This window comes from Prochlorococcus sp. MIT 0701 (assembly GCF_000760295.1).
Taxonomy (GTDB): domain Bacteria; phylum Cyanobacteriota; class Cyanobacteriia; order PCC-6307; family Cyanobiaceae; genus Prochlorococcus.
On sequence record NZ_JNBA01000028.1, the window covers coordinates 1 to 48,002 of the forward strand.

46 protein-coding genes, 1 pseudogene and 1 riboswitch are annotated in these 48,002 nt (G+C 50.3%); of the genes and pseudogenes, 18 read left to right on the plus strand and 29 right to left on the minus strand.

Annotation, left to right across the window (positions count from 1 at the left end; translation table 11 throughout):
• Positions 1 to 294: 294 nt before the first annotated feature.
• The 4 genes from EV12_RS07255 to EV12_RS07270 are packed head-to-tail and all read right to left on the minus strand — an operon-like array spanning position 295 to position 5,171.
• Complete coding sequence (locus EV12_RS07255; RefSeq protein ID WP_036913947.1) at positions 295 to 1,107, minus strand: inositol monophosphatase family protein; 813 nt, start codon at positions 1,105 to 1,107, stop codon at positions 295 to 297.
• Positions 1,107 to 2,846 (minus strand): TolC family protein, encoded by a 1,740-nt coding sequence (locus EV12_RS07260; protein ID WP_036913951.1) that lies wholly within the window; start codon positions 2,844 to 2,846, stop codon positions 1,107 to 1,109. Before EV12_RS07260 ends, EV12_RS07255 begins: the two co-directional genes overlap by 1 nt.
• Before the next feature lie 24 nt (positions 2,847 to 2,870).
• A complete protein-coding gene (locus EV12_RS07265; RefSeq protein ID WP_036913953.1) occupies positions 2,871 to 4,268 on the minus strand; it encodes a TIGR03279 family radical SAM protein in 1,398 nt (465 codons plus the stop codon).
• A 21-nt stretch (positions 4,269 to 4,289) separates the two neighbouring features.
• On the minus strand, positions 4,290 to 5,171 hold the full coding sequence (locus tag EV12_RS07270; RefSeq protein WP_152562348.1) for an undecaprenyl-diphosphate phosphatase: 882 nt from the start codon (positions 5,169 to 5,171) through the stop codon (positions 4,290 to 4,292).
• A gap of 96 nt (positions 5,172 to 5,267) precedes the next feature.
• Between EV12_RS07270 and EV12_RS07275 the strand changes: the two genes are divergently transcribed.
• From EV12_RS07275 to nadB, 3 genes are all read left to right on the plus strand, one after another.
• Positions 5,268 to 6,059 carry a DUF3120 domain-containing protein gene (locus tag EV12_RS07275; protein WP_036913956.1) on the plus strand — a complete coding sequence of 264 codons (792 nt, stop codon included), beginning with the start codon at positions 5,268 to 5,270 and terminating at the stop codon, positions 6,057 to 6,059.
• A 111-nt stretch (positions 6,060 to 6,170) separates the two neighbouring features.
• Complete coding sequence (psbU, locus tag EV12_RS07280; RefSeq protein ID WP_036913959.1) at positions 6,171 to 6,533, plus strand: photosystem II complex extrinsic protein PsbU; 363 nt, start codon at positions 6,171 to 6,173, stop codon at positions 6,531 to 6,533.
• Positions 6,534 to 6,603: 70 nt separating this feature from the next.
• Positions 6,604 to 8,274 (plus strand): L-aspartate oxidase, encoded by a 1,671-nt coding sequence (gene nadB, locus EV12_RS07285; protein ID WP_036913961.1) that lies wholly within the window; start codon positions 6,604 to 6,606, stop codon positions 8,272 to 8,274.
• Positions 8,275 to 8,284: 10 nt separating this feature from the next.
• On the opposite strand, the gene EV12_RS07290 is transcribed toward nadB, so the two are convergent.
• Positions 8,285 to 9,226 (minus strand): vitamin K epoxide reductase family protein, encoded by a 942-nt coding sequence (locus EV12_RS07290; RefSeq protein ID WP_036913964.1) that lies wholly within the window; start codon positions 9,224 to 9,226, stop codon positions 8,285 to 8,287.
• Between the two features lie 108 nt (positions 9,227 to 9,334).
• Between EV12_RS07290 and rimO the strand changes: the two genes are divergently transcribed.
• On the plus strand, positions 9,335 to 10,753 hold the full coding sequence (gene rimO, locus EV12_RS07295) for a 30S ribosomal protein S12 methylthiotransferase RimO (protein ID WP_036913966.1): 1,419 nt from the start codon (positions 9,335 to 9,337) through the stop codon (positions 10,751 to 10,753).
• A complete protein-coding gene (locus tag EV12_RS07300; RefSeq protein WP_036913968.1) occupies positions 10,750 to 11,985 on the plus strand; it encodes an MFS transporter in 1,236 nt (411 codons plus the stop codon). Before rimO ends, EV12_RS07300 begins: the two co-directional genes overlap by 4 nt.
• On the opposite strand, the gene petL is transcribed toward EV12_RS07300, so the two are convergent.
• Complete coding sequence (gene petL / locus EV12_RS07305) at positions 11,972 to 12,064, minus strand: cytochrome b6-f complex subunit PetL (protein ID WP_152562347.1); 93 nt, start codon at positions 12,062 to 12,064, stop codon at positions 11,972 to 11,974. The genes EV12_RS07300 and petL overlap by 14 nt on opposite strands.
• 151 nt (positions 12,065 to 12,215) lie before the next feature.
• Here petL and EV12_RS07310 point away from each other — a divergent pair, with 151 nt between their 5' ends.
• Positions 12,216 to 13,790 (plus strand): B12-binding domain-containing radical SAM protein, encoded by a 1,575-nt coding sequence (locus EV12_RS07310; protein WP_036913974.1) that lies wholly within the window; start codon positions 12,216 to 12,218, stop codon positions 13,788 to 13,790.
• Between the two features lie 15 nt (positions 13,791 to 13,805).
• On the opposite strand, the gene EV12_RS07315 is transcribed toward EV12_RS07310, so the two are convergent.
• The 6 genes and pseudogenes from EV12_RS07315 to EV12_RS07340 form a co-directional block, all read right to left on the minus strand.
• The gene (locus tag EV12_RS07315) at positions 13,806 to 14,177 is read right to left on the minus strand and encodes a DUF4346 domain-containing protein (RefSeq protein WP_036913977.1); all 372 of its coding nucleotides are present in this window, start codon (positions 14,175 to 14,177) and stop codon (positions 13,806 to 13,808) included.
• Positions 14,178 to 14,549: 372 nt separating this feature from the next.
• Complete coding sequence (locus EV12_RS07320; protein WP_241466531.1) at positions 14,550 to 14,831, minus strand: penicillin amidase; 282 nt, start codon at positions 14,829 to 14,831, stop codon at positions 14,550 to 14,552.
• Positions 14,832 to 15,008: 177 nt separating this feature from the next.
• Positions 15,009 to 16,145, minus strand: coding sequence for a GNAT family N-acetyltransferase (locus EV12_RS07325; RefSeq protein ID WP_036913984.1), 1,137 nt, complete (start codon positions 16,143 to 16,145; stop codon positions 15,009 to 15,011).
• 678 nt (positions 16,146 to 16,823) lie between these two features.
• A pseudogene (locus EV12_RS13690) lies at positions 16,824 to 16,995 on the minus strand (peptidogalycan biosysnthesis protein); the annotation flags it as partial.
• Positions 16,996 to 17,009: 14 nt separating this feature from the next.
• Positions 17,010 to 17,726, minus strand: coding sequence for a RibD family protein (locus EV12_RS07335; RefSeq protein WP_036913990.1), 717 nt, complete (start codon positions 17,724 to 17,726; stop codon positions 17,010 to 17,012).
• 8 nt (positions 17,727 to 17,734) lie between these two features.
• Complete coding sequence (locus tag EV12_RS07340; RefSeq protein WP_036913993.1) at positions 17,735 to 18,655, minus strand: 6-pyruvoyl trahydropterin synthase family protein; 921 nt, start codon at positions 18,653 to 18,655, stop codon at positions 17,735 to 17,737.
• 52 nt (positions 18,656 to 18,707) lie between these two features.
• On the opposite strand from EV12_RS07340, the gene EV12_RS07345 reads away from it, so the two are divergent.
• The 4 genes from EV12_RS07345 (at position 18,708) to EV12_RS07360 (ending at position 24,207) form a co-directional block, all read left to right on the plus strand.
• A complete protein-coding gene (locus EV12_RS07345) occupies positions 18,708 to 19,298 on the plus strand; it encodes a shikimate kinase (RefSeq protein ID WP_036913996.1) in 591 nt (196 codons plus the stop codon).
• Positions 19,299 to 21,563: 2,265 nt separating this feature from the next.
• Positions 21,564 to 22,181 carry a hypothetical protein gene (locus EV12_RS07350; protein ID WP_036913998.1) on the plus strand — a complete coding sequence of 206 codons (618 nt, stop codon included), beginning with the start codon at positions 21,564 to 21,566 and terminating at the stop codon, positions 22,179 to 22,181.
• Between the two features lie 10 nt (positions 22,182 to 22,191).
• The gene (locus tag EV12_RS14455; protein WP_152563004.1) at positions 22,192 to 22,398 is read left to right on the plus strand and encodes a hypothetical protein; all 207 of its coding nucleotides are present in this window, start codon (positions 22,192 to 22,194) and stop codon (positions 22,396 to 22,398) included.
• A 1,482-nt stretch (positions 22,399 to 23,880) separates the two neighbouring features.
• Complete coding sequence (locus tag EV12_RS07360; RefSeq protein ID WP_036914004.1) at positions 23,881 to 24,207, plus strand: DUF1499 domain-containing protein; 327 nt, start codon at positions 23,881 to 23,883, stop codon at positions 24,205 to 24,207.
• A 224-nt stretch (positions 24,208 to 24,431) separates the two neighbouring features.
• Here the strand turns inward: EV12_RS07360 and EV12_RS13695 are convergent, their stop codons facing one another.
• The 7 genes from EV12_RS13695 to ruvB all read right to left on the minus strand — a co-directional run bounded on the left by EV12_RS13695 (position 24,432) and on the right by ruvB (position 32,394).
• Positions 24,432 to 24,644 carry a hypothetical protein gene (locus tag EV12_RS13695; RefSeq protein WP_152562346.1) on the minus strand — a complete coding sequence of 71 codons (213 nt, stop codon included), beginning with the start codon at positions 24,642 to 24,644 and terminating at the stop codon, positions 24,432 to 24,434.
• Positions 24,645 to 25,048: 404 nt separating this feature from the next.
• Complete coding sequence (locus EV12_RS07365; protein WP_036914007.1) at positions 25,049 to 25,231, minus strand: Nif11-like leader peptide family RiPP precursor; 183 nt, start codon at positions 25,229 to 25,231, stop codon at positions 25,049 to 25,051.
• A gap of 2,228 nt (positions 25,232 to 27,459) precedes the next feature.
• Positions 27,460 to 28,839 (minus strand): phosphomethylpyrimidine synthase ThiC, encoded by a 1,380-nt coding sequence (thiC, locus tag EV12_RS07370; RefSeq protein ID WP_036914010.1) that lies wholly within the window; start codon positions 28,837 to 28,839, stop codon positions 27,460 to 27,462.
• Positions 28,840 to 28,883: 44 nt separating this feature from the next.
• Positions 28,884 to 28,987: riboswitch (TPP riboswitch) on the minus strand.
• A 131-nt stretch (positions 28,988 to 29,118) separates the two neighbouring features.
• Positions 29,119 to 29,337: a DUF3188 domain-containing protein gene (locus tag EV12_RS07380; RefSeq protein ID WP_036914016.1), complete on the minus strand. Its 219-nt coding sequence runs from the start codon at positions 29,335 to 29,337 to the stop codon at positions 29,119 to 29,121.
• Positions 29,334 to 30,530, minus strand: coding sequence for an amidohydrolase (locus EV12_RS07385; protein WP_036914018.1), 1,197 nt, complete (start codon positions 30,528 to 30,530; stop codon positions 29,334 to 29,336). The genes EV12_RS07380 and EV12_RS07385 overlap by 4 nt, the downstream gene beginning before the upstream one ends.
• On the minus strand, positions 30,527 to 31,339 hold the full coding sequence (locus tag EV12_RS07390) for a tetratricopeptide repeat protein (RefSeq protein WP_036914020.1): 813 nt from the start codon (positions 31,337 to 31,339) through the stop codon (positions 30,527 to 30,529). The genes EV12_RS07385 and EV12_RS07390 overlap by 4 nt, the downstream gene beginning before the upstream one ends.
• Positions 31,336 to 32,394, minus strand: a complete 1,059-nt coding sequence (gene ruvB / locus EV12_RS07395; RefSeq protein ID WP_036914022.1) for a Holliday junction branch migration DNA helicase RuvB — start codon at positions 32,392 to 32,394, stop codon at positions 31,336 to 31,338. Before ruvB ends, EV12_RS07390 begins: the two co-directional genes overlap by 4 nt.
• A 51-nt stretch (positions 32,395 to 32,445) precedes the next feature.
• On the opposite strand from ruvB, the gene smpB reads away from it, so the two are divergent.
• Positions 32,446 to 32,943, plus strand: coding sequence for an SsrA-binding protein SmpB (smpB, locus tag EV12_RS07400; RefSeq protein WP_036914024.1), 498 nt, complete (start codon positions 32,446 to 32,448; stop codon positions 32,941 to 32,943).
• A 13-nt stretch (positions 32,944 to 32,956) separates the two neighbouring features.
• Here the strand turns inward: smpB and EV12_RS07405 are convergent, their stop codons facing one another.
• Together EV12_RS07405 and EV12_RS07410 are read right to left on the minus strand one after the other, a co-directional pair.
• Positions 32,957 to 34,972 carry a serine/threonine protein kinase gene (locus EV12_RS07405; RefSeq protein ID WP_241466530.1) on the minus strand — a complete coding sequence of 672 codons (2,016 nt, stop codon included), beginning with the start codon at positions 34,970 to 34,972 and terminating at the stop codon, positions 32,957 to 32,959.
• A 106-nt stretch (positions 34,973 to 35,078) separates the two neighbouring features.
• A complete protein-coding gene (locus EV12_RS07410) occupies positions 35,079 to 35,423 on the minus strand; it encodes a hypothetical protein (RefSeq protein WP_052043468.1) in 345 nt (114 codons plus the stop codon).
• Positions 35,424 to 35,507: 84 nt separating this feature from the next.
• Here EV12_RS07410 and EV12_RS07415 point away from each other — a divergent pair, with 84 nt between their 5' ends.
• Together EV12_RS07415 and EV12_RS07420 are read left to right on the plus strand one after the other, a co-directional pair.
• Positions 35,508 to 36,086: a glycosyltransferase gene (locus EV12_RS07415; RefSeq protein WP_072015056.1), complete on the plus strand. Its 579-nt coding sequence runs from the start codon at positions 35,508 to 35,510 to the stop codon at positions 36,084 to 36,086.
• Between the two features lie 5 nt (positions 36,087 to 36,091).
• A complete protein-coding gene (locus EV12_RS07420) occupies positions 36,092 to 36,466 on the plus strand; it encodes a hypothetical protein (protein WP_036914028.1) in 375 nt (124 codons plus the stop codon).
• Here the strand turns inward: EV12_RS07420 and EV12_RS07425 are convergent, their stop codons facing one another.
• The gene (locus EV12_RS07425; protein WP_193742179.1) at positions 36,467 to 37,213 is read right to left on the minus strand and encodes a glycosyltransferase family 32 protein; all 747 of its coding nucleotides are present in this window, start codon (positions 37,211 to 37,213) and stop codon (positions 36,467 to 36,469) included.
• An 825-nt stretch (positions 37,214 to 38,038) separates the two neighbouring features.
• Between EV12_RS07425 and egtB the strand changes: the two genes are divergently transcribed.
• The 4 genes from egtB to EV12_RS07445 are packed head-to-tail and all read left to right on the plus strand — an operon-like array spanning position 38,039 to position 40,905.
• On the plus strand, positions 38,039 to 39,220 hold the full coding sequence (gene egtB, locus EV12_RS07430; RefSeq protein ID WP_036914032.1) for an ergothioneine biosynthesis protein EgtB: 1,182 nt from the start codon (positions 38,039 to 38,041) through the stop codon (positions 39,218 to 39,220).
• Positions 39,217 to 40,170 (plus strand): L-histidine N(alpha)-methyltransferase, encoded by a 954-nt coding sequence (gene egtD, locus EV12_RS07435; RefSeq protein WP_036914033.1) that lies wholly within the window; start codon positions 39,217 to 39,219, stop codon positions 40,168 to 40,170. The genes egtB and egtD overlap by 4 nt, the downstream gene beginning before the upstream one ends.
• Before the next feature lie 25 nt (positions 40,171 to 40,195).
• Positions 40,196 to 40,426, plus strand: a complete 231-nt coding sequence (locus EV12_RS07440) for a hercynine metabolism small protein (protein WP_036914035.1) — start codon at positions 40,196 to 40,198, stop codon at positions 40,424 to 40,426.
• Complete coding sequence (locus EV12_RS07445; protein WP_036914038.1) at positions 40,423 to 40,905, plus strand: hercynine metabolism protein; 483 nt, start codon at positions 40,423 to 40,425, stop codon at positions 40,903 to 40,905. Before EV12_RS07440 ends, EV12_RS07445 begins: the two co-directional genes overlap by 4 nt.
• A 1-nt stretch (position 40,906) precedes the next feature.
• On the opposite strand, the gene EV12_RS07450 is transcribed toward EV12_RS07445, so the two are convergent.
• The 7 genes from EV12_RS07450 to EV12_RS07480 form a co-directional block, all read right to left on the minus strand.
• Entirely contained in the window at positions 40,907 to 41,170 is a 264-nt protein-coding gene (locus EV12_RS07450) for a hypothetical protein (protein ID WP_006042532.1), read from the minus strand.
• A gap of 59 nt (positions 41,171 to 41,229) precedes the next feature.
• On the minus strand, positions 41,230 to 42,756 hold the full coding sequence (gene lysS / locus EV12_RS07455; protein WP_072014294.1) for a lysine--tRNA ligase: 1,527 nt from the start codon (positions 42,754 to 42,756) through the stop codon (positions 41,230 to 41,232).
• 46 nt (positions 42,757 to 42,802) lie between these two features.
• Complete coding sequence (rpaB, locus tag EV12_RS07460) at positions 42,803 to 43,669, minus strand: response regulator transcription factor RpaB (RefSeq protein WP_036914040.1); 867 nt, start codon at positions 43,667 to 43,669, stop codon at positions 42,803 to 42,805.
• A 146-nt stretch (positions 43,670 to 43,815) separates the two neighbouring features.
• Positions 43,816 to 45,120 (minus strand): ABC transporter substrate-binding protein, encoded by a 1,305-nt coding sequence (locus EV12_RS07465; RefSeq protein ID WP_036914043.1) that lies wholly within the window; start codon positions 45,118 to 45,120, stop codon positions 43,816 to 43,818.
• A 13-nt stretch (positions 45,121 to 45,133) separates the two neighbouring features.
• Entirely contained in the window at positions 45,134 to 45,643 is a 510-nt protein-coding gene (locus tag EV12_RS07470; RefSeq protein ID WP_036914045.1) for a hypothetical protein, read from the minus strand.
• Positions 45,643 to 46,386, minus strand: coding sequence for a rod shape-determining protein MreC (mreC, locus tag EV12_RS07475; protein WP_036914048.1), 744 nt, complete (start codon positions 46,384 to 46,386; stop codon positions 45,643 to 45,645). Before mreC ends, EV12_RS07470 begins: the two co-directional genes overlap by 1 nt.
• A 4-nt stretch (positions 46,387 to 46,390) precedes the next feature.
• The gene (locus EV12_RS07480; RefSeq protein WP_011129521.1) at positions 46,391 to 47,443 is read right to left on the minus strand and encodes a rod shape-determining protein; all 1,053 of its coding nucleotides are present in this window, start codon (positions 47,441 to 47,443) and stop codon (positions 46,391 to 46,393) included.
• 143 nt (positions 47,444 to 47,586) lie between these two features.
• Between EV12_RS07480 and EV12_RS07485 the strand changes: the two genes are divergently transcribed.
• Positions 47,587 to 47,973: a single-stranded DNA-binding protein gene (locus EV12_RS07485; protein WP_011129520.1), complete on the plus strand. Its 387-nt coding sequence runs from the start codon at positions 47,587 to 47,589 to the stop codon at positions 47,971 to 47,973.
• The last annotated feature ends 29 nt before the right edge of the window (positions 47,974 to 48,002 follow it).

The following is a 48,002-nucleotide window of genomic DNA, read 5'->3' on the forward strand; positions in this document are numbered from 1 at the left end:
GCTTCTCATAGGGCCTAAACGCAACAAAAGCGTCAGTTCCTAAACTCTTAAGTTGTCCAGGTTCTGCTCCTCCACTCCCTTGTAAGGAGTGTCAGGCGCTGCGATCTTGCGATCGCTTCTAAAACCTACAACACCAGCGGATCGCTCCTCTGATCTTGTAAGCACCCACTGACACCTCAAGCTTTCGCCATCAGCATCGCGTGGCCTGCGCTACAGGACTCAGCCCTTTGCGCAGTCCAAAAACATAGCCCATTTCATACCCCTTACGCAATCGTTTCTCAATCCTGACCTGACTCAGCCATGCAGCAAAGCCTCTCCCCAAGAGCGCAAACGCTGCATTTCTGCAGGGGAACCAGTTGCTAAAACAGGAAAGTCAGCCGCAGTCAAGTCTTGCCCTGGATGCAGCTGCGCAGGATCTGCAGCCAACCATTGAATGGGGCAATTGAGCTCATTGAGGACTAACCAAGCCGCAGCAAGGTCCCAGATCTTCGGCGTGGCTTCCAAAGCAGCAACAGTTTGGCCCATGGCCACACTCACCAAATTAAGACTGGCCACACCGAGGAGTCTGATTTTACCGGGGAACGGTTGATCAGGTCTGCGCTGCAGAACCCGAATGGAACGACTACAAAGTGAGACACAGGCACTACCAGTCGAACGCGTTTCAGTCGTCAGCCGTTTGCCATTACGCCAAACACCCTCACCTCGAATAGCCACAATTCTCTGCTTAAGGGAAGGAACATCCAGAAAAGCCTCCACTGGTCTGCCGCCCACAAAGCGAGCCATGGAAATAGCCCAATAAGGGATACCGGCTGCAAAATTCGTAGTGCCGTCCAAAGGATCGACAACCCAATAAGCAGACGAATCAGGAACGAGTTTGGAACCTTCCTCACTCAACACACCCTCCTGTTCAGCAATCTGAGCAAGACCAGCGACGATGGCTGCATCACTCCAACGATCACAAGCAGTAATCAATGAACCGTCAGGCTTGAAATCGGAAACGATATTGCCAAAGTCTTGACGTTGACGATCTGCAACTCGATCAAGGAGTTGGTGTACTGCGCTCAGTTGCAAAGAGCCAAGAGATTCAGGCAAAGGCCCACTACTCATCACTCAGCTTGCAGGATGGAAGCCTTACAGGCTGGATTGAGCGGAGAAGGCTTGATAGGAACTTCGGCATCAACAAAACCACTATCACCAACTTTCGGCTTCTTATTGGAAAGCTCTAAGGAATCACAAGCCACAATCTGATCCAGACCTGTGCGGCGACGAAGTTGGATCATACTTTGATTGTATTTCAGCATTGCATCTGCGTAGGTCGTCTGGGCCGTTTTTAGATCACGCTGATTGTTCACAACCTCTCTTTGTGTCGTCACTCCTGCCTGGAATCTCAAACGCGCCAATCGCAGTGATTCTCGTGCAGATAAAACTCCGACGCTCGTTGTCTTGATATCTTTGTTAGATGCACGTAGATTAAAAAAACTTTCCTCAACTTCTAGGCGAAGCTGATCACGCTTTGCGGCGAATTCAAACTCACTTTGCTGAGCCTTCTGCTTATTCTGGCGATATCTAGCCCAAGCGCTCCCTCCATCAAAAATATTCCAGGCAAAACGCATCCCAACTGTATTACCAGAGGACCAATTATATAGCCCCCAATCGACAGAATTATTTTCTGGAACGCCAGATGATTGCCCCTGTGATCTACTGGCGTCATAACTGTTAGTAAAAGTAATGACTGGCTGCACTGCGGCAAGAGCAGCATTGGCATTGCTATTATTAATAGAGATGTCAAGAATTAAGCTATCAAGTTCCTCACGAAAGGCATAAGCTGCAACAATACTCTCCTCAAGTGATGGCTGCCAGATACCAATAATTTGAACTGGGTCAGCTGCTGTAGGAGTTATATCTTGGGGCAAATCTAACAATCGAGCAAGCTGTCGCCGTCTCGTATTTTGCCGAGCTAAGGAATTAGTTAAAGACTGAGTATCTCGAGCAAGCTGAGTTTCCGCCTCGAGCACTTCAAGCTTGGTCGCGACCCCTGCCTGCAGGCGAGACTGAGCATCCTGCAAACTAACTAGAGAGGCACGAACAGCATTTTGACCAATGCCCACACCTTCATCAGCTCGCTGCAATTGAAAATAAAGGTCTGCGGCATTTAAACGTAAGTCGCGAAGTGCAATCAGGTAAGTATCTCTCTGCTTTTCAAAACTATCTCTAGCAGATGCAATTTGAGGGACTCTTACAGGGTCAATGAGTTTCCAGCCAAGCGTGGCTCCAAAACCTGTACTCCATGCTTGCCCAAAACTATAACCCTCCTTTGAGTAATGTTCAGCAGAGTTTTCATGACTCTCGGAGTCTTTATAATTGACAGTAGAAGAAAGATTTAAAGTTGGATACCAGGTTGACAGAGCAGCTAAAAGGTTTGACTTTGCTTGCTCGACCTGACTCGCTGCAGCTTTAAGGGTGGGACTATTGACTTCAGCTAATTGCTCTACTTCAGCCAAGCTGAGGGGCCGAAGCTCCCTAATCCTTACCTCTGAAGTTGTATTTGGCAGCGCAAGACTTGGCGTGGCCCCAAGCGATGAAAGGGGCTCAGACAAACTAGTTGCTGCAGGCTTCACTGCTGAAGGATCAACCCTCGGTCGAGATCCCTTGAGCTCTATGGCATTAGGAAGCGTCGACTGATCGATTAAGGCTGAACCATCAGCCTCAGCTTCTAGCGAGGCTGATGGTTGATCAGTGCTGCTGCCATGCTGTTGAACCTCAAGCGACTGTTGAGCTCGAACACCAGTGCACCCTTGAGCCAATACGCCTGCAAGGAGAAACAGTCTTGCGGTAATCAGACGCACAGCAATTTGAAAACTGCGGGGAGCTTAATGAATTTCCTGGCCATCTCCCATCGCAGCGGCCACGATGTCAGCCGCCCCATGCACGACACGTATCGAAATCTGCAGCGCCTCACTTAGCTGTTCCAGAGTCATGTCATCTAGAAACACAAGCTCACCCTGACGCAGCATCACTGAAGGCAGGAGTAACTGATCGCCAAGATCAAGAGCCTTCAATCCATCAAGCAAGTCATGACCAGTGAGCAAACCGGTTACAACCTGATCCTGCCCCCAATAAGGACTCGGCAGCCCATGTAGGTCCACTGCCAAGCCTTCAACCGCATTGAGTCGTTCACAAGCAGGACCCATAGCCTGTTCGACCAACCGACCTACCACCCAACTGCAGCGCCTGGGCTGCCCTAACCGCTTGGGAAGAATGACCGTGGCCTGGTCCAGAGCTTCCAAAAAGGAGCGGATACTGCCAACACCATTTTCTTGTTGTGGGAGATCCTCGTAGGTCCTGCGAGGTGGAAGAGACGCACCTGCAATCAGATACCACTCATCCGAAAGCCACGCGAAGCGGGTTCCCATAACAGCCTGAAACTGATCCTGAAGAAGCTCCACCTGGCTAATCACACGCCTTGCACAAGCAGAACCAACAGGCAACAATTCATCTCCTTCTGGACGGAAACGGGTCAATCCCACCGGCACCACCGCCACTGAAAGCACAGCAGGCCAATCACCCGTTCCAAAATCAGCAAGCTCACGCAGGGTGCGATCTAAAGCCAAACCATCATTCAAGCCAGGGCAAACAACCACCTGGGCATGGACCTGAAGATCGCGCTCAGTGAACCACTCCAACTGCTCAAGCAGAAGTCCCGCCCGGGGATTTTTCAGTAACTGAGCCCTCAAGGATGGCTCAGTTGCATGGACAGAAACAAAAAGAGGTGAAAGGCGCTGTGCCTCGATCCTTTGCCAATCTGCCTCTTTAAGATTGGTAAGAGTCAGATAAGACCCATAGAGAAAACTGAGGCGATAGTCATCGTCCTTGAGATAGAGGCTCTTGCGTCGGCCAATTGGCTGCTGATCAATGAAGCAGAAAGGACAGTGGTTGTTGCACTGGCGAAGCCCATCAAATAAGGCTTCTGTAAAAGCCAAACCCAAACCATCATCAGGGTCTTTCTCAAGATCCACTTCATGGAATGCACCGCTCGCATCCCTGACTTCGAGATGAAGCTCCTCCTCAACGATGAGGTAGCGATAATCAATCAGATCCCTTGGTCGCACCCCATTAACACTTAAAAGTTGATCGCCGGGCTCAAAGCCCAATTGCTCTCCGATCGATCCCTGTTCAACCGATGCAACCACTGCAGGTCGGGGTTGGCCCGCCGCAGATTCAGGATCCAATGCTGACACCGCAACACCAGCGGAGGGCTCATTCCACACAAATGAGGAGGGCGGTTTGTTTTAGTTTGATGTGCCGCTCAGCCACCAGACGAGCACTAACACCCCAAACAACAAGCGATACGCGACGAAGATCCAAGTGCTGTGCCTTTGAAGGTATTTGAGCAACCAATCAATCGCCAACCATGACACGAACGCCGCAGAAACAATTCCAACAAGCAGCGGCAAAACTCCTTCTAAGGAGAGCTCAGCAAAGGCATCTTTGAGTTCAACCAGACCGGCCAGAGTGATCGCCGGGATACCAAGTAGAAAAGAGAAGCGAGCAGCGTCTTGACGCTGCCAGCCATCAAATAGCGAGGCCGTCAGAGTGCTGCCCGAGCGCGACACACCCGGAATCAAGGCCAGCGCCTGAGCTAAGCCCACTACAAAGCCATCACGCCCCTTGACTAGATGCATTTGCTTCAGCCGCGGGCCGATGCGCTCAGCCCATGCCAGCAGCAAGGCCATCACAATCGAAACCACTGCGATTGAAGGGAGACTGCGAATTGAAGAGGCCTCGTAACCAGGCCAGAAAAGCTTGATCGCCATACCAGCCAACAGAATCGGCATCGTCCCTATAGCAATCGCAAGACCGAGGCGGGCCTTCGGTTCACGCCACTGACCATGCTTAAACGCTAAAGCGAAGCCCTTAAGGACCTCAGCAAGATCACTCTTGAAATAAGCGATCACCGCCAAGATGCTGCCTAGTTGGATCACGGCTGTCGCAGAGACGCCCGGGTCACCCCAGCCAACCAGCATGGGAACGACCTTCAAATGAGCTGTGCTGCTAATCGGCAAAAACTCCGTAAGGCCTTGCACCACTCCCAGCACCAAGTTCCTCCAACAAGCGGCCAGCAGTTCAGAGGTCGAAGCCAGCAGAATCATCGAGGGAAACAGGGAACCCATGGAGGCTATTTCCCCCATGGATCCAATGCCAAAAGCAGCGTAATTCCTGAGAGTCTTATAAGGTTCACTGTCTTGACTGCATAGTGGGGGGGTGCTTTGTCCAGCGGCTTAATCAACAAAAAACAGCCCGACAGCAGCACATTGGTACTGAACCAACCCCTGAGGAATCCTGTCGAATCGCAAACATCTGAAAAGGATTACGACGCCAATCTTTCAGACCTTCAGCAATTGCAACTTTGGGCAGGTGCCCTGGTTGTGCTGCCTGTCTTTCTGCAGGCCCCCTGGGTACGCCTGAATCCATTATCAGCCTGCTTATTCACGTTGGTACTGCTAGCTCTTGGCATTCCCCTTGCCCTGATGGGCCAACGGGGATGGGCCAAGGCTGGCGAACTGTTGGTAGGAGTCAGCGGCAGCTGGCTAGCGGGATGCCTCTACTGGGGGTGGCTAAGAACACAGCCCGTTTGGCACCTACCCATTGAATCGTTGGTCCTTCCTATTGCCCTGGTGGGGCTTTCGAGCCGCTGGCGACTGAGTTCCAGCTTCTATTTGGCCTCACTGCTTGGAACGGCTTGCACTGATCTGATGATGGTCATGACCGGCGTCATGCATCAATGGCCTGTTGTGGTGATGGCTCCACTACAACAAGCACCAAGGTTGCTTCACGAAACTGCTCAGCAGCTTCTTCATCCCCTGCCCCTTATCTCTCTGGTCTGTGCAGCAACGCTAATCGTGCTACTGGCGCTAAGCATGCAACACAAGGCCCGTATGGCTTCAGAATTTCGCAGCACATGGGCTGTCGCCAGTGCAGTACTAGTGACAACGGTAATAATCGATGGACTTTTCCTGATTGCAGCCCTAATTAACCCAGGGCTGAGCGGCTTGATCTGAAACGAACTGCAAAAGCTGATCACAGTCCTAGGTTAAGTTCCTGTCCAAACTTGTAAAGTTGGCAGACCGGCATAGCCGGAAGACCTGTTCCGATCCACTGCGGAGTATTTGATGAAGCGCCTGTTGTCCTTGCTTACTGGGGTTCTGGTGATGACAGGCCTGCTAATGGCCCTGATATTTCCCCAGTCCGCCTACGCCAATGTCTCTGACGAAAAACTCGGAGATAGAGGCGACAAGGTGGACTTAAACAACTCATCAGTCAGAGCCTTTAGGCAGTTCCCCGGCATGTTCCCAACCATCGCCGGAAAAATTGTTGTCGGTGGTCCTTATTCCAGCGTGAGTGATGCCTCCTCAGGCCTGGATGGCTCACAAAAATCTGTTTTCGACAAGTACAAAGACAACTTCACTGTCACTGACCCAGAAATTGCCATGAATGAAGGTTTCGATCGGATCAACGACGGTCAGTACAGATAAACGATTCCTCACTAAACAATCAGCTCAACCGCAAGCCGTCGGTACACCCGGCGGCTTTTTTGTAGGTTTCATGAGGCTCTCTAACCCATCCACGCCCATACCTGACGGTCCTTGGGATGTCGTGGTGATCGGCGCAGGGGCTGCAGGGCTGATGACATGCCTTGAGTTACCTGCTCAGCTGAAGGTGCTATTGCTGAACCGCAACACCAGTCGCCACTCGTCTAGCCGCTGGGCGCAAGGTGGCATCGCCGCAGTAACAAGACCTAAAGACAGCGCCGAGAGTCATGCAGAAGACACTCTCAAAGCAGGCGCAGGACTCTGTGATGCTGATGCTGTCAGACAACTTGTAGAAGAAGCTCCTCACTGCGTTCAACGTCTCCAGAAGCTTGGGATGGCCTTTGACCGCGATGGTGATGCGCTAGCCACCACCCTGGAGGCAGCCCATAGCCATCGAAGGGTGCTGCATGTGCAGGACCAAACGGGCCGCGCCTTGGTTGAAGCGCTGCAAGAGCAAGTGGAACGGCGCCCCAACCTCTTGCACCGGCGAGGGGTACGCGCCACCCAGCTTTGGATTGAGCACAATCGCTGCTACGGGGTACAAGTTCTCGACGGAACCATGCTCCATTGGCTTTCAGCCAGAGCCGTAATCCTGGCAACCGGTGGCGGTGGCCATCTGTTCGCAAACACCACCAATCCGGCTCAGGCCTGCGGAGAAGGCTTAGCCCTTGCCTGGCAAGCAGGCGCCACGATCGAAGATCTTGAATTCGTGCAGTTTCATCCCACAGCTCTGAAACTGGAAGGAGCTCCATGCTTTCTGATTTCAGAAGCAGTCAGAGGCGAAGGTGCCGTGCTGGTTGATGCCCAGGGGCAAAGTCCTGTAAAGGAATTGAGCGCTGGTGATCTTGCTCCCCGCGACCAAGTAAGCCGGTCCCTCATCCAAACCATGCATCACCAAGGGGTCCAGCATCTTGGCCTTGATCTCACACCCATCCCATCAGGGCAAGCCGAGGCCCGTTTCCCCACCATCCTGGAACGCTGTCGGGAATTAGGTTTAGATCCACTCAACCATCCGATCCCAGTAGCCCCAGCAGCTCACTACTGGATGGGCGGAATCGCCACCAACCTTCAAGCCGCAACCAATCTTCCAGGGCTCTATGCGATTGGGGAAGTCGCCTGCACTGGAGTGCATGGAGCCAACCGACTCGCTGGCAATTCACTGATGGAATGCATGGTATTTGCCAGACAAATGGCGACAATCGAACTGGGCTCTTTGCCTCGTCTGAGTGTTCATCAAAGAGGTTCTTCGCCCGAGCCTTGCTGTCAGCAGCTCAATGGAACTGAAAGTGCCGAGTCTCTAACTCGCGCCATCGCAGATCTTCGAGAGCTTTGCTGGCGAAAGGCGGGTGTAGATCGCTCAGCCAAGGGAATGCAACAAAGCCTCGCGAGCATCCGTAAGGATCTACAGCACATTGGTGAACAGCCTTTGCTCAAGCTGATAAGCCATCAGCCCAAAGAGATTTGCCATCGCCTCGATGACACCGCAAGAAGGGACCTCAACTTGCTACTGGACCTTAACCATCGCCAGCTGACCAGCTCCTTACTGCTGGAAGCCTGTTTGTTCCGCCGCGAAAGTCGCGGCGGACATTTCAGAACTGATGCACCTGCAGCAATGCCTCAGTGGAAACGCCACTCACGCCAAAAACGGGGAGAAGACCTCTCCACACGGCCAGTGAGGACCTGACAGGGCAGCTTCAAAACTGCCTCGAGCCCTGATAGCCACTCAGATCAGCCAGCTTATTGAGCGGTTTCACTCCTGAGTCGAGCTCCCCATTGATTTCCCAGGTAGGGAAGGCATCGATACCTTTGCGTTCACACAGATCTCGTTGGCTGTTCTGACCATCTAACGCACACTCAACGACCTGCAGTTGAGCGGCGCCCTCTTGACCAAACATCTCCTTCTGCTCGTGGCAATGAGGACACCAGTAAGCGCTATAGAACACTGCATCAGTTTCTGTGAGATGTTCAGCCAAAGCCAGCGCAGATGGCGTACTCCTCGTCTTCACAACTGGAGGGACCCCTGGCCCCCCTACACCAACTTGAGGACGGCTCGGATCAACAACCGAAGACCAAATCAAACCTCCGAGCAACACTGCCAAGGCAAGCAAAACACCCCGAAAAACCAACTTTCCAGGGTCATCCCAACCTCCTCCAATCAACGACAAGACCAACATGCCCATGGATAGGGCAGCAGAAAGAACGCAGAAGAAACAAAACGCATCGATCTTGAACACCATCAACCCGATCAAAATCAGGCTGAACACGGCCATGCCGCAAGAGAAGGCAAACAACCCCCACCACGTGCGGCGGGACAGGTCTGCTCGGTTCTCTGAAAGCCCTGGCAACAAGGGCACCACAGCCATCACCAAAATGGCGAGGTAGGCCAAAAAGCCCAGCAATGAAAGTGGAATCGATACGCCATCTCCCTGAAAAAGCGTTCCCCAGGCGCTATTGAGAACTTTGTCGCAACCTTCATTCCCCCCAGGACAAGTGAGAGATCCAATCCATCCCCAGCGATGCAGAGTGATTGAACCTGTATCGATCAACCCAACGGTGGCAAGCACCGCCATCGCAATCCGAGGCCACTTCAACCCCTGATCCTGACGGCGACGGCTGGTGAGGCGAGACGAACCCATTTCGGCTACACAGATCTAAGAATTGTGGCAGCCCTGGAAGAAGCCAGCCTCTCTTTAGGGTGGCGCCTAGCGGGAACTGCCTAGGCAGCCCAGAAATCAACCTTTTCCATGACCAAGCCTGAGTTGCGATTCGGCATGCCAATGAAGCCCACAGCCCACAAAAAAGAAAAACCATCGGTGGCCTTTGCCCATTTGGGCTGTGAGAAAAATCGCGTTGACACCGAACACATGCTGGGACTGCTTACAGAAGCGGGCTATAGCGTCAGCAGCGATGAAAACGATGCTGCCGTGGTGGTGGTCAACACCTGCAGCTTCATCCAGGACGCGCGGGAGGAATCAGTTCGGACGTTGATTGGGCTAGCAGAACAGGGCAAGGAACTGATCATCGCCGGATGCCTTGCCCAACATTTTCAGGAGGAACTGCTCGAGTCAATCCCAGAGGCAAAAGCAATCGTCGGCACCGGTGACTATCAGCACATCGTGGATGTGCTGAAGCGAGTCGAAGCGGGTGAACGGGTGAACCGCGTCAGCGCAGTCCCCACATTTGTTGGCGATGAGACTCTCCCCCGGCAGCGCACCACTGATCAGGCTGTGGCTTATCTGAAAGTTGCGGAGGGCTGTGATTACCGCTGTGCCTTCTGCATCATCCCAAAGCTGCGTGGCGACCAGCGCAGCCGAACGGTGGAGTCGATTGTGGCAGAGGCGCACCAGCTAGCTGAGCAGGGGGTGCAGGAACTGATCCTGATCAGCCAAATCACAACCAACTACGGCCTTGACCTCTATGGCAAGCCCAAATTTGCAGAGCTACTTCAGGCACTGGGGGAGGTAGACATCCCCTGGGTGAGGGTGCATTACGCCTACCCCACTGGCCTCACTCCGGAGGTGCTGGCAGCCTATCGGGAGGTGCCAAATGTGCTTCCCTATCTCGACCTTCCACTGCAACACAGCCATCCAGAGGTGCTACGGGCTATGAACCGACCCTGGCAAACGGATGTGAACGAACGGCTATTAGATCGGATTCGTGAGCAGCTACCAGACGCAGTCCTGCGTACCACGCTCATCGTCGGCTTCCCCGGAGAAACTGAAGATCACTTCAATCACCTAGCCGCCTTCATAGAACGGCAGCGTTTTGATCACGTTGGCGTGTTCACCTTTTCTCCAGAAGATGGAACCGCCGCAGCCGATCTGCCAGGCCAGGTAGACCCCTCAATCGCCGCAGCCCGCAAGGATCGATTGATGGCGCTTCAGCAACCCATCTCAGCGGAAAGGAACCAACGATGGGTTGGACGCACCATCGATGTGCTGATCGAGCAGCACAACCCCGAAACCGGAGCAATGATTGGCCGCTGCGATCGTTTCGCTCCGGAGGTGGATGGCGAGGTGTTGGTAGTGCCGAGTGAGAAAGGTCTGCAGGCCAGTCCAGGAACGATGGTTCCTGTATTCATTACCGGTTCTGATGTCTATGACCTCACCGGACAGCTGGTAGACAGCAACTCCATGGCGGTCACAGCCCAGACGTCTAAGTGAGTCCATTCCCCTGTTTGCGAGCCCATCAACGCAACATCTTTCTGACAGCCTCTGGCATCAGTACAGCAGGCTCGTTCGCTGGAATGACTGCCAAAGGCTGGATCCTCATGGACGGCACCAACAATCCAATGTTGCTTGCCGCCCACTTCGCCGCCCTTTCCCTGCCAACCCTGCTGGTCAGTGGAGCAGCCGGTACCTGCACAGACCGCTTCGGCTGTGAACGGGTTCTTGTGCAAGCCCAGTGGGGCCTTCTAGCAGCTGCGTTACTGGGAGCACTGGCCATTCCTCTGATGTCAGGAACCGCGCTAGTAACAATGCTATTAACCAGCACGTTGCTTGTCGGGATAGCGAGTGCTTACGAACTCACTGCCCGCAATAAATACTGCGCCCTGTTGATAGACGAGCCCAATCAACTGGCCCCCTATCTCTCTAGTTTTGCGGTTGTGTTCAACGTAGGCAAACTCGTTGGGCCGCCCATAGGAGGCTGGTTACTTGTGATCACAGGGCCTGCGGCTGCCCTCAGCATCGATGCCGCTAGTTACTTACTACCGATCGCCAGCCTCCTCTGGTTACTAGATCCCAACCGAAGCCAAGAACAACGCAGTGTTCCGGGTAAGCAATCAACAATGCTCTATGCATGGCACAACAGCGGCTCTTCGCTTCGACATGTGCTGGGCTTCACCGCAACAGTCTGCTTGGTAGGTTTTTTCCACCCTGGTCTAGCCCCTCTAATCGCCGACCAGGTATTGGGTTCAGATCCGAGAGATCTTGGAGTGTTCACCAGCGTGCTTGCAGCAGGGAGCATTGCTGGGGGGGTGGTACTACAACGCAATAGCCACCGATTCTGTAGACGCCCATTTTTGACTCTGAGTGGGTTCGCTCTCATCACTGCCATCGCCCAATTGGGAATGGCTCAAACTGAAAACACACCACTAGCATTCAGCCTCACAATGACCCTGCTGATTGGAGCTGGTACTGCAGGCCTATTGAGCAGCTGCAACATGATCACCCAAGTTGGGTCTCCTCAGGTCTTGCGTGGGCGCATGGCAGGACTAAGTCAAATAGCCTTCCTTGGGGGAGGAGGGATCAGTGGCATTCTTGCCGCTCAGATGGTGATTTCAACGGGCTTATCCACGACCTTCGCCACCGCAGGTGGAATCGGACTTGGCCTAGCCCTCTGGGGGTTCTGGCAAAAAGGCAGAACCGTACTAGAGGAGGTCAGATCAGTTTGATGCCTTTAAGAACCTTGGTTAGTGCGAATGCCGCCACAAGTCCAGCTACGACGAACACCAAATAAAAAACGACGCCCATGTGCAACAAATCAGGTGAACACCATTAGATCAGAAATCGGGCCGTCACTTCCTCAAAGCGCCTAAGGTTTCAGCAATTCCCTATCCAACACTCGGAGAGGTTTCAGCCCCGAGTCGACCTTCTGCAACTCTTCTCTGTCGCATAGATCTGCATGCGCACTCTCTTTATCTACCCAAAGTTCCCCAAGACATTCTGGAGCTACGAGAAGATCCTCGAGCTGGTGAACCGCAAGGTGCTGCTTCCACCTCTCGGACTGGTCACCGTGGCAGCCCTACTGCCTCAAGAATGGGAGATGAAGCTCGTTGATCGCAACGTCCGAGAACTCAGCGAAGCCGAATGGCAATGGGCCGAGCTTGTTGTGATCTCTGGAATGATCGTTCAAAAAGACGACATGCAGCGGCAAATCGCTGAGGCCAAACGACGTGGTCTTGCGGTTGCGGTTGGAGGTCCATTCGCCAGCTCTACGCCAGAAGCTCCCGAAATCGGTCTAGCAGATTTCAAGGTGCTGGATGAAGGAGAGATCACCCTGCCAATGTTTGTGGAGGCCATTCAACGCGGTGACACCAGCGGCCGCTTCAGTGCGGAAGGAAACAAGCCTGATGTGACCTCAACTCCCATCCCTCGCTTTGACCTTCTAGAGCTGGATGCCTACGACTCCATGTCCGTTCAGTTTTCTAGGGGTTGTCCATTCAATTGCGAGTTCTGCGACATCATCGTGCTGTATGGGCGCAAACCACGTACGAAAACACCCGAGCAATTAATTTCCGAGCTTCAGTCGATTTACGACTTGGGCTGGCGCCGCTCGATCTTTCTTGTGGATGACAACTTCATCGGCAATAAACGCAATGCCAAGTTGTTACTACCAGCCATTCGACAATGGCAGGAAGAGAAAGGCTATCCCTTTAGTTTCGCTACTGAAGCTTCTGTAGATCTCGCCGATGACGATGAGATGATGCGAATGATGCACGAAGCACGCTTCGAGAGTGTTTTCTTGGGAATTGAAACACCTGATGAGGCCAGTCTAGAAACAGCTGGAAAAATTCAAAACACACGTCATCCTCTCGATGAAGCTGTCAACAAAATCACCACAAATGGGATCCGAGTAATGGCAGGCTTCATCATCGGATTTGATGGTGAAAAAGATGGAGCAGGAGCTCGGATTGTTGATTTCGTAACTCGCACTGGCATCCCCGCCGCAATGATGGGAATGCTCCAGGCCTTGCCAAACACAGCCCTATGGCATCGCCTAGAGCAAGAGGGTCGCCTGATTGAGGACAAGGATGCTGCCAAAGGAGTCAATCAAACCAATCTTCTGAATTTCCAGCCCACCAGACCCATCAGAGACATCGCCAACGAATACGTCGATGCATTCTGTGCTCTTTATGAGCCCAACGCCTATATGGATCGCGTCTACTCCTACTACCTAAAAATGGGAGCTCCTCGTTGGCAAGGGACAGCAACATTACCCAGCTGGATCGATATTCGCGCTCTAGCCATTGTCGTCTGGAGACAAGGCATCAAACGCAACACCCGCAGCCGTTTCTGGCGCTACATGCTGGGCATGGCACGAAAAAATCCAGCCATGCTTGAACAGTTCTTAGTTGTACTGGCCCACAACGAACATTTCATGGAATACCGATCCATTGTGCAGCGAGAGATTCGAGAACAGCTTGAATCAATTCCACCAGAGGAGCCCAGCCCCCAAAAAACGTTGCAACCTGTCTGAATTGAACCTCAAAGCTCAATCTTGAACATAAGGCGTACCGCTGAGAAGACAGCTCTCAGCGCGTTGCAGTTCCCTGCCCAGATAAAGAGCATGGTCAAGTCTGCTCAAGGGATGTGGACCCTTCCCTTCTGTGAGCTGAATCCCTAGTTGCTTGGCAGTTCTTCCCCTGTAGACAGTCGCTGGGGATAGTGTGCCTCCCCGACAAGCAAGGACCTCACCACTAACAGGATCGATGGCTCGGCCATGCTCATCAACATCGTTCAGGTAATGCTCCACGACCAGTTCTGAAGCTGAAGCATCCACCCGAATCAAGAAATAGCCACTTGGATCAAGCGCAATAAAGCGCTGCGAAAGCTGATCATCTATGGCACTGATGGCATCAGACATCGCTGGGGGGGGAATGGTTCTCTGGACGATTTCTTAAGCCTACAAATCAGAGCCTTGGGCTACAAGCTAGAAGCAAGGGATCAGCTACTGACAATCCTCATAAAGCCAAAGGTAACAATCAATCTGCGCTCCTCTTCACCATTGCCCTTCTCATATGCAAATCTAAATGCAAGCCTTCCAAGATCAGTCAAAAGATCACCGCATAGGATCATGACTCAATGCCTCCTAAGCAGAGGCAAATTCATCAACGTCTTAACGTTGCCTGCAAACTCAAGATCATGATCTTGAACAATGCAGAAGTAAAAGCATCATCACTCCTCCCAAAAGGTAGTACTAGCTATATTTTACCCAAACATAAAGACCAGCCAATAATCACAGACTTGGAAGCCCAAGTTTACATTGTGGATATTTCTTTGCAGTTCGCTCAATAACCCATGCATACATATCAGGCCCATGCTCTTTTTCGATTTCTTCTGTAATCACCGAAATACTTGTCTTGGTATTCTCAAGACTAAGATGACCCCATCCAAACCAGGAACAAGTTGCATCTATCCAACCAATATCTCTACCTAGATTAATCATCTCAGTGTCTCTTGTGATCTCAGTTGAGTTGTCTTTATTCTCTTCGACTCCAAGTTCAGGCTGAGCGTCCACAGGCAGAGAACTCAGAATCAGTTGCAACAACAACAACGAACGTATCATCGAACAAAAGACCATCGTAGGCGATCAAAGTATTCTAGCTTAGAAACAGCTAACGATAATTGATTCACAAAATTGAGCTCAAGCAATCGCCATGAGGGCTCGGCTAGATGAATGAAGCATGAGTGAAAGTTATTCCACAATTAACTGAGGGGGATGCTCAACCCGAAACGGCAAATCAGAATTAACCGACTCAATCTCCTCAAGCATGAGAGGGTTCACCTTACGCAGCCAGCCACGGATCAAAGCATCCATACGAGGTTCATACCAACGATGCAAGCTGGCATGGGGCTTCGCCACAAAGCCCCTGCGGCGCTTGTGTTGACCGCCTGCACCAGGATCAAAATTCTCTAAACCATGTTCCAACGCCCAGGCAATCGGCGCGTAATAACAAACCTCGAAATGAAGGCAATCGATCTCCTCCTTGCTACCCCAATAACGCCCCCACAACATTCGTCCATCCTGTATACAAAGAGACATCGCTACGGGCTCTCTAGGGCTCTCACGATGGGCACTAAACAACACCACTTGATCTCTGATCGACGAATCTGCCAAGGCCTCAAAAAAAGTCTCCGAGAGATACTTGCTTCCCCAAGGCCCCCAACGGGCGCAATGCTGCTCATAAAAACCATGCATACGCTGTAAGAGGTGCACATCAAGTTCTGCGCCTGTCAATGCCGATACCGTGAGCCCCGCCTGCTTGACAGCCTTACGTTCACGCTTGATATTGCGCCGCTGATTGGCATTGAAGCTGTTGAGATAGTCCGAGAAATCAGACTGCCCATCTGCTGACCAAAGGCTCTGCTGGTTCAACCAAGTGGCACAGCCAGCAGCTTCCGCCAAAAGCCGCCAATGCGGATCAACATACAGAAAGTTACAGCTGAGAATTTGGTTGCGACGCGCAAAAACATCGATGGTCTCCAACATCAAAACTGTCAACTCTGTCTCGTCCTCCCCTGGCGCCACATAGAAGCGATAGCCCTGCACAGGGCTCACAGGACTCATCCCCAGCAGTTTTGGGTAATACCCCAAACCAAGCTCACCTGCCAGGCGAGCAAAGGCCTGATCAAAAACAAATTCGCCATAACTATGCCCCTTGAGATATAGAGGGGCTAGCGCGACTGGCGTATCGCCTCGCCACAGCGCTAAGTGGAGGGGCTGCCAACCATGTTTGGCGGAAATGCTGCTTGAGTCTTCAAGAGCGGCAAGCCACCGCCAGCGAAAGAAAGGAATCGCCTGCTCACCAACCAGGCTTTCCCAGTGATGCAATGGGATCTCGTGAATGGAGCGGTGCCAGCGGGCTGAGAGGTTGGCGATTTGAAGCGCGCTTTGAGCACAGACTCAAACGACCATAACCAGCAGCCGAAGCCAGATGAAGCATGTGGCTTCGGCGTTCTTAACCATTAATGATCAACTCTGTGCATCAAAAGTTTTTGTTCATAAGACTGAGCAACATGACTGCTGCTGTTGCACTGACATCCACGCTAAAGACATCCTATAGGGAGGATTACAGCCACTGGAGTAACAAGAGGAGGAGCGAGAAGTTCGGGTGTGACATCACCCATTGAGGCAGAGAAACAACCTAGAGCCTGCCAAATAGCTAAAGAGATACGCCCTATGGCAGTACCAAAAGATACAGGCAAGGGTTGATATAAGAAGTGTCTAACCTATGTTTCATCACAAGCAATCCTAAACTGACCCTTGAATAAATCTGAACCGAGAATGAACTGGCTCACGGCATCATTCATCTAATCCTTCCAGCTAAGCTTGCCACATTTAATTAAACAATGAGGTCAGTTTGAGAAATTCTCATACAATTACTAATTCTACAAAGGGCAAAAGAATTTCTCGGCTGCGGCTCATTCAACTCTCTGTCAGTGACTTAAATAGCCTGCTCCCACCAGCAGGCGCCAAGGCGGATCAACATCTAGAACATTGCCGCTGAGAATCTGATTGCGACACAGAAAAGCGATAGCCCTGTACAGGGCTCACAGGACTCATGCCAAGAAGTTTTGGTTAATAAGCCCAAGCCAAGATCACCTGCCAAACGAGCAAAGGCCTGATCGAAAACAAACTCCCCATAGCTATGCCCCTTGAGATAAAGAGAGACCACCGCGAGCCTGGCCCACTGAATTAAACAGACCTGTCTGCTCTCGAGTCTTCAGTGCGCTTGCGCTCGTAACGCAGCAGTAGTTCATTGCCACTCAAGGGCTCAACGGTTTGCAAATGCCAAGCCTCAGCGTCGCCAAGGTCCTCTGGCAAACCACCGCCCTGAAAGGGAACCCATGCATGCATGCCACCAAGCAATTTTGGTGTGAGGGTGAGTTGCAACTCATCGACAACATCAGCCTTCAATAGCGATGCGGCCAGCTGAGCTCCACCCAACAAAACCAGTCGAGACAATCCAAGCTCAACTAATCGATGCAGCGTTTGAGGCCAATCTTGCTCAAACAACACCTGACGCTCGTAACCAACAGCAAGCACAGGATCTTTCGATCCCTCTGCTGACTGCAAATGGGGGCTCAACAGCCAACGCTCAATCGGCTGCTGAAAGAACGGCGCATCTGCTGAATACCACTGCTGACGACTAACAACCACTGCCTTGGGTTGCGCACTATGCCCGGCAAACTTGCGCTGGTTCAGCAAGTCCTGATCATGAATCAGACAGGTGCTGCGATGGGCACGCAATGTTCCCGCCCCGAGCAAGGCCCCATCAGCCCAAGCCAAAGCCTCTTCTAAAGCCCGACGATCCCCAACTCCTCCCAATTGGGCCGGCCCGCCGATCGCAGGAGCCAGGCGGCCATCAAGACTGATAGCCAGAACAAGACGAAGCCAAGACTGCTTTTGCAAATGGTTGGTTAGTTGGCTGCCATGGCTTGAAAAACCTCAGGCATGGCTTCCAATCGTGGTGTTTCCGCATAGACCTCAGCTGCATTATTAGGGCTTTCCTGCAACCGCACCTTATGGAGATGGACTCCAATCGCTCGAATCGGAGCCGCCAAACAATCAGAAATGTGCAAGGCAATATTCTCTGCCGTTGGTACACAGTTAGCGAAATGGGGGATGTCTTTGTTTAAGAAGGTGTGATCAAACGGTTCCACCACAAGGTCATTCACGAGGCTTTGCAAAGCCCCTAGATCACAGACCATGCCTGTACGGGAGTCAATTTCTCCGCGCACGGTGATATCAACAAAATAGTTATGGCCATGCCCATGAGGCCGCGCACATTTGCCATAAATAAGTTCGTTCTCCTCTTGGCTTAGTTCAGCTCTAGCCAATCGATGGGCAGCCGCAAAATGGGTACGGATTGTGAGATAGGCATCCATGGCATCTCCGTGATAATCAGCCCAGAGGTTTTCTTGTTCGTAAAGCCGAATGGCCACGATAGGCAGATGAGAAATTAAACGAGTCCAGATGATCCTTAGCAGAGCCTCAGTCGTCGGCAGGCAGCCTTCTGGCCGAGAAAGATCAAACTCTGGCCAAGCATCATTAAGGAAGCGGAAATCAAGTTGATCGGTCACCTCAGACCGGATGGCGTGCTTCACCTCAGAGAGGTTCAACACCATGCCATCGACATTAAGCCCGCCAGCCATGGCGACGATCAACTCATAGTTGTGACCATGCCCAGAAGGCAAGGCACAAAAACCAAAGCGAGCAGCATTCTCATCCCCAGACAATTCTGGCAACCAGTAACGATGACTAGAGCTGAAACATGCTCGACGAGTGATCACACATCTGCGACCCTGTCCATGGCGTACCGAAACAGGGACGTCAGTCATTGATCAATCTGACCAGAAGTCATCCTAAAGATCTAATGCCCCTGCTGACCCAATGACCAATAAAAATAGCGATACCCCATCCCCTCATCCTCTCAAGCAAAGGCTTGGTGGTCGCAACCTCTATTTGGTGGGAATGATGGCTAGTGGCAAGAGCAGCACAGGCAGGCCTCTAGCCGAACAACTCAGCTATGGGTTTGTGGATACTGATGCCGTGATCGAACAACTTGCTGGCCAACCAATCGCCAAGATCTTTAGCGAAGAAGGAGAAGAAGGATTTCGAGCAATGGAGTCTCAAGTACTCAATGCCATTGGCCAACGCCATTCACTTGTTGTTGCCACTGGCGGAGGGATGGTGAGCAAGCCAGAAAACTGGGGGGTGTTGCATCAGGGCATCGTAATCTGGCTAAACCCTGGCCGACAAGAACTGCTCAAGCGTTTGCATGCCGATAGCGGCAATAGACCATTACTACAAACAGAAGATCCAGAAGCAGCCTTCGACTGTTTATTTGCCGAACGCTTACCGCTCTATGCCGAAGCAGACCTGCATGTGGAAGTGGGCGTAGAGGAACCAAACGGGATTGCGCTAAAGATTATTGAATTCCTGCCCCAGCTGCTATCGAACCCTATACAAATGAATGGTTAAAGCAACTATTTTGTCAATACTGTATGAATAGACCATTGAAATCCAGAGGACTGGCTCGATAGCCAGTTCAAATCAAATCAGACGATCCATCCTAGACTTGACGATTAAACGAAAACCTAAAGGACTTGAAGATAGTATATTTAAAGCTTCTCATGGGAATTTATTCTCTAACCACATCTAAATCATTGGACCAGGCAGATAATGCGGTCATATCTAGTTGTTAGAATAAAAAGATGACCGTGATAAATGCGCAAAGAACTATAACTAGGAGCACACCCCTATCGAGGCTCTAGTCAACACAATCAGGCAAAATAATGCAATCACATTAAAGCAGAATAGGCCCGAATAAAAGATTCAGGTATTGCAGCTAGAAAGAATCATCAAGAAGATAGACGACTATTTTCGAAGGCAAAGAAGAGATATCAATCTTTAGCTTGCTTATCCAGCTCAACTTATCCTCAGGCGTACCAGGTTAAAAATCAGCTTGTTGCCTCAAGCTAAATACACAAGGCCCAATAAATGAAACCAAACCAGAGGCCGGCAACAATACAACCAGCAGAAGGAATAAGGCGAATAATCTGACAGGTTAAATGAACTACTGCTAGTGGTTATTTAAAGGTCATAGCTCATCAAGATATGATAGATAGCATATAGGCTTTTATCAATGATAAGAGGCGGCTAGAAAAAGTGCGATCTCAAATAGAGGCGGTTCTGCGGCAAATTGAGCGGACTGGGTTGAAACCTAAACGGTATTGCAGCAAAGCTTATCCACAACAGGAACAAACCAAGAAGAGCACCGGAAGCTTTATCCGATTTTCAAGAAAGTACATTCAGGCAAGGAATTAGCAACCTGGAAGAAATTGAATCGATATCCATGGCCATGCTGGAAGGACGGGACCCACCAGCCCGCCTCTCGCGAAGGTAACGTATAGGTATATTTACCTAGCATTCGTCTGAATGGGCTGGGCCTCCAAGGAAGCAACGTGCAGCCAATCAAAGCAAAGCTAAGCAACGAACCAGAGAACTACGACCATGCCTTATCTTAATGCGCAAGTTTCTGGCAATATGTTTAACATATAACCTGATTGTTCAAGTAGTATCATACTAGTTCATGACTTACTAGCTTAGTAAAATGATAAATATTAATTGGATGGTGAGCTTATGAAAAGTTTGAATGCTAGAGTTGTCAGCATATGAAGTATTGATATTCAAATTGCAATATCGTCTAGAATTTATTCAGGCTCGACTCAGTCACCAAGGAATAAAAAAGGATAAAACCTCTTCAGGAATCATGTAGATCAGTATTAGAACAATTGCCAACCAATATTAACATTACTAGCAAATTGTCAACAACATCAGAGGGAAGACTAATCTCAACAAGAGGATTACGTATTATACTCTTAACTCATGGCAAGCATTTCTCTTATAGTTTTATTATAGATGGCCTAATTAAAGGATCTCAGCAACCTAACTCATATAGATATAAAATTCAAGCCTAAGAATTACTATAAAGGCCTTGGTTTCTGCCATAAATAAACATGCTACTGCCTATACTTTTTTTAGTAAGAAGGCAAATATTGAATTATGAATAGGATTGATTGCGGGACATATGCATAATCTATATTTGACTACATGCATTCGCCTGAAGTCATCCCAAAAAGCCTAGTTTCTTGGGATGATAATGATCGGACACAAAATATTTGTACACAGACAGGGCAGGCAGCATACGGAGGATGTGAAATAGTCTAATAATCAGTAGCCATATTTTATTAAGGAGAATAGTACTGAACTGAACATCCTAAGAAAAGCAAGGGCTGCAACTGAAAAGTCTAAGCAGGAATAGCACTCGTTTTCGACAACTAACTTCAGGGTTAAGGGCTTACTAGGTAATTTGTAGCCACAGCTAAGCCTTGAATAGGGCTTTAAATAAATATTACAAGAACTTCCTTGATGTCAAAACGAATATATGTGGCGGTCTAAAGCCAATAGAAAAAAGAGTCGAACTTTCCTAAGTTCAGTTTATTCCAAGATGGCAAACTATAGTGGCTGGTCAGTGAAAAGCGACGTTACAAAGATGGACTGGCAACCCTAAAGGATGGCTTTAATAAGCCAGATCAAGGAAAGCAAATATAGGCAGTCGCAGACGTCGCCTCCGGCAAATTAAACATGGCGGCACATGCAGGACGCTTCGGCGCAGTAGTTCATAAATACTCTATTTGAACGAGTCGTTCAAATGCGCTAGGGTCCGCAGACTGGAGTGCATCAATGACTGATTCAGCGATCGACTTCAAAGTCATCTCGCCAGACAGGCACAGTTCCGGATCCGAGTCAATCGTCCTTCCCGAGGCCCTTACGGAAGGATTGAATGATGTTCAGGTAGGCATCATGAGAGATACGGTTCATGCTGTCAATATCAATTCAAGGATTGCCGCAGAGCTAGTTCGAAGCACTGCGGCTGAGCTCCATCGCCTTAAATGCGTCCTAAAAAAGCAACAGGAATGGACAAGATTTAGAGAGTCTGGCGTCATCCCAATGACTGCAGGCCAGATCAGAGACCTAACCTCGGCATGGGAGTCATGGCTAAAGAATACCGACGTGACCGACCAAGAACTGGTTGGCACAAGCATGAGAACGCTGGCAGCAATTGGGAAAGCTGATCCTGGAACTCGAAAAGATGCAGTGGGTAAAATGAAGAGAGGTGAAAAGGTTACAGAGAAAGAGATCAGTGATAAGGCCATTGATGAGTTAGTTAAAGGCAACAAGGAGTGGAAAATAACCACATCAATGAAAAGGACGGACCTAATGAAAGTATGTACAGCGCTACGAGATGAGAATGAAAAGCTAAAAACAAAGATCAAAGAAATGCAAACCGTTACAATTTAAGGGAAACATGATGCCAAATACTCCTACGATTCAAGCTGCTCTGCACGAACTGAACAAACAGATGAACGATCATTGCCTAAAGGATATTATAGTCAATGGAAATATTGGACTATTGAGAGATGGCAATCCAATGGAATATACAGAGAAGGAATGGAATGCAATCATGGACTATCTAAAGGAAAATATCAATATTGAGATTATCGCTAGGGTCAATTAGTTGGAAGCATATGCGATGATTTTAGATTGATTGATTCCTGGTGAGAGATTGGATTGATAGTGATAAGAAAGTATCCGTACTAACGAAACTACGATGGGTTTTCCAAAAATAAAAGAAATCAAGAAGGATTCTGGATACAAAGATGATGTATTATCTCCAAATACAACCAGATTTTTACTGTATTAAATTATACTAGCAAGCCAATATTAGTCAGATAATCATTATTGGGCAAATATGTTATTTACTTCTATTTATAATCTTAGCAACACGTTTCTCAAGTCTCTAATAGGTATTGAGCTGGCCAACAAGTCAAGAACTTTATAGCAAAATCTATAGAAATCTATTGTAATTACTGCAAAACTTAAAATTAATAGTGATTCGGCAAAGTTTACGAAGACTAGACTGTCCTTATTGTTTTGGGCTATTAATTCAGAGAATATATTTGAATAAGTGAGTATTTCATAGCCATCAATAGCTATGATAGTCGATAGACAAGAGAGTAAGGTTTGATTGCCTTAGCTGTTTTTCGCATAATCCTTTCTAACTTAAAGTGAGTTATTGATAGTCTGAACAATAAGATGCTCAGTCTATAGTAGATTAAGTATATTTATGATCTTTTTTATTTCTATAAAATCAGGATAAGCATATAATATTGCCAAAGAAAAGCTTCGTTATAGAACAAGCAATAGAATATAGTTATCAAGAGTGGAAAAAGATATCAGATCAATAAAATTCACTCCTATTAGATCTTCATGCAATCCAAAAACCACCTGTCTTCATTATCGTGGAGTTGCTTATCATGCTATGCCAAATATTTATGACCCCTGATAAATAAGGCTATGATTGTTGTAAAGGCTAGACATTATGCTACCACTGCCCATCTTTTTTGATCTCCCTCCTGTATATCTTCAATATCTGTTAGCAGCTTCAGTTATAGCTTTAGGTACACTGGTTTCCAGTATATTATATGTGAAGACTAAAGATAGACTATGAGGGTTAATCTGCAAAGAGATCCTGCTGTCGTAATTATTTAGCATTGTGAATTTAAAAAGATAAACATGTACAAATACGCACTTTAAGTTGGTCGAAAAGGCAATTAGCCTACATCCCTGAAGATATTTGTGCAAGTATCAAACATTTAGACAATCCCTTCATGTCTCTTAGTGGCATGGGAAAAATGATAGCCATAAGTCTGATGATTAATCAATATTTAATCACCTCTGATTTTCACAAGACTAGAGAAGTATATATTCAACTTGTATAGAATACTGAGTAAAGCTTGAATTGCTATTAGTATGCATATTATTCATCTTTTAACATCATGAAATCCCGGAACGCTCTTTTCGATTAAAACCTTGCCATCCGCATTAGATACTACTCAATCGATATGCTACATTTAAAAGTGGTGATCTACGAGCAGATCTCTATAGGAATAAATCAATCCCTTAATACTGATCAAAGCACATCTAACTAAAACAACTAATGGTCTTAACAAAGGATGGTACTCTGTCAAGTTGTCTGATCCCTACCAACTGCGTGCTTGTCGAATGGAAGTTTGATAATGTAAAGAAGTCATATGATAAGCTTATATACATTGCTGAATCCTTACCAAGGATAAAAGTAGTAGAAAGGACAGAGAGTTATTGGCATGGTGTTGTGAGGAGCCTAATCTTTAGGTTCCCAGATGATCTTGAAATCCTAAAATTACAAGGCAAAGGAATCATTCAGGTTAGGTCTGCTTCGAGACTAGGTCTTGGAGATCTCGGTGTTAATAGAAACAGAATCAAAAACCTATATTCGCAATTATAAATTGATAACGCCTTAAATTACACGTCAAATTGCTGCATATATATAATATGTCAGATTATAATAGCTATATACAATCATTACACACATCTGTTAGTCTTTCTACAGCAATTAGTACGTGATAATAACAGAATTTAACATCTACTGTTGATCATTAAGAAGCCATGTGTCTGCCAAGTAGGTCTTGGCACTTAGATTTAAATGTTCACTATAAACTAGGTCTGATTTTACCAAATTCCTTCACCATTTCTTTTCTCCCACTCCTTCATAGATAATCCTGAACCAGAGCGTTGTGCATCTTTCAGTGATTTCCATCTTTCTTGGCATTCAGACAAAGTCCATTCTCTTGTAGCATCATTTCGATCTTCTTTTGACAACTCCTTTATCATTTCATCTGACGAGTGGTCAATGTCTGAGTTGGGTTCTTCTGGCTTAGGCATAGGTCTACTTAATCTGTTTATAATCTAATAAGGCTATAAACACTCAGGTGAAGACATATATTCTATCATCTGGCCTTCATAAATGGTAAAGATCACTAATTTACAATTACATCGCTTATGGACCATTTGTCTATTCTACCTTCGCAAACTACACTTCCATATTTCAGGCATAACTATTATCGGTAGCTAGAGTAGTATAAGTATAATCGTTAAAACAATTGCATAATGCATATATTGCCTAAATTACTCTTCAGTCTGCCTGTTAGGCAGCATAACTCTTAGGCTATTCAAAATTATAGCCTAAGATTATTTCAGATGCGTATAATTAGATAATAGGTGAATTGAAGATTGAGTCGAAAGTCAATGCATTTTGAATAATCCTAAGAGTATTGATCTTTTTTATTTCAGTTTGACAGTGAATCCCTCACCCACTCAGTATATGCTATTCGCAGATCGTCAGTTGTAATCGTAAAGCCAGCATCCTTAGCAATACCTACAAGGTCAGCCTTTTCTTCTTTAACTTTATCTTGTAGAGTTTTTTCTTGCTTGACTTTGGCCACAAATGCTTTCAGTTGCTCATAGGACATTGAATCTGTGCAATTATCAGTAAACTAGCAACCCTGTAAGTATAAAGATACATTCTTAATTAATCAAGATTATCAGTGAGTATGTGTTCAAAAAACGAGATTTGGCGAGTACATTCTTGCCCTATAGGGTTAGTATCTTTGTTCCAGTCGAAAGGCTGTTCATGCTATTGCCTTGTTCTTTTTTCTTAATCCTTCAACCTCACATCCGGGGCTACAGCTTGTTGTTTTGAAGAAAATGCTGGATGATCAGAACTTCAGTGTTAGATCGATCCTGATCAGTTTTCTTAAAATAAACTCGTCAAAACTCCACCAGCAATACTCATTCAATCATTAAATACTATTTACTCGCTATCCTATTCTCTTGATTGCGAGATCTAAAGACCTGCTTATTGTGGAGTTAGCTTATGTATAGTTTATCTAATGATAATCTAGCAAGCCTACCAATAAAGTTCCAAGGAATAACAGAAATCATTCAAATCCTTTTAGCCTACGTAGATTGTTCTATTGAATGGCATGCAACCCTTGACTGAGGCATAGAATAGATAAGAACAAGCATACCTACTATGTTCTCAGATTTTTTTAGTCAGACGAATCTGATCACGATGGCTTGCAATGCACTTCTAACCCTAATTATAGGATTTATGATCATCACAGGTCAACAAAAAGCGCATTGACTATTAAAAATAAAATTAAAATCAGGTTAATGAGCAAATTATTCAACCTGTCTAATCAAATATATGCTTAAATGGCTAGATTTTCTAATTGCTAACTAGAAACAGGCATAATATCACTCACAAGTGTAATGAAGACAAGTTTCATTAAGACTTGCTGAAAAATAGAGTTGGATATTTGAACTGAGATGCAGTTTTACAAACAGCACGTCTCCCTTCCGAATAGCAAGCCTGCTCAAGATTTCGAATAATCAAACTAAAAAGCTCAACTTTTGAGCATGCTTTTAGCATTAGTCACAATTAGCGTTTCATATAACACCATGACTATCCAAATTAGCAAGATTCACATTCTGGTCCTAAAAACCAAACCCTAAGTTAGTTGTAGCAGGAGAATTTGTAGACGCAAGCGGTGCCTGTACTGATTCCGGAAAACATAAAACTGTTTGCGAACCTGCCAAGCAACCAATCAAGAAGATGCCGAAAACCTGTAAAAGCTTCATAGCTTAAGGATTGAGCTTCCCAATAATAAACACTATCCAGTCTATTGCCAATATCATCGTGCAAAAATGTCTAAATCCAATTATTTCCAAGATTAGATAATCCAATCTATGCCTTGATATTGCACTGAAATACATATACATCTTTACATTGATCATGATTGAGCTTAACATCTCATATTTCTGATCATGTCAGCTTTTAGCGCTGCGACATCTCTTATAAGTGGTAACTTTGTAGCAATTAAGAATAATTAGGACTAATTAGTTGCCAATTCTAACGAAGCTCATGCTCTTTGAGTAAACTATTAAATGCCTGTATGCCTTCAGTAGATGTCCTAGAACACTGATGAGTGATTGATTTGAAAAAAGCATAATCTAAGCAACCAATTCGCTAGCCCATACAACAGCCCTAGCATAACTACTAGGTATAAATGCTTACCGATAGGGCCATCTTTCTGCCATGCCCTAAGTATCGGCACCCCTCTTCTAGGGTTTTGAATAAGTCCTTTCATGGCTGAGGCTACAGCGATAAAAGAAACTTACTGGGAGGCAGGATGTCATGAGTAGCCAATTAAGCATCGTCAAATTAAAGAATAAAGCCTGGCGCGGACGCATAGCACTTCGCCAACATTGAAAATGGTCATAACAATTAGTGAATGACTTAGTAGCTGAAAGACAAGTCTGCAACTGATTCCTGGTGCGGAAATCAATACGCCAGATGTGTTGAACAAATAATTCTCAATGGCAGTAAATTTTCTGGACTATAGTTTTTTCAAGAAGCAAATCTAAATACCCAATTATGAAAAATGTATAGCGCAAAGTGAGAAGATAGCAGGTCTTAAAGAAGATCGCTATTGGCCTTTTCAAAGGTTGCCAACAGGAATGGCTCTAAGGCATCAATGGCTTAACATCTATTTATGCTTGGCGATAAAAGCAAAACATTATAAGAGCGAATATTCTAGAATTTTAATGGGTTTTTCATTGCATCATGGCCAGATACATTATCTATGCAAATATCACATAAGAGTCAAGCAAGTGATGATTTGATTGTTTCACCCTTCTAAGCTGACAACTCAGCCTTCCCTTTACTTTGTAGAGATTTTTCGAGACCTTCCAGATCCTCATCCGTAATTTTGGTCTGCATTGGACAGTGCTTTGGACCACACATTGAACAAAACTCAGCTTGCTTGTAAATGTCAGCTGGCAAAGTTTCATCGTGATACTGCTTGGCTCGCTCTGGATCAAGTGAAAGCTCAAACTGTTTGTTCCAATCAAAGTTGTACCTTGCTCGGCTTAATTCATCATCGCGATCTCGAGCACCCGGCCGGTGACGAGCGATGTCAGCGGCATGCGCAGCAATTTTGTAGGCAATCAAGCCCTCACGAACATCCTCAGGGTTTGGCAGACCCAAATGCTCCTTCGGGGTCACATAACAAAGCATCGCTGTTCCATACCAGCCTGCCATCGCCGCGCCAATTGCACTCGTGATGTGGTCATAACCCGGTGCGATATCTGTCACCAAAGGGCCAAGCACATAAAAGGGTGCCTCATTGCACTCTTCCATCTGCTTCCGCACATTGAATTCGATCTGATCCATTGGTACATGACCAGGACCCTCGACCATCACCTGCACGTCATGTGCCCAAGCTCGCTTGGTCAATTCTCCAAGGGTCTTCAACTCGGCAAGTTGAGCTGCATCAGAAGCATCGTGCTGACAACCAGGGCGGAGAGAGTCACCAAGTGAAAAACTGCAGTCGTAGCGCTTGAAGATCTCGCAGATGTCGTCAAAGCGGGTAAAAAGAGGGTTCTGTCTGTGGTGATAAAGCATCCACTGCGCCAGGATTCCACCCCCGCGACTGACGATGCCTGTCAGGCGTCCCTTCACCAGCGGAAGGTGCTCAATCAACAAGCCGGCGTGAATGGTCTGATAGTCGACACCCTGCTGGCAATGCTTCTCAATGATGTGTAAAAAGTCATCTTCATCGAGCTTCTCAATCGAGCCATGCACGCTTTCCAACGCCTGGTAGACAGGCACAGTGCCGATCGGCACGGGTGAAGCATTGATGATCGCCGTGCGCACCTCATCAAGATTGACCCCTCCAGTGGATAGATCCATCACGGTGTCTGCGCCATATTTAACTGCCAGCTCGAGCTTCTTGAGCTCTTCAGCTACATCACTGGCATTAGGTGAGGCGCCAATGTTTGCATTCACCTTGCAGCTGGAGGCGATACCAATCGCCATCGGCTCTAAATTTGAATGATTGATGTTGGCAGGAATAATCATCCTGCCCCTGGCCACCTCCTCCATGACAAGTGATTCAGGCAAGTTTTCACGCCTGGCCACGTAGTCCATTTCTTGAGTGACAACGCCCTGTCGAGCGAAATGCAATTGCGAGACATTGGCCTGACCCTTACGGGCAGCCACCCAAGAGGCGCGCATGATCAAAAGGCGAAAGTGAAACCAGGTGGTGGCGGAAAACCAATGATCACGTCATTTCACTTCCCTGCGCCGGCACAACCCGTATCAGGTTCGGAGGGTGTGATCTCAGCCACTCAGAGTTTGCTGAGTGGCACCCCTAGTGTTTTTCAAAACCTAGCAGTGGTTTTGGATCAGAGCCGCAGTCCATTCCGCTAAACGTGCAAAACCGCATGGATCTTGTCCTGCAGCGCTTCAAGGTCCAAGTGTGATAACGACATAGAGGTGTTCAACATGACGACGTCAGTGCTCCTCGGTTTGGGTGCTGCGAAGTGCCACAAGCAGCTTTCTGCGGCGACGGCGGCGGCCCACCGCCCCGCTGACAATTAGACCAGCACCCACCAAAACTGCTGGCAGTGACTGCAATCGATCGCTGCCCTGCCGATGCATCAAACCGAGCATGGCCAAGACGATCAGCAAGGGGGCTGCAAGAGATAGCAAGGGATAGCGAAGACGCTTCATGTCCTCTCCAAAGCCAGCCTTGAACGCTCATCCATCCAAGCCAATAGGGTGGCGGTCAGCACCCGAATCCCCACACCAAGACTGCTCTCCTCTAGGCAGAATTGACCATTGTGTAAAGGCGCGCACCCCTTTGGACCGCTAACCCCTAATCGGAACATCGTTCCACGTACCTTTTGTAGTAGTTCTGCAAAATCTTCAGCACCAAGAGAGGGTTGTTCAAGCCGCAACACACGCTCTTTCCCTAACTGAGAGATAGCACAACTTTCCAATAGGTCTGTGAGCTCAGGATCGTTGTAAACAGGCGGAGTAATGCTGCGATAGCGCACGATCGCCTCTGCCCCAAAACTTCCACAGATGGCCTGAACAATCTGCTCGATCCAAGCTGGGAGCTTGTCAAAAACAGCCCCATCCAAACAGCGGACCGTACCCAGCAACCGAACTCGATCTGCAATCACATTGAAAGCCTGACCACCTTCGATCTTGCCGAAACTCACCACCACAGGATGCAGAGCATCCAAGCGACGACTGATCGCCTCCTGCAGTCCACAAACAACTCGAGCGGCAAGCCAAATGGCATCCATAGCCTGATGAGGCCTTGCACCGTGGCCTCCTTCACCGATCACTTCGATGTCCAACTCTCCCGCAGCAGCCGTCAAGCACCCACTGCGTACACCGATACTTCCAGTCGGCAATTCCGGACAAACATGAACCCCAAAAAGGGCCTCGAGGCCATCGGTCGCCCCGTCCATACGCATCCAACGAGCCCCTTCGCACAATTCTTCTGCCGGTTGAAACAACAGCCTTACGCCTATTGGCAATGACTCCTCTTTGGCCAATAACCTGGCAACCCCAAGGCCAATGCAGGTATGCAGGTCATGGCCACAGGCATGCATCACCCCCTCTCGCCGTGAGGCATAAACAAGCCCTGTGAGCTCTTCTACTGGCAGGGCATCCATATCCACCCGCAGGCCCACAAACGGACCACCGCTTGGCCCCAACTCCGCCAACACGCCTGTGCGCCCTACCCCCTCAGACACCCGCCAACCATCCCTGCGCAACTGACCGGCCACAAGGACTGCCGTCTGATGCTCCTCACCACTCAGTTCTGGATGAGCATGCAGATGGCGCCGCAACTCAATCAGCTCGGGCAAAGCTTGATCAAGACGCTCGCTCCAATGAAGAAGGAGAGTCATGGAGCCTCCAACAAAGCAAGGAAATCCATCAGATCAGCCGTGGGCTGTGGTGGCCATCGGCGGATCTGCAACAACCAATCCCGTTGGCGATAGCGGCTATCAAGCCCGACTGCAGCAGTCCAGTGGCTTTCAGCTTCACCAAATGAACCGTAATGCCATAAAAGACCGCTAAGGGCCGCACGAGGATCGGCAAACATGGGATAACGGCGAATCAATGCACGCAGTTCCTTCTCCGCCAGATCAAATTCCCCCAGCTGATAAACCGCTAACGCCTTGCTGGAGCTAGCCATCGCAAAGCCTGGGCTGGCGTCAGAGGCCTTGCTGTAAAGAGCTTCTGCCTGCAACCAATCGCCCTGAGAGCCCACAACATTGCCCAGGTTGAAAAGAGCCGATGCATTGACAGCATCGCGCTCAAGAATCCAGTTGTAATCGCTGGCGGCTTGCTGCCAATGCTGCAATGCCTCCTCAGCAATACCACGGTTGAGATGAGGGTCAAGCTCTGCTGGGGCCAATTCCATGGCCCTAGCTTGATCAACGATCGCACCCTCCGGATCACCCAAAATCAACCGCACATTGCCGCGATTGCTCCACGCCGCAGGCTGATCGGGCGCAAGCTCAAGAAACTCATCCCAAAGAGGTAGGGCTGCTTGAAAATCACCCTGTCGAGAAGCCTCGAGTGCCTGCTCAAAAAGAGGCTGAAGTGCTGGGGTAGCTGCTCCAGTGACGGGATCCATCACCAGCAACAGCGCAACTAAAAGCAACCCTGACCATCTAGACGCCAAGTTTCTCAACCCCTGGAGCAAGCTCATGGCAACGCCGGCCAACCGAGATGGCGTCGCCCCGCGCCAGTCACCACGCGCCCACGCGGAGTTCGCTGCAAAAAACCCAGCTGCAACAGAAATGGTTCTACCACTGCTTCAAGAGTGGCTGGATCCTCCCCCAAAGCGGCAGCCAAAGTCTCCAAACCGACCGGGCCACCGCCATGAGACTCCAGCAACAAGTCCAACAAGCGCCGATCACTGGCATCAAGACCCCGAGCATCGACCCGATGCAAAGTGAGAGCCTCATCCACCAATGCAGCATCGATCAAGCTCTCCCCACCACAGACACTCGCTACATCACGAACCCGTCGCAGCAATCTGTTAGCGATCCTCGGCGTACCCCTACAGCGACGAGCAATCTCCTGGCAGGCTTGCGCAGTTAACTGCAACCTCAGCAGGCCCGCCGCCCGCTCAACAATCGCTTGCAGATCCTCCAGGCCATAAAACTCCAATCGTTGAATAAGACCGAAACGATCCCGCAGCGGCGAGCTAAGGGCACCAGCGCGGGTGGTAGCACCCACAAGGGTGAACGGAGGCAGCTCCAATGCCCTGGTGCGAGCGGTACTGCCCTTGCCCACGGTGAGGTCGAGACGCCTATCCTCCATTGCTGGATACAGCAATTCCTCAGCAACCCTTGTGAGCCGATGAATCTCATCAATGAATAAAACCTCGCGAGGTTGCAGATTCACCAACAGACCAACGATGTCACGAGGGCGCTCGAGAGCAGGCGCACTGGTAACCCGACACTTAACCCCCAATTCTTCAGCCAAAACCATGGCCATGGTGGTTTTGCCCAAACCCGGAGGGCCGTAGAGCAAAACATGATCCAAAGCATCGCCTCTGCCGATGGCCGCCTTAACGGCAATCCCCAACACCTGCTTAAGCTCACGCTGACCGATGTAGTCCTCCAAACGCCTAGGCCTAAGCCCATCTTCTCGAGCTGGACTGGCCTCTTCAGGCAAAGGCGAAGCATCTACCACCCGAGACTTTGCTGCTGGCGGCTGGGAATCAGCTCGGCCAGCACTGGAAGACACAATCGCCATGTTGGAAGAGTACCGATCCCTGGATAGGGTCGAAAGCATCGGTATACGCAGATGGCCAAGGGAGTAAACAAAAAAGCGACTGCTGCAGCTCGAGCCGCGGCCAACCGTCTACTCGCGGACAACCGTCTGGCAAGGCATCAATACGAGATCCTCGACACCCTCGAAACTGGCATTGAATTGGTGGGAACCGAAGTCAAGTCAATCCGGGCCGGCCAAGCCAATCTCCGCGATGGCTTCTGCCTGATTCGCAAGGGCGAGCTACAGCTCCTCAACGTTCATATCTCCCCTCATAGCCATGCCGGCAGCTACTTCAATCACGATCCACTACGAACACGCAAACTGCTCGCGCATCGACGTGAGATCGATAAACTTCGCGGCCAACTCGACAGAAAAGGGCTCACACTGATTCCCCTCAACCTTCATCTCAAAGGTTCATGGATCAAACTCACCATTGGGTTGGGCAAAGGTCGCAAGCTGCACGACAAACGCCAAGAAGAGAAACGCAAACAAGCCGATCGAGAAGTGAAGTCCGCTCTGGCGCGCTACTGATCAGCCAAGGGGGTCAATGAGGCTGAAGAAAGTTTTCTTTCGCCGAAGCACGAGGCAATGTCGATGTTCGAGAAGGGTGTTCTGACCGACCAAGGAAACCAGTAGCTGAATCCGCCAACGGATTCGGATCCAAAGCTGGTAAAGACATAGAAGCTTTCTGATCGGCACGACAAGAGAGGGTAAATAAAGCTGTTGCCAACCCCTCGTTGGTCACCAGCACTTGCACAGGCGAGCCTGCTTCTCGCTCAAGGGTCACCACGCGCAACGATCCGCGCTCGGCAATGACATCACCCTGTGAGCCATAGACGGTCATCTGCATCAACGGCGTGCCATTGATTTCTAGTACTAGTCGATGCCCAGGAGGCACCTGAATAGAAATCAAGCGCGCAGCCCCAGGAGAAACCCTTGTAGAAAACACCGTGGGAATTGAAGGTCTGGCCTTGAGGGTCTCGATCTGCACATCAGCCAGGCTGCGCAGAGCTGCCGCATACCAGAACTGCAAATAGGGCTCTGAAGGCTTCTGATCATTGAACGAACCCAAAAGCAGTTTCTGTGCTCCTGCCGTAACCAACTGCTCAATCACACGGCCATGCACCCCCAATTCGCTCAGACCTTCACGCTGCTCCTGCCAGTCAGTGTTCTTCAACTCACCTAAACGCCGGCGCAGCTGAGGCGATAGCTGTTCGATCCTGACCAACCATTCCTCAGCCAAGTCATTCCAAACCTGGCGCAAGGGAACATCATCCAGAGCATCGGAGGGGAAGCGACCACCTCTATGAGGGAAACGAGCCAGCACACTGGCATCCACCAACTGCAGAAACCAACTTTGTTTGACCTGCAAAGCACGCAGCCGACTCAATAACTGCTGCCGATCATCCACCTCTACTGCTGATGGGCTCTCCACTGGAAGATTGCCCACTAAATCTCGATCCCTGGCAGGCTCCATCCCTAGCTGGGAACTACGACTGAGCAAGAACCAGCCAATCGCCGTGCCTACCAACGCAGACGCCAACAAGGCACCTACAACAGACCAAAGGCTGCCTTCAGCGGCCTGCTCCCGTTCTTCAGCCCGCCGCCGCAGCGGCTGATTGACAGAACGATGCTCCGTCAAGAGCGATTGCGAGGTACACGAGGGGGGATCGGATAAAGACACTGCTTGAGGCGCGAGTGCCAGAGTGCGATCTGCTATGAGCTTAGGACCGATGCTTTCGGGCATGATCAAAGATTGAAGGGCACAGATCACATCCGATGCCTTTTCAAAACGCTGGTCAGGAGCCTCACTCAACATTCGCTCCAACACGTGGCGAAAAGACCCATCCACCTCAAAAGACTCTGGCCAGCCCCAAGACTGAACATCACTGTTCCAAAGTTCCTCGGGGCAACGACCAGTCAGCAAAGTCAGTGCTGTAACGCCCAAGCCATGCAAATCCATCCAAGCTTCAGCTGTTTCGCTACTGCTCTGAGCAATTGAGGCATACGCTGAAGTAACACCACCCCAAGGGATAGTCCCTTGGGGCTGCAGTAAGCCAAAGTCCAACAGCACCGGCAAGCCGTCCTGATGACGCCTCAACAGGGTGCTGAGATTGATATCACCATGCACCAACCCCTTGGCATGCAACGCAATCAAAGGCGGTAGCAACTGCAAAAGCAACTGCAACACTTCTCCAGCACCGAAGACCAACTGACGCTCGGCCCGTTTCTGCTGAAGCTTTCGATAAGTAACACCCTCCTGCCAGTAACGCACCGCCCAGAGGCTGACATCCGCCTCGAACAATTCGCCACAACGCGGCAACTGGGGATGGGAAAGAGATTGAAGCTCAGGCCAAAACTTCTGAAAGCGCTGCCTTGTAGCGGCATCGCTGATTTGGCGGAGCACAACCGATGTGTCACCTTCGCGGATGTCGACCCCACGCCAAAGCACACCCTGGATCGAGTTCGAATTCTGGATGGTCGCATCCAACCGATAGCGCTGTGCCAGCACAGTGCCGGCAACCACGGCGCTGGGTTCGCTCACGTGACGCCGAAGCATTGATGGGCTGATCGTACTAATGGTCAACCCATTGCAACCGCTTCCGCAAAGTTAAACAGCAGAATCGACTCGTTTCAAGAAGAAAAGATTGCCTTAAAAATAATCTTTATCGCTGAAGATTACGTAGACTTAAACCTGCAGAAAAAAGGACTACGACTGTCAACAATAATATGGACAAAACTGCATCTGAAGCCCCATGCATGAAAACAGCTGCGATTGACCCAAGAGCAGTAACCGGTCCCCAGCAAAAATTCATCAGCAACGTGGCTTCATTGCTCACCTGACAACGCATTAGAAAGCCATCATCAACGAGCACCAAGCCTGAGCCCGCCACCGCCAATATGAAAGCAGTTGCAATCGCGACCAGAATGAGGGAAGGCAACTTCAAGGAATCAATCACGATAAGAGTCAAAGAAATGCAGCCGTGAGAAGTGCAAAAAGCAATGGCCAACGGCTGCCTTCCCTATCACTCATCCAAAGCTGTCACTCTTGCCGACGGAACGGTGCTCCAGCCAGGAGAAAAGTTGGCACATTTGTGAATCGGTCGCTGGAGCCATACCGCGGATGCCACTCCATGATTAGAGCCATTCCTGAACTGCAACGTCTTGAACCAGATGCCCATTTATTGATAGCTGGCAAGACAGAAGGCATAAGTTACGGGGCCGCTTGCCCAGAAGGTGAATGGAAAGATGTATTCCTCAAAGAGATCAAAGGTCAGTACGACCCCAGGAAAGTTAGTTTCTGTGGCAAAGTCGCTTACGAAGAGTTTTTACCAATACTTCAGCTTTCCCAAGTACATGTTTATTTAACGTACCCATTCGTTCTGAGCCGGAGCCTGCTTGAAGCGATGAGCACAGGCTGCGCAATTGTCGGTTCCGCAACAGCACCTGTGCAAAGAGTGATCGAACACGAATACAATGGATTGCTGGTGGATTTCTTCAAATCCAAAGATATTGCAGCAGCTATTACGGAACTGTTGCGTGATCGAGGCAAGGCAAAGAGGTTGGGTGAAGCTGCTCGCAACACTGTGCTGAAAAGCTTTGAACTCAATCATGGTGTTATGGAGCAACTCAGTCTTATCCAACTAGTCGCTAGTGGCGCCCTAGGGAGTTAATAGAAATGAATGCAGAACTGTGCGTGGAGAATTTCCTTAAAGAAGCTGAGCGGCTAGGGGTAGAGGTGCGCTGGCAAAACGAGAGCATGCACAGCCTCGATGCGGCATATCACGCAACGCCAGGACAACCTGGGGAAATATTGCTGACTCGAAAAGCCAAAAAGCCCAGCCCAGTGGAACTCTGCACCCTGATCAGCCACGAAATGGTGCATGTGCTTCAACACTGGTCTGGCGATCTTCACGCCACACCGCTGCTCTGCTGGCCAACCAATGGCTCATCAGCAGGACGAAAACTTTCAAGGCAAGAGAGAGGCTTACACCGCCCAGAACTACCCCGGCCGCGTTCTCAAAGCTATTCGTGCTTTGAGGCCTCCATTTAATCAGCCGTAAACCTTTCGCTGGATCCATAGATCAGCGTAATTGTTAGTACCCTCCCGTTGTCCGAACAACACATCACCAGGCGCCATCCAGCCCTTCTTGAACAAGGCAATAATCTGACCATCCGGCAACACAAAGGAGAGATTACGGCGTGGGTGATTGGGGGTAAGGGCCATCAAATGACCAAAAACATGCTTTTCAGATGGAGAATCAGCAGCGATAGCAGCACCCAGCACCGAAGGGCCCGTTGGCGAATAGATCGTTGGGCCGTAATACTCCTGCTGGCAGTGACGTACAGCCTTGTTAATCGCGAGCTCCATCACTGGATGTCGCGGGGTTGCGTAAATCAGCGAATTAGATACATCAAACAAACTCCTGACAGGCACCACACCATCACCCAAATCAAAGAAATAGACAAGCTCCACATCGCTCCCAACTGGGCTCACCGGTTGACGCATCCGAATGCTGATGTCGGCGTACCAACCTCCAAATTGATACAGCAAGCAGTAACGCCCCAGATCAGCCTTATAGGCATAGGGTCGCAGTTTGTCGTAAGCCGCCACCACCTCGGCATCGAAAGCCTGTTCGATGAATGCGCGCAAAGTCTCACCGCTGTGACGAATGTAGTTGTAAGCAGCAAAACATTGCTGCACCGAGCCTATTGCCGATTGAAGCAACTCTGGAGGCTCAGTGTTCTGCTCGGAAATGAAGATCTGAAATATCGAATCAGGAGCAGAAGAGGTCACCATCAAGAAGTCCAGCGGATTGCAAAAGGCAATCATCTAAAGCTCAGTAAAGCCAAACATTGAAAAAGTCAAGGCCCATCCAAGCTCAAGAGATAGAACAGCAATGATCAGAAAAATGCTACACCCGTAGCCGCACGGCTATAGATAATTGCAATCGCAGAACCGTGCTTACCATAACCAGAAAAAATTCTGCTCTGACAAATACACCTGAACAAGCAATTGCACTACCAAAGCCAGCTAAAGCACTAGCGAGCATTGACGAATGAGAAATCATCACAAAAAGAGAAAACAAAAAGTCATATTATTAAATAAGTTATGGCAATTAAAGACCTTTCATACGCAACCCTAGGAGCAAGCAACTTGCATCCAGGATCAACACCAAACCAGAAGCCAAGTGCACCCAATGGCGGATGATTCAGCACAAATTAATATTCAAGGACAGCAAATCATAACGCCATAGCCATATCAAAGATCGCCTCGGACAAAGCACTAAGAGCACAAATAACAGCAGGAAGCCTAGGAACTGAATTACAATGAACGCAGAAAATAATGGATTCGACTGCCTCCAAACTTTACACTTTCATTTTCAAGCCGAACCAGAAACTTCAACCGCCCTGACTGATAACCAGTTCAACCCAAGCAGAAGACGCGAACCCAACATATTTTGCGACCAGATCGATCGATGCCACTCAGTAGATTGCCTGGATCGTTTGTCCAAGGGAAATTTCCCTATCAGTGCCCTTCCGTGGCCAAGAGCGTTTCTATGATCAGATCCATGCGGCCGTGGTGCTTGGGCGCACAAGTGGGGATCAGTAAAACCGTTTCCTCATGCTGAACCTGCTCTTGACAGTGCGACAGCGAAGTGAATCGCTGGTTGCACCCCTCGAACCGGAAGATCTCTGCCTTCAGGGCATGCCCGATGCAAGTCCGCCGAAATGGCACCTTGCTCACACCACCTGGTTCTTCGACACCTTTTTGCTTCAGCCCTATCTCAAAGGCTACGAAGGCTGTGATCCACGCTGGAATTATCAATTCAACTCCTATTACGAAGCGGCCGGGGCACGCCATCCAAGACCCTCAAGGGGTGTCCTGACCCGACCGACAATCAGGGAGGTCTTGGCCTGGCGGCAACGGGTGGACGCTGCATTAACGCAACTCCTGACCTCCCCGGACGCTGACCAAGAAGACATCCAGCAACTGGCAGAACTGGGTCTACATCACGAACAGCAGCATCAGGAATTGCTGTTGATGGATCTCTTGGATGGCTTCAGCCGACAACCGGTAGAGCCTGCTTATCAAACTGGCGCCGATCATCATCTGGGACCTTTAGAGCCAACCAAAGCCCGCTGGATCTCCTGCGATGGAGGCCTCTATGAAATCGGCCATGCTGGCGCGGGATTCCATTTCGACAACGAGGGGCCGTCGCATCGCATCTGGCTGGAGGCCTTTGCCCTGATGGATCACTTGGTGTGCAACGACGACTTCAGGTGCTTTATCGCAGATGGGGGATATCAACGCCCAGAACTTTGGATGAGTGAGGGCTGGGCCGTACAACAACAACTGGGATGGCAGGCTCCCCGGTACTGGCGCGGCGACGGACCTGCAGATCAATGGCAGGAAGAATTCACCCTGGGAGGAAGGCGGCGCCTGAATCCACAAGCACCGGTGCGCCATTTGAGCTGGTTCGAGGCCGATGCCTACGCACGGTGGTGTGGTGCTCGATTACCCAGCGAAGCGGAATGGGAAGTGGCCCTACAACAGCATCAACCTCTCATCCACGATGCTCACGGCAAGCTGTGGCAATGGACGGCAAGTCCTTATAGGCCCTATCCGGGATTCCTTCCCGCCCCAGGCGCTGTGGGTGAATACAACGGAAAATTCATGAGCTCCCAGTTTGTTCTTCGCGGTAGCAGCTGGCTCACGCCGGAAGGCCATGGGCGCGACACCTACCGGAACTTCTTTGCACCAGCAAACCGTTGGATGGCTGCAGGACTGCGCCTGGCACGATGAGCATCGAGCTGATTGACCTACATCCCGCCCCTGCGGATCTGAAGCAGCTGGTGCAGTCAGGCTTCAAATGCCAGCCGCGGCAACTGCCGGCTTGGGTGTTGTACGACGCGAAAGGATCACGCCTATTTGCCCAGATCTGCGAACAACCTGAATACGGCCTAACCAGGACAGAGATCAAGCTGCTGGAAGAGAATGCACCAGCCATTGCCAAAGCCGTAGGAGATGGCGTCATCGTGGAATTCGGCATCGGCAATGCCCGCAAGGTTTCCCCCCTACTAACAGCAATCCGGCCGTCAACCTTTGTGGCCCTGGACATCAGCCAAGCAGCTCTAAGGGATTCGCTAACCAGACTCGCCAACACCTATCCCATGTTGTCAATACTAGGCATCTGCTGCGACCACAGCAGCATGCAGGCGCTACCGCCCCACCCCCGGCTCGAGGGTGTGCGCTGCATCGGCTTTTTTCCCGGCAGCTCCCTAGGCAACTTCACACCAAAAGAAGCAGTGACAGTGCTTCGTCGGTTCCGAAAGCTACTAGGAGGTGGTCCCCTGCTGCTCGGTCTCGACCAACCCCGTGATCCAACCCAGCTCGAGGCTGCCTACAATGATGCGGCAGGCATCTCAGCAGCTTTCGCGCGCAACCTGTTGCATCGTCTCAATCGTGAGCTTGAAGCAGATTTCAGACCGGACCACTTCTCTTATCGAGCCCGTTGGCAAGAGGAGTTTCATCGCATCGAAATGGCTCTAGTGAGCCGCTGCAGTCAAACAATAGTGATTGACAACAGCACCTGGTCGTTCAGCGCCGGAGAACCATTAATCACCGAATACAGCGTCAAATACAACCCACAAGATGCAGCCAGACTGGCTGAAAAGGCGGGCTGGAGAATCAACCAAAGATGGCACGACTCTGCCGATTCACTCTCGCTGCATCTGCTGGAACCGTCAGACTGAGCTGAGCAGAAAGAAGAAGTGCTAAATGAGCCGAGAACAGCAACGCCAGAACGTGCGACAAGAACGTGAAAGCCTGATTCAGGAGCTAGAAGCAATCTATCGAAGGGCTTTTGAACGACTGACAGAGCTTGACCTAGGGGAAGGAAGCTTGGCAAGACTCACCCAACTGTTACTGCACTCGCGTGAGGGCGCTATCAAACCCCTGCAAGAGGAGATCGAAGCCCCACTGATCACCCGTGCCCCAGATCAGTCATGAGCGCAACCTGGCTCGACGAACTGGAACGAGTCTTGGAGGAGAGGTTGACCGACTTCCTCCGCGAGAATCCATATCAGGAGTTACTACTCCACCAACAACACCAAAAAGACCATTACCAAAACCTGAAAAGGCAGCGACAGCAACTTCAAAAAGAAGCAGAGGAACTTCGCCGGCAACTCCTCACCCTTGCCGGCGAAGTTCGGGAGTGGAGCACTCGATCGAATCGTGCCAGAAAGGCAGGAGCCTCGGCCCTGGCCGATCGGGCCGAGCAACACATAGCCGATTTAATGGAGCAGGGTCGGCAACTATGGTCCGATTTGGATCAACTGGGCAATCGCTTCAAAGACGTCGAGCGAAAATTTTGCGCACTTTCTGAACAGTCAGCAAAAAATAGCTCCACTCTTGAAGAGGACTGGAAACGATTTGCAGCCCAACAAGAACTGCAAGAGCTCATACGAAAACGCGACAAGACTAATTAAGTCAGGCTTTTGGGGCCGGCGGCTCAAGGCTCACGTTCTCCGGAGGAGGGGTTGGATCTGGATCAGCAATCAGCATGTGCTGAAGCACAATTTCTGGACGCTCGCTATCACGCCAGCGAATGCGATAGGCGGGCATCTTGGTGCCGCGACTGGTGGTCTGCTCAACGGGTTCCATCACCCACCCGCGCCTTGATCGACCCTGGGGATTGCGCTTGACCACCGCATCGGCGTGTTTGAAGCGGAAACCTACGCGCTCGCCACTCATAGAAATAGGACCATGCCATTGAGTTAATTATCCACTGCGGCGGTTCCCGACGTTGAAAATCAAGTTTTGAGCTCCGGTCGAAGCAGAGGGAAAGCAATCACATCACGTATTGAAGGGCTATCGGTGAGCAACATCACTAAGCGATCGATGCCAATACCCAAGCCGCCGGTAGGTGGCATGCCCACCTCAAGAGCCTGAAGAAAATCCTCATCAACCCCATGAGCCTCCAGGTCCCCAGCCTGACGACGTGCTTGCTGAGCCTCAAGCCGCTGACGCTGATCAAGGGGATCGATTAACTCACTAAAAGCATTGGCTGTTTCCCGACCCACAATGAACAATTCAAAGCGCTCGACCAATCCTGGTTTGCTGCGATGTTGTCGGGCAAGAGGCGAGATCTCAATCGGATAATCGAGCACAAATGTTGGCTGGATCAGACTTACCTCCACTGCTTGTTCAAAGGCCTCATTAAGCAAGCGGCCCACACTGTCGGCCTTAGACGGCACCTCTAGACCTGCCCGCGCCATAGCCGAAGCCGCTACCTCACGATCGGCAAAATCCATGAAATCAAGCCCCGTCGCCTCTTGCACCAATTCGTGCATGCTGGCTCTCCGCCAAGGGGGCGTCAGGTCGATTTCTATGCCCTGATAAGTGATCCTGGTAGACCCACAGATCTGAGTACAAACTGAGGAAATCAACTGCTCAGTAAGGTCCATCATGTCGATGTAATCCGCATAGGCCTGATAAACCTCTACAGAAGTGAATTCAGGGTTGTGGCGAGTACTCATCCCCTCGTTACGAAAGATGCGCCCAAGCTCATAGACCCGCTCAAAACCACCAACCACAAGCCTCTTGAGATGCAGCTCTGTGGCAATACGCAGATAAAGAGGAAGATCGAGTGTGTTGTGGTGAGTAATGAATGGCCTAGCTTCGGCGCCACCGGCCTCAGCCTGAAGCACCGGTGTTTCAATTTCCAAGAAGGCACGATCATCGAGCCATCGACGGATTGCACTCACCATCAATGCCCGGCGGCGAAAAGTCTCACGCGATTGAGGCGACACAATCAGATCCAGATAGCGCTGCCGATAGCGCTTCTCCACATCAGCTAAACCGTGCCACTTATCCGGCAAGGGTTGCAATGATTTGCTCAAGATCTGCCACTGCTGAACCTTCACCGAGAGCTCACCACGGTCAGTGCGACGAAGAACGCCGGTGACCCCAATCCAGTCGCCCGCGTCAACAAGAGTGGTGAGCTGCCCAAAAGTCCCTGAAGCCAGCTCATTTGATGCCGCCGCATCAAGGGTGGCCTTCTCCAAATACAGCTGAATCGTGCCGGTCTCATCCGCCAAGGTAAAGAAAGCCAACTTGCCCATGACACGACGGGTCATCACCCGACCAGCCACAGACACAGTGAGAAGCCTCTCCTCCCCCTTGGCCAAATCAGCATGATCCGCCTGCAAGTTAGCGGTGCGATGGCTTAACTCAAATCGCAGGGCATAAGGCCCATTCCCCAGCTCTTTGAGGGCTTGTGCCTTTTCCAGGCGAGTCTCACGCAGCTCAGACAAGGCACTCAGGACTGACCTCGCCATCTTGCCGGTCGATGGAGTCGCTGCTCTACTCACCCCATCGACTTAATCAACTCGCAACCGAAGCAGGAGCAGGAGCAGGAGCAGGAGCAGGAGCAGAAGCAGAAGCAGAAGCAGAAGCAGGCATATCTCCGACGCGCTGGGAGGAGTAACCAATTCCACGAACCGTAAGGATTAGCTCTGGATTGCGGGGGTCTGGCTCGAGCTTGCCGCGCAAACGAGCGACATAAACATCGACCACACGCAAGTCGGCCGCCCGGCGAGGGGGATAACCCCAGAGCTGCTCCAAGATTTCGGCCCTGGGTACCACCCGTCCAGGTTCACGGAACAACAGTTCCAAAAGACTGAATTCGGTGTAGGTGAGACCGATACGCTCTCCTGCACGACTCACCTGGCGGCGATTGGTGTCAACCACCAAATCACCAACTCGCAGAACACCCTGCCCAACTGGCAGATCTCTGATTTCAGCCGTAGCGGAACCTGGACCAACCCGACGCAGAATCGTGGCAATACGAGCCTCCAGTTCCTTCGGACTAAAGGGCTTAGGAATGTAATCATCTGCCCCAAGATCAAGTCCAGCCACACGTTCAGAAATGGCCTCTAATGCTGAGAGGAAAATAATCGGCACGCAAGACTCAGCCCTAAGCCTTCTACAAACAGCAAAACCATCCAGCCTGGGCAGCATCACATCGAGCACAAGCAAATCAGGCTGTTCTCGATGAAAAATCTCAAGGGCCTCTTCCCCGTCCTCGGCACAAATCACCCGATAGCCAGCCAGTTGAAGTCGCATGACCAAAATCCGGAGGACTGCTGGCTCATCGTCAACGACAAGGATGGTTGCCTTCGGATTCCCGGGAGCCTGCGTCTCAGACCCATCATTGCTTTGGAGCTGAGATAAACCCCCCGGATGTGACATATGAGCATTTCCTCATGAAGAAACACAACCTTAACCTTCCGCCTTGAGCAAAAATCGCTAAGACCCTTGAGAAATAGCAGTTTTTCTATTTATTTAAGAATTAAAAGGTACTTATACTTAAGTATCAATTACTAATTGATCGCACTTTAGGGCCATCTAGCTTCTGCGTAACTGTTCCACTGACGAGCAGCCTCTTCCACAGCCTCATCGCTGCTGATCTGACCGAGCATCGCCCTCTGTAACTGGGTATAAATGATGCTCTGCAGACGTTTGATCCCAGGCAAAGCCGGAACCAATACTTTGGCCCGCTTCAAAGTATTGGCAGACAATGCTCTAGCAGAGCGGATCTGAGCAGCCTCACGCGAATCGGGGCGCTCAGCCTTAAGAGCAATCTGAACCTGTCGCAAGGCTTTTCTAGAGGATGGCAACACCTTGGCTTGCTGCGCAAAAGTGGCCTGATTAACCCCATTGGTTAGAAACAAGGCAAAATCAACGGCTTCCTGCTGGCGCCTGCTCTGACGAGGCACAACCAACGTCATCACAGCGACATTCGCATTGCCATCACCACCGACCAGCGGTGGATAGGAGTTAGTCACCCTGGCCACAGCAGGAGCATTTGTCTGGATCGTGCGTAGGAATTCAGCCCCACTCGCCAACATGGCCAACTCACCGCTCTGATAAAGCTCTATCGCTCGCTTCTGACCCTGGCTTATCACCTCTCGAGGCAGGAGACCTTGCCGATAAAGATCGGTCCAGAAGGCAAAAGCACGTTGACCCTTTGGAGTAGCAAAACCAGCCCGCCTTCGAGAATCCAGCAAAGTGACTCCCATCTGAACCATCGACTCAAGCAGTTCAGTCGAATCGTCAGGGACCACAGTGACGAATAGGCCATAGCGACCTGTGCGCTCACGAATGCGGCGCGCATAGGAAGGTACATCCTGCCAACGTCGCGGTGGAGCATCAAGTTCGGCTTGTCGCAACAACTGCTGGTTAACCAAACTCAGCCTTACCGTGAGATACCAAGGGATGGCGATCTGTCGCCCCTCAGCATCCAGGCCAGACTCCCAAACCGAGGGAAGATAGAGGTCGGCTGCATCGTCTGGAAGCAAAGGCGTCAGATCCCTAATCCCCCCTTTGCTGGCAAGATTTGCAGCAAAGGGGGGATTGAGATTGACCACGTCTGGTGCGGTGCGCGCGAACACCGCAGCCAATAACTTGCGCTCCACTGATCCCCAGGGGAGATCTGTCCAACGCACCAGCGCGCCGGGGTGATTCTGCTGCCAATTTTTGATTACCCCCTCCATATAAGGGTTGAACTTCGGCGCCAGTTGCAACGTCCAGAGCTGCAAATCAGTTGAAGATCCCTGCTTCGGTCGACAACCCCAACCAATCAAGGCTGCACCAAGCACCACGAGGCCTGCAACAAAAAACTTTCTTCGTGACCGCAGCATTCTCATAACCTGTTCAAGCTCGAGCCAGCCGCCGCCAAATCAACAGCATCCATGACACCAGCAGAGGAGCAACCAAACCTGTAATCAGCGACTGTGCCAAAAAGGTATTCAATCCCCAGGAGTGAAGCCAAGACACCGAGCTATCGAACTGAATCAAAAGCGTTTGCAGCCAAAGACTCAAGCCAACCAGAGCTGTACCTATCCATGCCAATAATCCGAGATTGAAACTGCCCTGAATCGGTGGAGCACGCCGGCCTAACCGCCCCCACCACCATCCAAGCGCCATCAACGCCGGCAGTTGACTCGCACCGCCAAGGCTGAGGCCATCCAATACCAAGCCAAGACAAAGTCCAGCTATGAATCCAGAGACAGGTCCATCAACAAGGGCCCAAGGCAACAACCACAACACCGCCCAGCACGGACCCACCCCAGAAAGGCTCAACCAGGTCGGTGCAGCGAGGGTCAGCCAAGGGACGAAGAGGCTTGAAGCCAAGCAAATCGGTTGCTGATGAAGGCGCGCCATCAGCGAATTTGCACCTGCACCCAATCGATGGCTTCTGGTGCAGCGATTAACTGCACAGCTGCAAGAGGGGCCGGAACTGCTCGGTCATCCACTGTCTGAATCACCCCTACAGGCAGGCTGGAGGGCAACAATGTGCTCGCAGGCGAGATGCTGACAAGATCACCTGGCACTGCATAGGGATTCTTATCGAGAAACTCCAACTGAGGTCTACTCGTACCCACACCAACCAAGAGGCCATGACGCTTGGTTCGCGGTATCCAAACTCCAACCCGACTACCTGGCGCCGTGAGCAGTTGAACACGTGCAGTGGCAGGGGTGACACTTTGAATTCTCCCCAGCAATCCGCCTGGCCCCATCACAGCATCACCCTGCGCAATGCCATGCAATCGCCCCTTGCCCAGTTCCAGTTGCTGCCACCACCCCTGCGGGGTACGGGAAATCACAGCCGCGGAAATGCGCCCAGATCCTGAGGCCTGACCAAGAGCAAGCAACCCGCGAAGTCTTTGATTGTCCTGCTCAAGCAACCGAAGTTTGCTCTGTTGCTCGAGCTGAATACCAGACTGGATCCATTCTCGCTGGGCTGATCCAGGCCAAAATGGCCGACTAAGAAGGGCATAAGCATCGGCAAAACCGGAGCCTTTACTCCAACGCACCAAACCAAGCGCTCCCACTAACAACAGCCAAGGCAAAACTCCACGCCAACGCCACCAACGGAAAGATGCCTGCCAAGGGGAAACCCCCATCGATTCATGCCGTCATTGAAGAGCGAGTGAATTCCGGAGTATCGAGCACCCTGCGAAGTCGCTTGTAATCCTCGAGTACCTGACCACACCCATTGACCACACACAACAATGGATCCTCTGCAACATGAGTAAAGATGCCTGTCTCATGGCTAATTAAATCGCTAATCCCGCGCACCAAGGCTCCTCCACCAGCAAGCATGATGCCACGATCAACAATGTCAGCAGCCAATTCTGGTGGTGTGCGCTCAAGGGTGCGCTTCACGGCCTCCACAATCACATTGAGGGGTTCGGCTATCGCCTCACGCAAGTCTCCAGCCTGCAAATTGATCGAACGTGGCAGGCCGGAGAGCAGATGCAGACCCCGCACATCCATGGCCTGCTGATCAAACTCGTGATTGGGGAAAGCGGAGCCAATGCGGATCTTGATCTCCTCGGCCGTGCGCTCACCGACGACAAGGTTGTGAACCTTCTTCAAATAAACCCCAATCGCATCACTAATTTCATCACCGGCCACGCGAACCGACTCACTCAACACAGTTCCTCCCAAGCTGAGCACCGCCACCTCGGTTGTGCCTCCTCCTATATCAACGATCATCGTTCCAATCGGCTCAGTAACAGGAAGACCAGCTCCAATTGCAGCTGCAACAGGCTCATCAATCAGATGAACTTCCCGAGCTCCTGCCATGCCTGCCTCCCGCACGGCACGCCGTTCGACACCGGTCACTCCGCTCGGGATACCCACCACCAAGCGAGGAGCAACAATGCCTCGACCTTCATTGCCCTTCTGAATGAAGGTCTTCAGCATCTGCTCAGCTGCATCGAAATCGGCAATCACGCCATCGCGCAGAGGACGCACGGCACGAATATTGCCAGGGGTGCGGCCAAGCATCAACTTGGCATCGTCACCCACCGCCAGAGGCACACCGTTCTCCAAGTCCAGGGCTACGACAGAAGGCTCCTGAAGAACAATCCCTTTGCCCGACACGTAAATCAGGGTATTGGCCGTACCAAGATCAATGCCGATGTCGCGTGACAGTTGAAAGCGACGAAAAAACACAAGCGCTGGACTCAAGTCGGCGAATCATAGGAGTCGTAGCTAATGCAGCTTGTTACACCCAGCGATGAGGGTGGAACTCCTTATAAGCAGCCACTTAAACCGTGGCGCATCATTGACCAAACTCAAACAAATAGGTTTCATTCATGAGCGTAAATTCCGTCACACTCGTCGGCCGAGCAGGCCGTGATCCAGAAGTTCGCTACTTCGAATCGGGAACGGTTGTCGCCAACCTCACCATGGCCGTGAACCGTCGCAGTCGCGACGACGAACCAGACTGGTTCAACCTAGAGATCTGGGGCAAGCAGGCTCAAGTCGCGGCGGATTATGTCAAGAAAGGATCTCTGCTGGGTATCATCGGTAGCTTCAAACTGGACCGCTGGACCGATCGCAACACCGGAGAAGAGCGAACCAAACCTGTTGTGCGGGTGGACCGTCTAGAACTTCTAGGATCAAAAAGGGATGCAGAAGCGAGCAACTTTGGCGGAGGGGGATTTGGGGACGGCCCAAGCGAAGAGGAAGTGCCCTTCTAAATAACTCATTAATCAATGAGTGTGATGAC

Excerpts from the sequence above, each read along its gene's own strand:
- EV12_RS07255 (WP_036913947.1), bottom strand. The coding sequence starts at position 1,107 with ATGAGTAGTGGGCCTTTGCCTGAATCTCTTGGCTCTTTGCAACTGAGC.
- EV12_RS07270 (WP_152562348.1), bottom strand. The coding sequence starts at position 5,171 with ATGGGTTCCCTGTTTCCCTCGATGATTCTGCTGGCTTCGACCTCTGAA.
- psbU (WP_036913959.1), top strand. The coding sequence starts at position 6,171 with ATGAAGCGCCTGTTGTCCTTGCTTACTGGGGTTCTGGTGATGACAGGC.
- nadB (WP_036913961.1), top strand. The coding sequence starts at position 6,604 with ATGAGGCTCTCTAACCCATCCACGCCCATACCTGACGGTCCTTGGGAT.
- EV12_RS07290 (WP_036913964.1), bottom strand. The coding sequence starts at position 9,226 with ATGGGTTCGTCTCGCCTCACCAGCCGTCGCCGTCAGGATCAGGGGTTG.
- rimO (WP_036913966.1), top strand. The coding sequence starts at position 9,335 with ATGACCAAGCCTGAGTTGCGATTCGGCATGCCAATGAAGCCCACAGCC.
- petL (WP_152562347.1), bottom strand. The coding sequence starts at position 12,064 with ATGGGCGTCGTTTTTTATTTGGTGTTCGTCGTAGCTGGACTTGTGGCG.
- EV12_RS07310 (WP_036913974.1), top strand. The coding sequence starts at position 12,216 with ATGCGCACTCTCTTTATCTACCCAAAGTTCCCCAAGACATTCTGGAGC.
- EV12_RS07315 (WP_036913977.1), bottom strand. The coding sequence starts at position 14,177 with ATGTCTGATGCCATCAGTGCCATAGATGATCAGCTTTCGCAGCGCTTT.
- EV12_RS07340 (WP_036913993.1), bottom strand. The coding sequence starts at position 18,655 with ATGACTGACGTCCCTGTTTCGGTACGCCATGGACAGGGTCGCAGATGT.
- EV12_RS07345 (WP_036913996.1), top strand. The coding sequence starts at position 18,708 with ATGACCAATAAAAATAGCGATACCCCATCCCCTCATCCTCTCAAGCAA.
- EV12_RS07350 (WP_036913998.1), top strand. The coding sequence starts at position 21,564 with ATGACTGATTCAGCGATCGACTTCAAAGTCATCTCGCCAGACAGGCAC.
- EV12_RS14455 (WP_152563004.1), top strand. The coding sequence starts at position 22,192 with ATGCCAAATACTCCTACGATTCAAGCTGCTCTGCACGAACTGAACAAA.
- EV12_RS07360 (WP_036914004.1), top strand. The coding sequence starts at position 23,881 with ATGGTCTTAACAAAGGATGGTACTCTGTCAAGTTGTCTGATCCCTACC.
- EV12_RS13695 (WP_152562346.1), bottom strand. The coding sequence starts at position 24,644 with ATGCCTAAGCCAGAAGAACCCAACTCAGACATTGACCACTCGTCAGAT.
- EV12_RS07365 (WP_036914007.1), bottom strand. The coding sequence starts at position 25,231 with ATGTCCTATGAGCAACTGAAAGCATTTGTGGCCAAAGTCAAGCAAGAA.
- thiC (WP_036914010.1), bottom strand. The coding sequence starts at position 28,839 with ATGCGCGCCTCTTGGGTGGCTGCCCGTAAGGGTCAGGCCAATGTCTCG.
- EV12_RS07380 (WP_036914016.1), bottom strand. The coding sequence starts at position 29,337 with ATGAAGCGTCTTCGCTATCCCTTGCTATCTCTTGCAGCCCCCTTGCTG.
- EV12_RS07385 (WP_036914018.1), bottom strand. The coding sequence starts at position 30,530 with ATGACTCTCCTTCTTCATTGGAGCGAGCGTCTTGATCAAGCTTTGCCC.
- EV12_RS07390 (WP_036914020.1), bottom strand. The coding sequence starts at position 31,339 with ATGAGCTTGCTCCAGGGGTTGAGAAACTTGGCGTCTAGATGGTCAGGG.
- ruvB (WP_036914022.1), bottom strand. The coding sequence starts at position 32,394 with ATGGCGATTGTGTCTTCCAGTGCTGGCCGAGCTGATTCCCAGCCGCCA.
- smpB (WP_036914024.1), top strand. The coding sequence starts at position 32,446 with ATGGCCAAGGGAGTAAACAAAAAAGCGACTGCTGCAGCTCGAGCCGCG.
- EV12_RS07405 (WP_241466530.1), bottom strand. The coding sequence starts at position 34,972 with ATGCTTCGGCGTCACGTGAGCGAACCCAGCGCCGTGGTTGCCGGCACT.
- EV12_RS07420 (WP_036914028.1), top strand. The coding sequence starts at position 36,092 with ATGAATGCAGAACTGTGCGTGGAGAATTTCCTTAAAGAAGCTGAGCGG.
- EV12_RS07425 (WP_193742179.1), bottom strand. The coding sequence starts at position 37,213 with ATGGTGACCTCTTCTGCTCCTGATTCGATATTTCAGATCTTCATTTCC.
- egtB (WP_036914032.1), top strand. The coding sequence starts at position 38,039 with ATGCTGAACCTGCTCTTGACAGTGCGACAGCGAAGTGAATCGCTGGTT.
- egtD (WP_036914033.1), top strand. The coding sequence starts at position 39,217 with ATGAGCATCGAGCTGATTGACCTACATCCCGCCCCTGCGGATCTGAAG.
- EV12_RS07440 (WP_036914035.1), top strand. The coding sequence starts at position 40,196 with ATGAGCCGAGAACAGCAACGCCAGAACGTGCGACAAGAACGTGAAAGC.
- EV12_RS07445 (WP_036914038.1), top strand. The coding sequence starts at position 40,423 with ATGAGCGCAACCTGGCTCGACGAACTGGAACGAGTCTTGGAGGAGAGG.
- EV12_RS07450 (WP_006042532.1), bottom strand. The coding sequence starts at position 41,170 with ATGAGTGGCGAGCGCGTAGGTTTCCGCTTCAAACACGCCGATGCGGTG.
- lysS (WP_072014294.1), bottom strand. The coding sequence starts at position 42,756 with ATGGCGAGGTCAGTCCTGAGTGCCTTGTCTGAGCTGCGTGAGACTCGC.
- rpaB (WP_036914040.1), bottom strand. The coding sequence starts at position 43,669 with ATGTCACATCCGGGGGGTTTATCTCAGCTCCAAAGCAATGATGGGTCT.
- EV12_RS07465 (WP_036914043.1), bottom strand. The coding sequence starts at position 45,120 with ATGCTGCGGTCACGAAGAAAGTTTTTTGTTGCAGGCCTCGTGGTGCTT.
- EV12_RS07470 (WP_036914045.1), bottom strand. The coding sequence starts at position 45,643 with ATGGCGCGCCTTCATCAGCAACCGATTTGCTTGGCTTCAAGCCTCTTC.
- mreC (WP_036914048.1), bottom strand. The coding sequence starts at position 46,386 with ATGGGGGTTTCCCCTTGGCAGGCATCTTTCCGTTGGTGGCGTTGGCGT.
- EV12_RS07485 (WP_011129520.1), top strand. The coding sequence starts at position 47,587 with ATGAGCGTAAATTCCGTCACACTCGTCGGCCGAGCAGGCCGTGATCCA.